Genomic DNA, 57,465 nt, shown 5'->3' with positions numbered 1-57,465 from the left:
CGGGTGATGACCTGTCCTATGACCCGCAGGGCGGCTTCGGTTTCTTCAACTACGGCCTGCTCGATACCCACTTCAGCGAGCGTGGTCGCCAGGGGCGCATCGTGCGGCTGGCCGACTACACCAACGTACCGTTCGCCTTCGGCGTGGACGAAAACACCGGTCTGCTGGTGCAGAACAATGCCAGCCTTGGCCAGGTCGAGATGGAGGTCATCGGTGCGGGCGGCGTGTTTGTCTTCGACCTGCGCAATTCCGAGCTGGGCAGTGGCAGCACCTGGGCCCTGTACGACGTGCTGGCCAGCTACCTGACCAGTGGCGACAAATACCGTCCGCAGACCGGCCAATTCGTTATCGCCAGCGCCAAGACCAGCCTGCGCGGCCGCGAGCAGTACAGCACGGCGATGACCGCCACCGGCGACATCTTCAGCAGCCCGAACAACAGCGGGGCCAATGGCCGCAACAAGCCGCGCGAGTTCGTCAAGGTCAGTGCCGACCTGTTCAACAGCCGCTCCACCAGCACCCTGGGGCGTACCTATGAGACCAACCCGCGCTACCGCGTCGACCTGATCAAGAGCACCCAGTTCGACAGCCATGGCTATAAAGGTACCGTCGGCGGGCAGAGTCTGACCTCCTACCTGCGCCTGCTGGTTGATATGCGCCTCAACTGATTTTCCCTCGCTGATCTTCCCTCCTGCCTGGCCGGGCTCTCTGGCTGGGCATTCTGATGCGGGGCGCCGGCATTTCGGCGCCCCGTTCAGGTCTCGTGAAAATATTTAACCAATTGGTCAGGAAGTGTCGCTCGGCTGCGGAATGGTCACGCGCAGATTGGCGCGCTTGTGGATTTGCGGCACACTTTTTCCGGCAGTCGAGACATTTAGGCGCATGATGGCTGCGTAAAAGCTCAGGTCGCGTATCAGTAACTGGCTGATTGCCATCACCTGCGCCATCACGCAGGATCGCCGCCCTCGCCGCGCCTGGTACAACCAGTGGCGGCACGCGAAACGTACCCAACCAAGGAGAGGTGGTACCCGATAGTGCAGGGGCAGAAGACCCCGTCTGAGGAGTGAGAACATGCCCGCGCGGGTTGTATTGGTCGATGATCACGAATTGGTCAGAGCTGGGATTCGCTCGCTGTTGCTGGAGGCTGGTTATCAGGTGATCGCTGAGGGGAGCGATGGCGACCAGGTTGAGGCGCTAGTGGAGACGCATCGTCCGGATGTGCTCTTGCTTGACCTGACCATGCGCCGCTGCTCCGGTCTGGAAGCCCTGAGCACTGTGCGTTCGCGCTGGCCCGAGCTACCGGTGATCCTGCTGTCGATGCACGACACCCGCGACTATGTGATCAAGGCCATGCAGATGGGCGCCTCGGGCTACCTGCTCAAGGATGCTGCGGTGATCGAGCTGCAACTGGCCCTGCAGGCCGTGCTCGATGGTCATCGCTACCTCAGCCCACGGGTGGCGGGACAGGTGATCGATGCTGCGGCCGGGGTGACCGAGGAAACGCCGCTGGAGCTGCTGACCAACCGCCAGCAGGAGGTGCTGTACTGGCTGGCCAAGGGCAAGAGCAACAAGGAAGTGGCCTTTATCCTCAACCTCAGCGTGAAAACCGTCGACACCCACCGCGCACAGATCATGGACCGCCTGGCGATCCGCGATCTGGCGGGTCTGGTGATGTATGCCCTGCGCCGCGGCATCATCAAGCTGGACGAGTGAATCGGCTAGGTAAAACTACCTAGGCACGCCCGCCAAATCACTGATAAGGATTTTGGCGTCAATTTACTAAGCTCCGGCAGGTATTTGCGGCGATGGCAGTTTGCCATCCGCCGCTGGCCAAAATCTCAGCTACCGTTAATCCAGTGAGTCGGCCTTCCCGCTTCAGTGCGCGGATAAGTCGTGGCCAGAACATAACAATAAAAGGGGCTTCGCTCGAACCCCTTCCGCTGCCTGGAGAACCATCCATGGTCACGAGTTCGCGGCTAGTCGCACATGCCCCGCGTTCCTGGCTGCTTGCCGGCACTCTGTTGATTCCAGTCGTCTGTGTCTTGCTGGCTGCCGTTTGGTGGCACGGTGCGCTCGCGGCTGTGCTGCTGTTGACCTGGCTGTGGTTGTTCGTCAATCGCCCAGCACTGCAACAGGGACCGATGGTTGAAGACTCGGCGCCGGCCCTGGCGCAGACCCAGGCCAGTCTACTGGCGCTGCGCGAGCTGCTGGATGCCGTGCTGCCACTCTGGGTGCGGCATATCGAGCTGGTGCAGGGCCAGACCTACCAGGCCGCCGAAGGCCTGACCTCGAAATTCATCGGCATGAGTCAGCAGATCCATCAGGTACTCGACCTCGGTGGTGGCGAGGATGGCGCCGGGGTGTTCGAAGTGCTGCGCCACGCCCAGGTCGAATTGCCGCGTGCGGTAAAGATGCTCGATGAGACCAGTGACGAGCGCCAGCGCTTCCTGGTCGAGATCCGCGAACTGAGCGGCTTTGTCGGCGAGCTGCATGGCATGGCCGAAGACGTGGCGAAGATCGCCTCGCAAACCAACCTGCTGGCCCTCAATGCGGCGATCGAAGCGGCGCGTGCTGGCGAGTCCGGGCGCGGTTTTTCGGTGGTGGCCGACGAGGTGCGCAAGCTATCGTCGATGTCCGGGGAAACCGGAGCGAAGATCACTGAAAAGGTCCAGGTCATGGGCCGTTCGATGGAGTCCATGGTGGCCCGGGCCGAGCAGATGGATGCGGTCAGCCAGAGCACCATTCAGGCTGCAGAAAATATCGTCGGCCAGGTGCTCAGCGAGCTGGCCGCAGGTGTCAGTCAGCTCGAACAGCGCCTGCAACTGCTGCAGGGCAACAGCCGCGAGGTCGAGCACACGGTCAATGCGGTATTGGTCGACCTGCAGTTCCAGGACCGGGTCAGCCAGATCATTTCCCACATCACCGATGACATCCAGCGTCTGCAGGGCTGCATGGGCGACGAGCAGGTGCCCTCCAGTCGGGAATGGCTCAAGCGCCTGGAGTCCAGCTACACCACGCTGGAGCAGCAACGCGCGCACAGCGGCCAGGCCGCCGCGGGCGTCGAGCAGTCGTCCGTGACTTTCTTCTGACTATCTGAACGGAAACAGGAATCTCGTAATGGGCAAGACCGTATTGGTGGTGGACGACTCGACGAGCTTTCGCCAGGTCGTCGGCATCGCGCTCAAGGGCGCCGGCTATGACGTGCTGGAAGCCTGTGATGGCAAGGACGCGCTGAGCAAGCTGGATGGGCGCAAGATCAACCTGATTGTCTCCGATGTGAACATGCCGAACATGGACGGCATCACCTTCGTCAAATCGGCCAAGTTGCTGCCGGCCTACAAGTTCACCCCGGTGATCATGCTCACCACCGAGGCCGGCGAAGCGAAGAAGGCCGAGGGCAAGGCCGCTGGCGTGCGCGCCTGGGTGGTCAAACCCTTCCAGCCGCCGGTGCTGCTGGATGCCGTATCCAAACTGATCCTGCCCTGAAAGGTTGCGCAATGAGCGAAGTCCAAGGTCGCGAAGAGGCGGGGCGCTACATCGCCGCGGTGCAGGGCGAGTTCAATATCTATAGCGCGGCGCAGCTCAAGGACGAACTGCTCGGCGTGCTGAACAGCCATAAACAGCTGGATATCGACCTCGGTGCGGTCGAAGATTTCGACAGCAGCGGCGTGCAGATCCTTCTGATGCTCAAGCGCGAGGCGCAGCGCCAGGGGCGCAGCCTGACCTTCACCCAGCACGCGCCGAGCGTGCGTGAAGTGCTCGACCTGCTCAACCTGGTGGCCGAACTGGGTGATCCACTGGTCATTCCGCTGGATGCCACCGGAGGTCGCCCATGAACCTGGATCAAGCCCGTGGCGCCCTGGTGCAGGAGGGGCGTGAACTGCTCGTGGCGATGGAAGACGCGCTGCTGGAAATCGAGAACGATGGCTACAACAGCGAGCGGGTCAATGCGATTTTCCGTGCCGCACACACCATCAAGGGCTCGGCCGGGCTGTTCGGCCTGGAGTCGCTGATCAACTTCACCCACGTGGTGGAGAGCCTGCTGGATGAGGTGCGCAACGGCGAGCAGACTCTAGACGGGGCCATGCTCTCGCTGCTGCTGACCTGTGGCGACTACATCGGCAGCCTGCTCACTGCGGTCGAGGAGCGCAGCGAGGCCAATGAACCCAATTCGGCGTTGCGTGCGCACCTGCTCAGCCAGCTGAACGACTACCTGCAGCCTGCCGGCGAGGCAGCTGCGGCGCCAGTGGCAGAAAGCCCGGAACGCAAGGAAAGCACGGCGGTGTCGCCAGTGCAGGCAGCTACCGGGCGGGTCGATGTGTTGGAAGGCGAGGCGGTCAGCAGCGACCTCTGGCATATCTCCCTGCGGCCCAATGGCGATGTGCTGCGCAATGGCATGGATCCGCTGTCGTTCCTGCGCTACCTGGGCAAGCTGGGGCGCATTGTTTACATCCATACGCTGACCGATCAGGTGCCCGAGGCTGCCGGCTTCGATGCCGAGACCAGTTACCTGGGCTATGAGCTGGAGTTCGAGTCCAGCGCCAGCAAGCAGGAAATCGAGGATGCCTTCGAGTTCATCCGCGAAGACAGCCAGCTGTTGATTCTGCCGCCGCACAGTGCCATCGATGCCTATATCAAGCTGATCTCCAGCCTGCCGGAAACACCGGGGCGGCTGGGCGAGATGCTGGTGCGCAGCGGCGCGCTGACCACCCATGAATTGCAGCGGGTGCTCGAGCGGCAGAGTAGCGGCCGGCAACCGGCACCGCCGTTGGGTACCCTGCTGGTCGAGGAGCAGCTGGTGGCGCCGCCGGTGGTCTCGGCGGCGCTGCACAAGCAGAAACAGAGCGAAGAAAAACGTAGCCACGAACAGGTGTTCATCAAGGTCGAGGTAGGCAAGCTCGACCAGTTGATCAATCTGGTCGGCGAACTGGTGATCGCCGGTGCCGCCGCCAGCCTGTCACTGCGTCAGGGTGATCCGGCGGCGATGGCCGAGGCCAACGAAGGCGTGGCGACCCTGGTGGAACATATCCGCGATGCCAGCCTGTCGCTGCGCATGGTCGCCATCGGCGAAGTGTTTCAGCGCTTCCCGCGGGTGGTACGCGATATCAGCAAGGAGCTGGGCAAGGACATCGAGTTGCTGATCACTGGCGCCGACACCGAGCTGGACAAGTCCATGGTGGAGAAACTCGCCGACCCGCTGATGCATATCGTGCGCAACGCCATGGATCACGGCATCGAGCCGGCGGATACGCGCCAGTCTTATGGCAAGACCTCGCGTGGCCTGCTGCGCCTGAACGCTTATCACGAGTCCGGCAGCATCGTTATCGAGGTCAGCGACGATGGCCGCGGCCTGGACCGCGAGCGCATCCTCGCCAAGGCCATCGAGAAGGGCCTGGTGCAGGCTGACCAGCAGCTCAGTGACCAGGAAGTCTACCGGTTGATCTTCGAGCCGGGCTTTTCCACTGCCGCGCAGGTCACCAACCTGTCTGGGCGTGGCGTGGGCATGGACGTGGTGCGGCGCAATATCGAACAGCTGCGCGGTGAGGTCGAGGTGCTCAGCGAGTTCGGCCAGGGCAGCACGGTGCGCATCCGCCTGCCGCTGACCCTGGCGATCATCGATGGCTTCCAGGTCAAGGTGGCCGACGAGATCTTCGTCCTGCCGCTGGATCAGGTGGTCGAGTGCGTCGATCTCGGCGAGCGCGAGAACCTGCATGACCTGGTCAACCTGCGCGGTGAGCCGCTGCCGTTCGTGCACTTGCGCGGCCTGTTCGGCCTGCCGCCAGGCCAGGGGCTGCGCGAGAGTCTGGTGGTGTTGCAGTTCGGCGCCAACCGCGCCGGGGTGGTGGTCGATCAGCTGGTTGGCGAATTCCAGGCGGTGATCAAGCCGCTCGGGCAGATCTTTGCGCAGAACAAGGTGCTCAGTGGTTCCACCATCCTTGGCGATGGCAGTGTGGCGCTGATCCTCGATGTACCGAACCTGATTCAGCGTGCCAGTGCAGCCGCTGAACGCTCGGCCGGCTCTCTGGGTAGAAGCGCTGAAAGCGCTGCTGCACGGGCGCTGGCCCAATAAAAAACCGGGAGAAGAAAATGTTCGACAAAATGAAGGTGGCGACCCGTCTGCTCCTGCTGGCAGGGGTGCTGATCGCGTTTCTGCTGGCGATTGGCGCGCTCGGTGTATTCGGCATGCGCGAGTCCAATGCGGGTATGGAGACGGTCTACAACGACCGCGTCGTACCGCTCAAGGACCTCAAGCTGATCTCCGATCGCTATGCGGTGAATATCGTCGATACCTCGCACAAGGTGCGCATCGCCGCGCTCGGCTGGCAGGAAGGCCTGCGCAGCGTGCAGAAGGCCGAAGAGGATATTCGCCAGAGCTGGGGGCAATACACCTCTACGGCCATGGTCCCGGAAGAACAGGCCTTGGTCGATGAACTGAAACCCCTGCTCAAGGACGCCGATCAGGCGGTCAGCAAGCTGCTACGCATTCTCGAGAGCAGCGACCAGGTGGCGCTGGAGCAGTTCATCAGCGACGAGCTGTACCAGAAGATCGACCCGGTCTCCGATCGTTTCGGTCAGTTGGTGGATGTCCAGTTGCAGGTGGCCAAGCGTGAATACGACGCGGCCCATGACCGCTACAGTCTGGTCCTGGCGGTGGTCATCGGTTGCGTTATCGGCAGTCTGCTGCTGGCGGTCGTGCTCGGTGTGCTGATCACGCGCAGCCTGCTGCGTCAGCTGGGCGGCGAGCCGAGCCTGGCCGCAGAGAGCCTGCAACGGGTTGCCGCCGGCGACCTGACCCTGGATATCCAGCTGCGCAATGGCGACCAGGGCAGCATGCTGTTCAGCCTGCAGCAGATGGTCATGAAACTGCGCTCGATCATGGGCGATGTGCGCATGACCGCTGACTCCCTGGCTTCGGCCTCCGAACAGGTGGCCGCTTCGGCACAGGCCCTGAGCCAGAACGCTTCCGAACAGGCAGCCAACGTCGAGGAAACCAGTGCCTCGGTGGAGGAAATTGCCGCCACCGTGGCGCAGAACAGCGAGAACGCCAAGGTCACCGATGGCATGGCCAGCCAGTCGTCCAAGGATGCCGGGGAAGGTGGGGCGGCCGTGCGCGAGATGGTCAATGCCATGCGCCAGATCGCCGGCAAGATCGGCATCATTGACGATATCGCCTACCAGACCAACCTGTTGGCGCTGAACGCCGCCATCGAGGCCGCCCGTGCCGGCGACCACGGCAAGGGCTTCGCCGTGGTGGCCGCTGAAGTACGCAAGCTGGCCGAGCGCAGCCAGGTGGCCGCCCAGGAAATCGGCGCGGTAGCCGGGGACAGCGTGACCCTGGCCGAGCGTGCCGGGCAGCTGCTGGAGCAGATGGTGCCGTCGATCCGCAAGACCGCCGATCTGGTGCAGGAAATCGCCTCGGCCTCGCGTGAGCAGAATACCGGCCTGGAGCAGATCAACCTGGCGGTGACACAGCTGGCGCAAACCACCCAGGTCAACGCGTCGGCGTCCGAAGAACTGTCCTCGACCTCCGAGGAGATGAGCGGCCAGGCGGTGCAATTGCAGGAGATGATCCAGTTCTTCCAACTGTCCGAAGGGGCTGCGCGTAGCCAGGGGAGTAGTCCTGCCGCTACCGGCAAGTCCGCCGGCAGGAAGATGCAGCCCAAGCCGGTTGCTGCGGTCAGGCGTCACCTGCATGACGATCCGGTCGATGAAACGGCGTTCACCCGCTTCTAGGAGGCTGCGCAATGACTACTTTGCCAGCCCATCAGCAGGGCCGTCCGGCGGCCCTGGTAGAAGCGCCGCTGACCCAGCAATTCCTCACCCTGACGTTGGGCAGTGAGCTGTTTGCCCTGCCGATCGAACATATCCGCGAGATCATCGAGTTCGGCGGGCTGACCGAAATTCCCTTGATGCCGGCGTTCCTGCGCGGGGTGATCAACCTGCGCGGCGCGGTGGTGCCAGTGATCGACCTGGCGGTACGCTTCGGTCGCGAACCGACGGGCATTGCCAAACGCACCTGCATCGTCATCGTCGAGGTCGAGCAGGCGGAGTCGATGCAGCTGCTCGGCATCATCGTCGATGCGGTGAACGAAGTGCTGGCCGTGGAGGGCCATCAGCTGGAAAACCGTCCGGCCTTCGGCGCACGCATCCGTGCCGACTTCATCGCCGGCATCCTCAAGCAGAACGAGCAGTTCGTCATCGTGCTGGATATCCCCCAGGTGCTGTCGCTCGATGAGCTGGCCGACCTGGTCGGTAACCTCGATCATCAGGCGGCGGTGTGAGTACGTGATGGCCGATGGTGGTGTGGCGATGAAATCGGGGCTGGATATCGAGCTGAGCGAGCCCGAGTTTCGCCTGTTGCAGCAGCTGTTCTATGACCGTGTAGGTATCCAGCTGCCGCCGGTGAAAAAGCCGCTGATCTGTGGGCGCCTGTCCAAGCGCCTGGGCGCCTTGCGTATGCGCAGCTATCAGCAGTACTACCAGCATCTGATTTCGCCGGCAGGAGAGGCGGAGCTTGAGGTGGCGATCGATCTGATCACCACCCATGAAACCTATTTCTTTCGCGAACCCAAGCACTTCGACTTCCTGCAGCAGAAAATCCTGCCGGCGGTGGCGGCGCAGCCCGACTTCCGCGTGTGGAGCGCCGCCAGCTCCACCGGCGAGGAGGCCTACACCCTGGCCATGTTGCTCGACACCGGGCGCTCGCACCGGCCCTGGAACGTGGTGGCTACCGACATCAGCCAGCAGGTGCTGGCCAATGCCCGGCGTGGCCTGTATGTGATGGCGCGGGGCGAGAAGATTCCAGCGCACTATCTGAAACGCTACTGCCTGCGCGGGCGCGATCGCTATGAAGGCTATTTTCTGGTGGAGCCGGCCTTGCGGGAACGGGTCGAGTTCCGTCCGGGCAACCTGACCAAGTCGGCACCGGAGCTTGGGCAGTTCGATCTGATCCTGCTGCGCAATGTGCTGATCTACTTCGATCTGCCGACCAAGCAGTTGGTGCTGAATAACGTGGTCGAGCGCCTCAAGCCGGGTGGCTGGCTGATGGTCGGGCACTCCGAGGCGCTGCATGACAATCAGTTGCCCTTGGAGCTGGTCAGCTCGTCGATCTATCGCAAGGTCGCGAGATGAATCGCAAACGCTTTCTCAACCCCGGCGGCCTGTATTTCGGCAGTGGCGAGCTGTGGGTGGAAACCTTGCTGGGCCCCTGCGTTTCTATCGTTATGTGGTTCCCAGAAGTGCGCAAAGGCGGCATGTGTCACTTCCAGTTGCCGGGTAAACGCCAGGTGGTCGAGCACGCCCGCGACCTGGATGGCCGCTACGGCCGCGATGCCTGGATCTGGCTCAAGCAGCAGACGCGGGTGCATGCCCTGAACCTGAGTGCTGCCGAGATCAAGCTGTTCGGTGGCTCGCGCAGCTTGAACAATCCGGGTTCATCCATGCGTCAGGAGATCGGGGCACAGAACATCGAGTTTGTCGAAAGGCTGGTGGCGGAAACCGGGGTGCGGGTGGTCGGCCGCGACCTGGGTGGCGATGGCTATCGCTACCTGCGCTTCGATCTGGCCACCGGTGAAGTCTGGGTGCGCCGCGGCGGGGCGTTGAATATCAAGGCGCTCGAGGAAATGCAGTAATGACCATCAAGGTGATGATTGTCGATGACTCGGCGGTGATGCGCGAGGTGATGCAGCAGCTGCTGGCGCCGCACAAGGACATCGAAGTGGTCGGTGCGGCTATGGATCCGCTGCTGGCCATGCAGAAAATGCAGACCGTCTGGCCAGATGTGATCCTCCTCGATGTGGAAATGCCGCGCATGGATGGCATCACCTTCCTGCGCCAGATCATGTCGACCCGGCCGACGCCGGTGGTGATCTGTTCGACCCTGACCGAAAAGGGCGCCGATATCACCTTGCAGGCACTGTCCGCTGGGGCCGTGGAAGTCATCACCAAACCGACCATGGGCCTGCGCGACTTTCTCAAGGACAGTGCCCAGGAAATGCTCGCCGCCATTCGCACGGCGGCCAAGGCGCGTGTCAAACCCAGCTTGCCGACTACGCTGAAGAAGGAGGAAAAGCACAGCGCCGATGTGCTGGTCGACTTGCCGAGCAGTGCCGGCCTGCTGAATCAGCGCACCACCGAGAAGATCGTGCTGCTGGGGACCTCCACCGGTGGCACCCAGGCGCTGGAAGCGGTGCTGTGCGAGTTGCCGGTGAACAGTCCGGCCATCGCCATCGTCCAGCACATGCCGGAAAAATTTACCCGCAGCTTCGCCGAGCGCCTCGACTCGCTCTGTGCCATCGAGGTGCGCGAAGCCCAGGACGGTGACCGTCTGCTGCCGGGTCGGGCGCTGATCGCGCCGGGCGGCAAGCACATGCTGATCAAGCGCAGCGGCGCGCAATACATGGTCGAGGTCAAGGATGGGCCGTTGGTCAGTCGCCACCGCCCGTCAGTCGATGTGCTGTTCCGCTCTGCTGCGGTGCAGGCTGGCAAGAATGCTTTGGCGGTAATCATGACGGGCATGGGCGACGACGGCGCGCGGGGCCTGAAGGAGCTGCACGAGGTCGGCGCCCGGACCTTTGCCCAGGACGAGGAGAGTTGTGTGGTGTTTGGTATGCCCAAGGAAGCCATCAAGTTAGGAGGGGTGGATCAGATAATCGCGCTGGATGAGATACCCAGGGTAGTGATGAGCTGGCGATGAAGAGGCGATTGCAATGATTCCGAACAGATTGCCCCAGCACCTGCTGGTTATCGATGACAGTGAGCTGCAGCGTCAATTCATGGCCGAGCTGTGCAGCGACATGGGCATTCCCAATGTGTTGCAGGCCGTTGATGGTTTCGATGCGGTAGCTCAGCTGAAGACCAACCCACAGATCGAGGCGATCATCCTCGATCTGGAAATGCCCGGTATGGACGGTGTGGAGGTGCTCCACGAGCTGGCGCGGCTACAGCTCGATCCAGCCGTGATAGTGGCCAGCGCGCGGGAAAGCGTGTTGCTCAATGTGGTCGAAAGCATGGGCAAGAGCCTGGGCTTGCGCTTGCTGGGGGTGCTGCAGAAACCGGTGTTGTTCGAGCAGCTGGCATCCAGCCTGAGTCGTTTTTCGGTCGTGCAGCAGCGCGCGGAGCATAACGAGTCGCAGATGCCTGGGCCGCAGCTGGACGAGCAGGACATTCAGCGTGCCTTGCGCGAGAGCGAGTTTGTCGCCTACTTCCAGCCCAAGGTGAGTCTGCTCGATGGCCAGCTCAAGGGCGTCGAGGCGCTGATCCGCTGGCAGCATCCGCAGCACGGTTTGCTGGCGCCGGGACAGTTCATCGAGCTGATCGAGCGCAGTCCGTACATTTCCGAAGTGACCCTGCAGATGCTCGACATGTCCTTGCAGCATTGTCGGCGCTGGCATGACGCCGGCCTGCCGCTGAGCTTCTCGATCAACGTCTCGGCTCGCTCCCTGGCCGACTCCAAACTGGCCGATGCAATCATCGAGCGGGTCGCGGCCAGCGGCATCCCGACGCAGCACGTGATTCTGGAAATCACTGAGAGCGCCATCATGGTCGACCTCGGCATCACCCTGGGTACCCTGGCGCGCCTGCGCCTGAAAGGCTTCGGCCTGTCGGTGGACGACTACGGTACCGGCTTCTCCTGCATGCTGCAGTTGTCGCGCGTGCCCTGTTCGGAGTTGAAGGTGGATAGGGCTTTCGTCAATGGCGCGAGCCAGAGCCTGCACCTGCGCATCCTCCTGGAGAGCGCCCTGGATATTGCGCGCAAGCTCAACCTGCATGTGGTGGCCGAAGGCGTGGAAACCCGCGAGGACTGGCTGTTGTTGCGTAACCTCGGCTGCAGCGAGGCGCAAGGTTACTTCGTGGCCAAGCCGATGCCCGGTGATGCCCTGTTGCCCTGGTGGCGGGCCAACCGCGAACGCGTCCAGCTGCTGGGCATGGCCGTCGAGTAGAGCCTTCGGACGGCCAGGTGTGGCGGTCGGCGCGGCTTTAGCCGCGATGCGCTCAGGCTAGAGGGCATTGCGGCTAGGCAGGCAAGAGGGCGCCGATCGGTATTGTTCCCCCGCTGGATTTTTGCCGTCTGCTGGCGCTGTCAGTGTGCCCGGGCCTGGCGGATGCGCAGCATGATGGCGCACAGGGTCAGCAGCGCCAGCGGGCCCATGCCGAGCATCGCGGTTTTCGCTGGGATCTCCAGGCCGAGGCCGTGCAGGCCTTCATACAGCAGCTTGAACAGGCTCAGCAGGTAGTAGCTGATGGCGATGATCGAGAGGCCCTCGACCGCCTTCTGGATTCTGATCTGCGTATCGGCACGGGCGTTCAGGCTGCGCAAGATGGCCGAGTTCTGTTCCTCCACTTCCACCTGTACCCGTGCCTGCAGCAGGTCGCCGAGATTGGCCACGCTCTGCCCGAGGCGCACCAGGCGTTGGTCTGTGGCCGCGCAGTAGCGCACCGTCGGGCGGAAGCGCCGCTCGATGAATACGCCCAGGCGCTGGCAATCGTCGACATGGCTTTCGCGCAGTTCGGCAATGCGCTCGAAGACGATCTGCGCATAGGCTTCCGCGGCGCCAAAGCGCAGGCGGGTGAGGGCGGTGCTGCGGACGATGCGTGCCGACAGTTGGGCGATGGCAGCGGAAAGCACTTTGGCGCTGTCGTGGCCTTCGGCATTGCGATCAGACAGGTTGGCCAGCTCGCGGTCGTAGGCTTTCAACTGCTGGCTGACCTGCTGCGCCACCGGCAGGGTCAGCGAAGCCATCATGCGATAGGTCTCGATCTCCAGCAGGCGCCGGATCATGCGCCCCAGGCGGTAGGCATTGAGCCGGCGGTTGACCAGCAGCAGGCGGTTGATGCCGTGCTCGTCGAGGCGAAAGTCCGACCAGGCCGTGGCGTCGCCGCTGCCCAGATGGGAGCCGGCCGGGTCCTTGAAACCGTACTGGGTGGCGTCGCCGGCCCAGTCCCGCTCGGCTTCCACCAACACCTGCACGGCGCTGATCAGCGCGGGGCGATGGGCTTCGATCAGGCTGGCCAGATGCGCGGGAAGCGGTGGCCAGGCTTCGCCTTGGGGTGGACGTGGCACCACCAGGGTGAGGGTGAAGAATTCGCTGTGGCGTTCCCATTTGAGGGTGTCGTTGCCCAGGCGCAGCAGGCCCTGCACGCCGTTGCTCGGCAGCACTTCGCTGGCCAGTTGGCCGAGTTGTTCGATCAGTGCATCACAGGCCTGCTCGGCATCGACGAAGGCCAGGTGATAGACGTGCGACGGTTCGCGGAAATAGATCGAGGGGCGTGCGTGCAGTTCGTTGTGCAGGGTTTTGCGTAAAGGATGCATGGTGAAAGGGCGGGGCCAGAAAGGTAGGTTTCTGGGTGACGCGGCTAGGTGACCGTCTGGTCACATTGGTTTGGCGGGTGCTGTGCGTCGGGACGGAGGGTCGGTATGCCGGCGCAGGAGCCGGATTGATGTTCTTGTAGGAGCCAGCTTGCTGGCGATCTGGCAGCCTCCACGGGCCTGGATCGCCAGCAAGCTGGCTCCTACAGGTGCGGACCTTCACGCTCGCTCGGTCATGGCCGATAGCGCGACCGAGGTGGCGGCGGTGCGGGTTTCCACGCCTAGCTTCACGTACACGTGCTCCAGGTGTTTGTTCACCGTGCGCGGGCTGAGGCCGAGGATGTCCCCGATGTCGCGGTTGGTCTTGCCGCAGGCCACCCAGCGCAGCACTTCCACTTCGCGCTCGGTGAGCTGAAAACGCGCGGAGAGCGTGGCGTAGGCCGGCTCATCGTTGAGTGTTAGCGGCTGCACCTGGCTGGCGGCGCGCGCCGTTTGCAGGATGCGCGCGGTACGCAGGTGCGAGGCCACGCGGGCGAGGACTTCCTCGGTGTTGATCGGCTTGGTCACGTAGTCGATGCCGCCGGCCTCGAAGCCTTTGACCACGTGTTCGCTGTCGGTCAATGCAGTCATGAACAGCACCGGAATATCGGCAGTGGCGGCATCGGCCTTGATTCGTTGGCAGGTCTCGAAGCCGTCCAGCCCCGGCATCATCGCGTCGAGCAGAATCAGGTCCGGCCGCCGACGCTGGATGCGGCTCAGCGCGCTCAGGCCATCCAGCGCCACCAGCACCATATAGCCCACTTCATCGAGGGCATCGGAAAGCAGGGCCAGGTTGTCCGGGGTGTCGTCGACAATCAGGATCACCCCGCGCTCGGCTGCGCTGGAGGTTTTCTCAGATGGACTGGTCAGCACGTTCATGCTCGGCCTCCTTGAGTTGGCGGTTGAATTCGTCCAGGCGGTAGCTTTTCACCAGAGCCCGCAGAGGCGCGGTGAAGCTGCTGCTGGCGGGTGTCAGCCGATCAATGGCGTCGAGTTTCTCCTGAATGCCGCGGATGTACCCCATGGCCCCTAGCTCGCGCAGTGCATCCAGATCACTGGCGCTGGGCAGTACCAGGGCCGCAGGGGTCGGGGCAGCCAGTGGCGCGGTGCGCCGCAGCCAGTGCAAATCCAGTTGCTTCTGGATGCGTTCGAGCAGTTCCGGGGTGTGCACCGGCTTGGCCAGGTAGTCGTTGCAGTCGGCGCTTACGCTGCGCTCGCGGTCATCGGCAAAGGCGTTGGCGGAGATCACGATGATCGGCGCCTGACTCTGGGCGTTGCGGCGAATCAGCCGGCTGGTTTCCCAGCCATCCATCTGCGGCATCGACAGATCCATCAGGATCAGATCGGGGTGCAGCAAGGCAGCCTGACGAATCGCCTCCTGACCGCTGGCGGCCTGGGCGATGTTGAAACCCAGCGGTTCGAGCATGCCGGCCAATACGCGGCGATGTTCGATATGGTCATCCACCACCAGGATCAGCCGGCGCGGGCCCTGATAACCGATGATGTCGTGCTCCACATGCACCACGGCCTGCGGCACGCGCACCTCGGAGAGGAACAGCCGCACCTGGAAGCTGGTGCCCTGGTCCGGCACGCTTTTGACCGACAGTTCACCGCCCATCAAGGAGGTGAGCATGCGGGTGATGGTCAGGCCGAGGCCGACGCCGTTGTCCTGGCGCATCAGGTCGCCGCGCTCGAACGGCTGGAAGATCCGCTCGATCTGCTCCGGCTCGATGCCGATGCCGGTGTCGATGATCTCGAAGCTGGCGGTTTCGCGCAGGTAGCTGACGCGCAGACAGACTTCGCCGCTGTCGGTAAAGCGCACGGCGTTGCCGAGCAGGTTGATCAGAGTCTGCCGCACGCGTTTCTCGTCACCACGTACCACTGCCGGCATACGTCCGCTGGTTTCCAGGCGAAAGCGCAGGCCTTTTTCCTCGGCCTGCGGAGTGAACATGCGTTCGAGCTGGTGGATAAATTCGGGGAAGGGGATTTCCGTCAGCTCCAGGTTGAGCTTGCCGGCCTCGATCTTGGCTACATCGAGCAGCCCGTCAATCAGCGACAGCAGGTGCGAGCTGCTGCGAAAGATGGTGGCCAGGGCGTCCTGATGCTGCCCCGGCATGCCGGCGTCGCGCTGCAGAATCTGCGTGTAGCCGAGGATGCTGTTGAGCGGCGTGCGCAGCTCGTGGGACAGGCCGGTGACATAGCGACTCTTGGCCGCGTTGGCGGCTTCGCTGGCTTCCTTGGCTTTCTGCAGGGCCTCGTCGGTTTTGCGGTGCGCCTCGATTTCCTGCATCAGCAGTTGCGTCTGGCGGTCCGACTCTTCCTGGGCCACGCGGCGACTTTCGCGGGTCAGCACTACCCACCAGGCGAGAATCGCAGCAAACAGCGAGAGCGTCATAAAGGCTTTGAGGAAGGCCAGGTAGAGGGTGTCCTGCGCCTGCGGCGATTGCGCCACCAGCCCCTGGGACACCTGGCTATAAATCAGCGCCAAGGCGACGAACAGCAGCAGTACCAGCACCGTCAGCAGACCCAGATACTGGGCCAGGCGGCTGTGCAGGCGCGGGATCGAGACCTGCGGAAACAGCCAGTGGATAAAGTCGTCGAGCTGCTCGGACAGCCGTGCCCGGGGTTTGCAGGCATCGCCACAGCGCGCATCGAGCGAGCAGCACAGCGAACAAATGGGCGTGCTGTAGGCCGGGCAGAAGGCCATATCTTCACTCTCGAAGGCATTGCTGCACAGGCCGCACTGCGCGGTGGTGGTCACGCCGAGCGGGTAGAGCGACAGCGGGTCGCTGCTGCGCGCCAGGTAGTAGCGGCCGTTGGTCAGCCAGGCAATCAGCGGCGCCAGCAGCAGTGCCGAACCCAGCGCAACGATCGGCGAGGCGGCCTGGGCAAAGGCGCCGAACAAGCCGCCGTGGGCCAGCACCGAGAGCAGTGAGGCGATCAGCATGGCGCCCACCCCCACCGGGTTGATGTCGTAAAGGTGCGCGCGTTTGAATTCGATGTGCTTGGGCGACAGCCCCAGCGGCTTGTTGATCACCAGGTCGGCGACCACCGCGCCAATCCAGGCGATGGCGATATTGGCATACAGGCCGAGCACTTCCTCAATCGCCTGGAACACCCCTAGCTCCATCAGGATCAGGGCTATGGCCACGTTGAACACCAGCCACACCACGCGCCCCGGATGGCTGTGGGTGACGCGGGCAAAGAAGTTCGACCAGGCCAGCGAGCCGGCGTAGGCGTTGGTCAGGTTGATCTTCACCTGGCTGACGATGACGAACAGCACCATGGCCGCCAGCGCCCACTCCGGCGAGCTGAACACATAGTTGAACGCCACCAGATACATCTGCGTCGGCTCGGCGGCGCGCTCCATAGGGATTTCATGCTGCAGGGCGAGAAAGGCCAGGAAGGCCCCGGCGAGCATTTTCAGCGCACCGGGGATGATCCAGCCCGGCCCGGCCATCAGCAGGGAGGCCCACCAGCGGGTGCGATTGCGCCGGGTTTTTTCCGGCAAAAAGCGCAGGTAGTCGACCTGTTCGCCAATCTGCGTGACCAGTGCCAAGGCCACGGTACAGGCCGCGCCAAAGTGCAGCAGGTTGAAGGCGCCACCATCGCCCTCACGCCCGGCGAAGCTGGTCCAGTCGCTGAACGCCTCGGGGTTCTTGGCGATGACGAAGACGTAGGGCAAAAACAGCAGGAACAGCCACAGCGGCTGGCTCCACATCTGCAGTCGGTTGATCAGGGTGATGCCGTAGGCCACCAGGGGGATGACGATCACCGAACAGATGACATAGGCCAGCGCCAGCGGGATGTTGAAGTACAACTCCAGAGCCAGGGCCATGATCGCCGCCTCAAGGGCGAAGAACAGGAAGGTGAAGCTGGCGTAGATCAGCGAGGTGATGGTCGAGCCGATATAGCCGAAACCGGCGCCACGGGTCAGCAGGTCCATGTCCACGCCATAGCGCGCGGCGTAGTAGCTGATCGGCAGGCCGGTGAGGAAGATCACCAGGCTCACCGCGAGGATGGCCCACAGGGTGTTGGTAAAGCCGTAGCTCAGCGCCAGGGCGCCGCCGATGGCCTCCAGGGCGAGAAACGACACCGCGCTCAGGGCGGTGTTGGCGATGCGCAGCTCCGACCACTTGCGAAACGACTTGGGCGTGAAACGCAGGGCGTAGTCTTCCATGGTCTCGTCGGCGACCCAGCTGTTGTAGTCGCGGCGGATCTTGACGATGCGCTGGGTGCCGGTTGGTTGCACGAAGGACGCTCCTGGAACGACGTTAATACGCTTGTTTGAATCTGCAACATCCATGCCCCGACCGTAGGAGCCAGCTGGCTGGCGATCACGCGGCCAGATGCCATGCGGATCGCCAGCACGCTGGCTCCTACGGTAAGCGCGGGTAGGTGGATTGCGGGCGCGAGCTTGCACCAGCTTGGGGCGTTGGGCAGTACGTCAGATAACGTATGCCGTTACGTCAACCTGCGTATACCGCCCGCGTCGATGGCAAACGCATGCTGGTGGCGACCCGAACTGACAGCCGCAGGGCCTGCCAGGGAGGAAAACCACCCAGAGGAGCATGACCATGGATTCACCGACTCGCTTTCTCCCTCGTCGGCTAGCGTTGGGTGCTGCGGCACTCTCGCTGCTGGCGGCCACCGTGTTCGGCCAGATGGCCGTGGCGGCCGAGGTCAACACCACCGGTCTGGCCATCACTGACACCGAAGTCACTGTCGGTCAGCTGCACTCGGCCACCGGCACCATGGCCATTTCCGAAACCGGTTCGATCCAGGCCGAGCGCCTGTCCATCGAGCAGATCAACGCCAGCGGCGGCATCCTCGGCCGGCAGATCAAGATCATCCAGGAAGACGGCGCCTCCGACTGGCCAACCTTCGCGGAAAAAGCCAAGAAGCTGCTGGTTGGCGACAAGGTCGCCGCCGTGTTCGGCTGCTGGACTTCGGCCTCACGCAAAGCGGTGCTGCCGGTGTTCGAGAAGGAAAACGGCCTGCTCTACTACCCGACCTTCTATGAGGGCCTGGAGCAGTCGAAGAACGTCATCTACACCGGCCAGGAAGCCACCCAGCAGATCCTCGCCGGCCTCGACTGGATCGCCAAAGAGAAGGGCGCCAAGACCTTCTACCTGATTGGCTCGGACTACATCTGGCCGCGCACCTCGATGAAGATCGCGCGCAAGCACATCGAAAACGTGCTCGGCGGCAAGGTGGTGGGCGAGGAGTACTACCCGCTGGGCAACACCCAGTTCGGCTCGCTGATCAACAAGGTCAAGCTGAAGAAGCCTGACGTGGTCTTCACCGCCGTGGTCGGTGGCTCCAACGTGGCTTTCTACAAGCAGATGAAAGCCGCCGGCGTGACCAGCGCCAAGCAGAACCTGCTGACCCTGTCGGTGACCGAGGATGAGCTGCTGGGCATTGGCGGCGAGAACATGGAAGGTTTCTACGCCTCCATGAAGTACTTCCAGAGCCTCGACAACCCGAACAACACCGCCTTCGTTGAAGCCTTCAAGGCCAAGTACGGCAAGGATGCAGTGATCGGTGACGTGACCCAGGCCGCCTACCTCGGCCCCTGGCTGTGGAAAGCCGCCGTCGAGAAAGCCGGCAGCTTCGATGTCGACAAGGTCGCTGCTGCCTCCCCTGGCATCGAGCTGACCACCGCGCCGGAAGGCTACGTCAAGGTGCATGACAACCATCACCTGTGGAGCAAGACCCGCATCGGCCAGGTGCAGGCTGACGGCCAGTTCAAGGTGGTTTACGAGTCCGACCTGATCGAACCGAATCCTTTCCCCAAGGGCTACCAGTAAGCGCTGTCGACCACCTGTAGGAGCCAGCGTGCTGGCGATGAATGGATCGCCGGCACGCCGGCTCCTACGGGATTTTCTCTTCTCTTCTGGGGACCATCATCATGGAATGGCTATCGGAATTTGGTGCCATCGCGGCCATGCAGGGCTTCAACGGTTTGTCCGTGTTCTGCGTGCTGCTGCTGATGGCCCTGGGGCTGGCGATCATCTTCGGCCAGATGGGCGTGATCAACATGGCCCACGGTGAGTTTCTCACCATCGGCGCCTACACCACTTTTGTGGTTTCGGTGCTGACCGAGCAATACGCGCCGTTCTTCGGCCCGTACTACTTTTTTCTCGCCATCGTGCTGTCGTTTTTTATCGCCGGCGCGATTGGCTGGTTGGTGGAGTGGGCGATGATCAGCAAGCTCTACCAGCGCCCGCTGGATACCCTGCTGGCCACCTGGGGCCTGTCGCTGGTGATGCAGCAGGCCTTCCGCTCGATCTTCGGCGCCCGCGAAGTCAGCGCCACCCTGCCCGAGTGGCTGATGGGCTCGTGGAACCCCACCGAGGCCATCGACATCCCGCGCAACGGCCTGTTCGTCATGGGTCTGACGGTGCTGATCACCGGCATGATCTTCCTCATGCTCTACCGCTCGCGCTGGGGCTTGCAGGTGCGTGCCACGGTGCAGAACCGGGTGATGAGCCGGGCCGTGGGGATCAATACCAAGAAGGTCGACCGCATGACCTTTGCCCTCGGCTGCGGCGTGGCTGGGGTGGCGGGCGCGGCCTTTACCACCATCGGCTCGACCGGCCCGACCGCCGGATCCCTGTACATCGTCGACACCTTTCTGGTGGTGGTCTTCGGCGGCGCGTCGAGCCTGCTCGGCACCATCGCCTCGGCTTTTAGCATCGCCCAGGCGCAGTCGCTGATGGAGTTCTTCATGAGCGGTTCGATGGCCAAGGTGTTCACCCTGTCTGCGGTGATCCTGATTCTGATGATGCGCCCGCAGGGGCTGTTCTCCATCAAGGTGCGCAAGTAAGGAGCCGTCCTATGAACCCGACACTCGATAAGTTTCTCGGCGGCAAGCAGGGCGCGATTGGCCTGGCGGTGCTGGCCACATTGATCCTGGTGGTGTTCCCGCTGGCGCTGGATGCCTTTCGCCTAAACATGGTCGGCAAGTACCTGACCTACGCCTTCGTCGCCGTTGGCCTGGTGCTCTGCTGGGGCTACGGCGGCATTCTCAGCCTTGGCCAGGGCGTGTTCTTCGGCCTCGGCGGCTACTGCATGGCGATGTTCCTCAAGCTCGAAGCCAGCGACCCGGAAAGCACCAAGATCCAGTCCACCCCCGGCATTCCGGATTTCATGGACTGGAACCAGATCACCGAACTGCCGCTACTTTGGCAGCCGTTCCACAGCTTCGGCTTCACCCTGCTGGCGGTGATCGCGGTGCCGGTGATCCTGGCGCTGGTGATCGGTGTGGCGATGTTCAAACGCCGTGTCGGTGACGTGTACTTCTCCATCGTCACCCAGGCGATTGCGCTGATTCTCACCGTACTGATCATCGGCCAGCAGGGCCTGACCGGCGGGGTCAACGGCATCACCGACCTGAAAACCCTGATGGGCTGGGATATCCGCGACGACAGCTCGAAGATGATCCTCTACTTCATCAATGCCTTTCTGCTGTTCGGCTGCATCCTGATCGGCCGCTTCATCCTCGCCTCCAAGCTCGGCCGCCTGCTGATGGCCATGCGCGACAAAGAAGAGCGGGTGCGCTTCTCCGGCTACGACGTGGCCAGCTTCAAGATCTTCGTGTTCTGCGTAGCCGCCGCGTTTTCCGCCATCGGCGGGGCGATGTTCGCCTTGCAGGTGGGCTTCATGTCGCCGAGCTTCGTCGGCATCGTGCCGTCGATCGAGATGGTGATCTTTGCCGCCGTCGGCGGGCGCATGTCGTTGCTCGGCGCGGTGTATGGCGCCCTGCTGGTCAACTACGGCAAGACCTACTTTTCCGAAACCTTCCCCGAGCTGTGGCTGTACCTGATGGGCGGGCTGTTTATCGCCGTGGTCATGTACTTCCCCAACGGCCTGGCCGGGCTGTGGGAAAGCCACGGACGCAAATGGCTGGGCAAGCTCAGCCGCAAACCCGCGCCAAGCAAGGCTCCCGCCCCGACAGCGGAAACCCCGGCGGCCACTAGCCAACCCCGTGAACTGGAGACCACCCCATGAGCCAGCCAAGCGGATTTCAGATGCCCAAACCGGTGCTGGCCATCGAGGGCCTGAGCGTGTCGTTCGATGGTTTCAAGGCGGTGGACGACCTCAACCTGTATATCGACCGCAACGAAGTACGGGTGGTGATCGGCCCCAATGGCGCCGGCAAGACCACGGTACTGGACCTGATCTGCGGCAAGACCAAAGCCACCGCCGGCAGCATCCAGTTCGAGAACCGCGAGCTGACCAAGATGCGCGAGTTCGACATCGTCCGCGCCGGCGTCGGGCGCAAGTTCCAGAACCCGTCGATCTACGAAAACCTCACGGTGTTCGAGAACCTGGAAATGTCCTACCCCAAGGGCCGCAAGGTGTTCGGCGCACTGTTCTTCAAACGCACGGCCGAGGTGGTTGCGCGGGTCGAGGAGGTGGCCGCGGAAATCCTCCTGGCCGAGCAGCTGTATATGCAGGCCGACCTGCTTTCGCACGGGCAGAAACAGTGGCTGGAGATCGGCATGTTGCTGATGCAGGACCCGGCGCTGCTGATGCTCGACGAACCGGTGGCGGGCATGAGCGTCAATGAACGCCTGCAGACCGCCGAGCTGCTCAAACGCATCAGCCAGGGCCGCTCGGTGCTGGTGATCGAGCACGACATGGAGTTCGTCAAAAGCATCGCGCACAAGGTCACCGTGCTGCACCAAGGCAAGGTGCTGGCCGAAGGCAGCATGGAGGCGGTGCAGAGCAACCCGAAAGTCATCGAGGTGTACCTGGGGCATTGAGGGTACGTGTGCCCGATGCTTTGCGTAGGAGCCAGCTTGCTGGCGATCAGCAGACGGATAGAGCGTTGATCGCCAGCAAGCTGGCTCCTACAGGTTCATTTTTCGCCGTACAAGGAGTAATCCATGTTCCAGATCAGCAACCTCGCTTCCGGTTACGGCCAGAGCCAGATCCTCCATGACCTCAACCTCAACGTGGCCAAGCGCGAAATCGTTGCGGTGATGGGGCGCAACGGCATGGGCAAGACCACCCTGTTCAAGAGTCTGATGGGTGTGCTGCCGCAATGGGGCGGGCAGATCAGTGTGGATGGTCGCGACATCTCCAAACTGGAAACCCACCAGCGGGTCGAGAGCGGCATCGCCTACGTACCCCAGGGGCGGATGATCTTCCCCAGCATGAGCGTGCTGGAGAACATCCAGACCGGCTTGCCGGCCTCCGCCAAGGGTAAGGTGCCGGAAGACCTCTATGCGTTGTTCCCGGTGCTGTTTGACATGCGCTCGCGCAAGGGCGGCAACCTCTCTGGCGGCCAGCAGCAACAGTTGGCGATTGCCCGTGCGCTGGCTACCAACCCCAAGGTGCTGCTGCTTGATGAGCCAACCGAGGGCATTCAGCCCTCGATCATCAAGGACATCGCCCGCACCCTGAAGGAGATCCGCAACTTGCGCGATCTGACCATCGTGGTCTCCGAGCAGGTGCTGTCCTTCACCCTGGAAATCGCCGACCGTTTCCTGGTGATCGAGAAGGGCAAGTTCGTGGTCGAGGAAACCCGCGACAAGGTCGATGAGGCGACCATCAGTCGCTACCTGTCGGTGTGAGTGTTTCTCCCTCTCCCTAACCCTCTCCCGCAAGAGGGAGAGGGGACTGCTCGGTTGTGAGGGGCATGTCTGAGTGCGCTTTGCACCCCCTCTCCCATTTATGGGAGAGAGGCTGGGGGAGAGGGTCGGTTTCGCGTTTTACGGCTGGCGTGTTCTGCATGCGCCGGCCGTTTTTCCGTGTCTGCGATAAATGCCCGCAAGGCTTGCTGTGCCTGACTTTGCCGCATACGTCATCCGACGTATTTGCCGATTTCTCCGCCCGTTCAAGACTAGCTCCGTACCCCGGCGCCAAGGCGCCAAGCCCCCAAGCCCCCATCCATGGTCCTAGGAGCTTTGTCATGACCGAAACGCTGATCAAGGTCGACCTCAACCAGCCCGCCACCGAGAACGAGCAGATCCACAACCGCTGGCACCCGGATATTCCGATGGCCTGCTGGGTCAAGCCGGGTGACGATTTCATCCTCGAAACCTACGACTGGACCGCCGGCGCGATCAAGAACAACGACGACGCCAGCGATGTGCGCGACGTGGATCTTTCCACCGTGCATTACCTCTCCGGCCCGGTCGGCGTGCACGGTGCCGAGCCGGGTGACCTGCTGGTGGTCGACCTGCTCGATATCGGCGCCATGGCCGATTCGCAGTGGGGCTTCAACGGCTTCTTCTCGCGGCAGAACGGTGGTGGTTTTCTCACCGACCACTTTCCCATGGCGCAGAAAGCCATCTGGGACTTCAAGGGCATGTTCACCAGCAGCCGGCACATTCCGGGGGTGAACTTCGCCGGCCTGATTCACCCTGGCCTGATCGGCTGCCTGCCGGATCACAAGATGCTCGCCGACTGGAACAAGCGCGAGCAGGAACTGATCGACAGCGACCCGCACCGCGTACCGGCCCTGGCCAATCCGCCGATGGCGCCGACTGCGCACATGGGCAAGATGAAGGGCGAGGCCCGCGACCTGGCTGCGCTGACCGGTGCGCGCACCGTGCCACCGCGCGAGCATGGCGGCAACTGCGACATCAAGGACCTGTCGCGCGGCTCGAAGATATTCTTCCCGGTCTACGTCGCCGGCGCCGGCCTCTCGGTGGGTGACCTGCACTTCAGCCAGGGCGACGGCGAAATCACCTTCTGCGGCGCCATCGAAATGGCCGGCTGGGTGCACATGAAGGTCGAGCTGATCAAGGGCGGCATGGCCAAGTACGGGATCAAGAACCCGGTGTTCAAGCCGAGTCCGATCACCCCGCACTACAACAACTACCTGATCTTCGAAGGCATTTCGGTGGATGAGGCCGGCAAGCAGCACTATCTCGACGTCAACATCGCCTACAAGCAGGCCTGCCTGAACGCCATCAACTACCTGACCAAGTTCGGTTACTCGCCGGCCCAGGGTTATGCGCTGCTCGGGTCGGCGCCGGTGCAGGGGCATATCAGCGGCATCGTCGACGTGCCCAACGCCTGCGCCACGCTGTGGCTGCCGACCGATATCTTCGACTTCGACATTAACCCCAATGCCTCCGGCCCGATCAAGCACCTCGACGGCAGCATCGACCTGCCGATTGCGCCGGATAAGTGAGTTCCCTACCCGGGCGGGGATGGGGCTTTGGACGGCGTTCATTCCGGCCCGGGTGGCGAACACTCGGAACCAGTCACACCGCACTACCAGCTTGGCGGCCACGTGCCGCCGAGCCGCTGCCCAGGAGTCCGTTATGCCAATCTACGAATACGACTGTGCCGACTGTGGCGATTTCACCCGCTTGCGGCCGATGGCCGAGCGCGACCAGCCCTGCGATTGCCCATCCTGCGGCACGCTGAGTGGCCGGGTGATTCTTTCAGCACCGGGTCTGGCGACCATGCCCGGCAGCCAGCGCCGCGCCATCGCGGCCAACGAGCGCAGCGCCAACGCGCCACAGACGCTCGACGAATACAAACAGACGCGCAAGCACCCCAAGGGCTGCGGCTGCTGCACCCCGAACAAGCCGCTGGCGCCGACCAAGGCCAACCCGCATGCCATGAAAGGCAAACCGGCCGGCCGGCCGTGGATGATCAGTCACTGACGCGACGTGCCAACGTATCCCTGTAGATCAGGGCTTAGTGGTGCTCGCGGGTGGCGCGGAATTTCACGTCTGGCCAGCGCTCTTCCATCAGCGCCAGGTTGACCCGGGTCGGTGCCAGGTAGGTGAGGTGGCCGCCGCCATCCAGGGCGAGGTTTTCCACCGCCTTGTTGGAGAATTCCTCGAGCTTCTTCTTGTCGCTGCAGTCGATCCAGCGCGCTGACCAGACGGTGATAGGCTCGTAGGAGCACTCGACCTTGTATTCCTCCTTCAGGCGGCTGGCGACCACGTCGAACTGCAGTACGCCGACGGCGCCGAGGATGATGTCGTTGCTGCGCTCGGGGAAGAACACCTGGGTCGCGCCTTCCTCGGCCAGCTGCTGCAGGCCCTGGCGCAGCTGCTTGGATTTCAGCGGGTCTTTCAGGCGCACGCGGCGGAACAGTTCCGGGGCGAAGTGCGGGATGCCGGTGAAGCCCAGGGCCTCGCCTTCCGTGAAGGTGTCGCCGATCTGGATGGTGCCGTGGTTGTGCAGGCCGATGATGTCGCCGGCATAGGCCTCGACCAGCATCTCACGCTCGCTGGAGAAGAAGGTCAGGGCGTCGCCGACGCGCACATCCTTGCCCAGGCGCACGTGGCGCATCTTCATGCCCTGGCTGTATTTGCCGGAGCAGATGCGCATGAAGGCGATGCGGTCGCGGTGCTTGGGGTCCATGTTCGCCTGGATCTTGAACACAAAACCGCTGAACTTTTCCTCGGTCGGCTGCACGGTGCGCTCGTTGGCTACACGCGCCAGCGGCTTCGGTGCCCAGTCGACCACCGCGTCGAGCACATGGTCGACGCCGAAGTTGCCCAGGGCGGTGCCGAAGAATACCGGGGTCAGCTGGCCGTTCATGAACTCGTCCTGGTCGAACTCGTGGCAGGCGCCCTGCACCAGTTCCAACTGCTCGAGGAAACGCTCGTACTCGTCACCCAGGTGGGCGCGGGCTTCGTCCGAGTCGAGGTGCTGGATGATCTTGGTTTCGGTGCGCTCGTGGCCGTGGCCCGGGGTGTAGACGATGATGTAGTCGCCAGCCAGGTGGTACACGCCCTTGAAGTCGCGGTAGCAACCGATCGGCCAGGTGATGGGGGCGGCCTTGATCTTCAGTACCGCCTCAATCTCGTCGAGCAGTTCGATCGGGTCGCGGATGTCGCGGTCGAGCTTGTTGATGAAGCTGACGATGGGGGTGTCACGCAGGCGACACACGTCCATCAGGGCAATGGTACGTGGCTCAACGCCCTTGCCGCCGTCGAGCACCATCAGCGCGCTGTCCACCGCAGTCAGAGTACGGTAGGTGTCTTCCGAGAAGTCTTCGTGGCCGGGGGTGTCGAGCAGGTTGATCATGTGCTCGCGGTAGGGGAACTGCATCACCGAGGTGGTGATGGAGATACCGCGCTGCTTCTCCATTTCCATCCAGTCGGACGTCGCATGGCGGTCGGACTTGCGCGACTTCACCGTACCGGCCACGGCAATCGCCTTGCCCATCAGCAGCAGCTTCTCGGTAATGGTGGTCTTACCGGCGTCGGGGTGGGAAATGATCGCGAATGTGCGGCGTTTGCCGACTTCGATGGCCTGGGTGGTCATGGATGCGTGCCTGGCTGGAAACGGTTGCGGGTGCGTGGCCTTGGCCGGGCGCCCGGAAAAGCGCGCGATTATAGCGGGAAACGTCAGCGCAATCAGGCCCGGTAGTCCGACGCTGTGGCCGGCGGTCCCAAGGTGCGCCACTGACACTGCTCCTCCCTGCGTTGCTGCGCTGCTGGCGGGAACCGCAGGGCCTGTCTTCTGTCTGTCAGATTAGAGGTCGATGCTGATGCCTCCACTCCCGGTGGCATGCGGTCTGGCAGCCTGTTTTGTGCAGCATTCCGGACGTTTTGTTGCGGATTAAAAACAGTCAATCAGGCAGGCGACAACTGGGTGCAAAACAGCGGCAATTTTTGATTGATCTCAGGCCCCCATGGTCCTAAAGTTCGCGCCCGAACGCTCATGCTGGAAACGATCCATCCGGCTCAAGTACTGACGACGAGAGGTTGCCCGTAGGGGTAATCATCGGCGACATGCCTTGGGAAGTAGGCGAACCAAAGTGGGGAAACGGATTAGGCGTTCGCAGCTCTGTCACAGGAGCAATCCCTCGTTAGCACTATTACCTGTGCTTTACCCATTTGGAGTCCCTGCATGTCGATCAAGGTCGAAGACTACTACCCGCGCGAAACCTTCCAGAAGATGAAGGCGTTCGCCGACAAGCAAGAAACCCCGTTCGTGGTGATCGATACCGCGATCATTGCCCAAGCCTATGACGACCTGCGCGCCGGCTTTGAATTCGCCAAGGTGTACTACGCGGTCAAGGCCAACCCTGCTACCGAGATCATCGAGCTGCTGCGCGACAAGGGTTCGAGCTTCGACATCGCCTCGATCTACGAGCTGGACAAGGTGCTGGCCACCGGTGTCGGTCCGGATCGCATCAGCTACGGCAACACCATCAAGAAATCCAAGGACATTCGCTACTTCTACGAGAAGGGCGTACGTCTGTTTGCCACCGACTCGGAAGCCGACCTGCGCAACATCGCCAAGGCCGCACCGGGCGCGAAAGTCTATGTGCGCATCCTCACCGAAGGCTCGACCACGGCTGACTGGCCGCTGTCGCGCAAGTTCGGCTGCCAGACCGACATGGCCATGGACCTGCTGATCCTTGCCCGTGACCTGGGTCTGGTGCCTTACGGTCTGTCCTTCCACGTTGGCTCGCAGCAGCGCGACATCTCGGTATGGGACGCCGCGATTGCCAAGGTCAAGGTGATCTTCGAGCGCCTGAAAGAAGAAGACGGCATCGAGCTCAAGCTGATCAACATGGGCGGTGGCTTCCCGGCCAACTACATCACCCGTACCAACAGCCTGGAAACCTACGCCGAGGAAATCATCCGCTTCCTCAAGGAAGACTTCGGCGACGACCTGCCGGAAATCATCCTGGAGCCTGGCCGTTCGTTGATCGCCAACGCCGGCATCCTGGTCAGCGAAGTGGTGCTGGTCGCGCGTAAATCGCGTACCGCCGTGGAGCGCTGGGTATATGTCGATGTGGGCAAGTTCAGCGGCCTGATCGAAACCATGGACGAGTCGATCAAGTTCCCCATCTACACCGAAAAGAAAGGTGAGATGGAGGAAGTGGTGATCGCCGGCCCGACCTGCGACAGCGCCGACATCATGTATGAGAACTACAAGTATGGTCTGCCGCTGAACCTTGCCATTGGTGACCGCTTGTACTGGCTGTCCACCGGTGCCTACACCACCAGCTACAGTGCGGTTGAGTTCAATGGCTTCCCGCCGCTGAAGTCCTTCTACCTGTAAAGCCAGGTGCGAAGAACAAAGCCCGCCCCGCGCGGGCTTTTGTTTGCCTGCAGTTGTAGGAGTCAGCCGGACGTACTCTGCGGTTGCACGCCTGCGTTTTTTTGGCCATAACCCCTGCATGAACAGAAAAATCCTCCTCAACTGCGACATGGGCGAAAGCTTCGGCGTCTGGCGTATGGGCGACGACGAGCACGCTATGCCGCTGATCGACCAGGCCAGCCTGGCCTGCGGCTTCCATGCCGGCGACCCGCTGATCATGCAGCGCAGCGTGGCCCTGGCCGTGCGCCACGGCGTGAGCATCGGCGCCCACCCGTCCTATCCCGATCTGCAAGGCTTCGGCCGTCGTCATCTCAGCTGCTCGGCAGAGGAGGTCACGGCGCTGGTGCTGTATCAGCTTGGTGCGCTGGATGCCTTCTGCCGCGCGGCAGGCGCTCAGGTCGCCTACGTCAAGCCGCATGGTGCGCTGTACAACGACCTGGTGCGCGACGACGCCCTGTTCGCCGCCGTGCTGGAAGCCTGTGCCCGCTATCGCAAGGGCCTGCCGTTGATGGTGCTGGCCCTGGCCGACAACCGTCGTGAACTGGAGCTGGCTGCTGCCGCCGATGTACCACTGCATTTCGAGGCCTTCGCCGACCGCGCCTATCTGGCCGATGGTCAATTGGCGCCACGGCGCCTGGCCGGTGCGGTGCATCAGGATGCCGAGCGCATTCTCCAGCAGGCCCTGGCCATTGCCCGTGGCGAGCCATTCGCCGATATCGATGGCCGGCCGTTGCAGTTGCGCGCCGACAGCCTCTGTGTACATGGCGACAACGCCGAGTCGCTAGCCGTATTGCGGCGTTTGCGAGCGCAGCTGGACGCCGCATGATCCGCCTCGAACCGGCCGGTGCCGAAGCGCTGTTGCTGGTGCTGGCCGATCGGCCGGACGCACAGTTGCCGCAGCGTCTGGCAATGCTTGCCGAGGCGATTCGTGCCGAGCTGGGCGAGCTGCTGACCGACCTGGTGCCGGGCTGGACCAGCCTACTGCTGCACTACGATCTGTGCCGCACCGATCACCTGGACCTCGCCGCCCGGCTCACTCCTCTGCTGGAGCGCTGGCTGGCCGAACCGCTGAGCGTGCAGCCGGGCCGCCTGCATGAAATCCCTGTCTGGTATGCCGGGGCCGACCTGCCAGAGGTCGCTGCGGCCTGCAGTCTGAGCGTGGCGCAGGTGATCGAGCTGCACAGCAGCACCGAGTACCGGGTCGGTGCCATCGGTTTTGCCCCCGGGTTTGCCTACCTTGGCGAGCTGCACGAGCGCCTGGCGCTGCCGCGCCGGGCTACACCGCGCCTCCATGTACCGGCGGGCAGCCTGGCTATCGCCGAACGGCAGACGGCCGTCTATCCGCAGGCTTCGCCAGGCGGCTGGCACCTGCTCGGCCTGTGTCCGTGGGCGTTTTTCGATGTCCGGCGCACCCCGCCGTGCCCGCTGTTGCTCGGTGACAGGGTGCGTTTCCTGCCCATCGACGAGGCGGCCTTTCGCGCGGCGGGCGGCCGCTCATGAATGGCCTGCGCGTGCTCAAACCCGGGCCGCTCAGCCTGTTGCAGGACGCCGGAAGGCGCGGCTGGCAGCACCTCGGGGTGTCGCCGAGCGGCGCGCTGGATGGGCATGCTGCGGCTTGGGCCAATCACCTGCTGGGCAATCCCTGGGGCACACCGCTGCTGGAGATCGCCCTCGGCGATGTGCAGTTGCGCAGCGAGGTGGACACCTGGCTGGCGCTGACCGGCGCGGACCTGCCGGCCAGCGTCGAGGGTCAGCCACTGCCAGGCTGGTCGCGGTTCCCGCTGCGTGCCGGGCAATGCCTGCGTCTGGGTTTTGCCCGCAGTGGTCAGCGCGCCTACCTGGCGGTGGCCGGTGGTTTTCAGGCGCCGGCGGTGCTGGGCAGTGTCAGCGCGCAGAGCCGCGAAGGCCTCGGCGGCCTGGATGGGCAGGGCGGCAAGCTGCGGGTCGGCGATCTGCTGCCCTGTGCGACCGCGCACTTGCCCGGTGCGGCAAGTGTGCCCTGGCCCTATCAGCCAAATTACCGGGGTACGCCATTGCTGCGGGTTATTACCGGCGGCGATGCCGTGGAGTTTGCCGAGGAGCAGTTGCAGGCGTTCTTCGAGCAGGGTTGGCAGCTCAGCGCGCAATCCGACCGCATGGGCATGCGTCTGCAGGGCGAGCCGCTGCAGGCACCGTCCCGGCAATGGTCGCTGGGGGTGAACCGTGGGGCGATCCAGGTACCGCCGGATGGTCAGCCGATCATCCTGCAGGCCGATCATCAGACCATGGGTGGCTACCCCATTCTTGGCTGGCTGCATCCGCTGGATCTGTGGCGCCTGGCCCAGAGTCCGGCCCTGCAGACCGTGCGCTTCACGCCGGTGAGTGTCAGTGATGCCCAGGCGGAGCTACGCGAGTTCTACCGATTTTTTGGCCGTTGAGTGCTTGCGGTCACCGGCATCTCGATGAGGGCGGGCCGCGGGAATTCTGCGCAAAAAAGCGAAGGCGCCATAAAAGGCGCCTTCAGCCGGTCGAGGTATGCAGACATCTTAGATTGCCGCCTCTGGTTGCGGGGGAGGTACGGTTCTCAGCTGATACGAGCGACTGCGCTGTGCTCGGCACCGTCGGCGGCGATGCGGTTGCCAGCATTACGATCGGCGCCGTCAGCGGCGATGCGGTTGCTGCCAGTGCGGTCGGCACCGTCGGCGGCGATGCGGTTGCCACCAGTGCGGTCGGCGCCATCGGCAGCGATGCGGTTGCTGCCAGTACGCTCGGCGCCATCGGCGGCGATGCGGTTGTTGCCAGTACGATCAGTGCCGTCGGCGGCGATGTGGTTGCCAGCAGTACGGTCGGCACCATCGGCGGCGATGCGGTTGCTGCCAGCACGGTCCGCGCCGTCAGCGGCGATGTGCTTGCTGCCAGTACGCTCGGCGCCGTCAGCGGCGATGCGGTTGCCAGCAATGCGGTCGGCACCATCGGCAGCGAAGCTGAAAGCGCTGATGCTGAGGGTGGAGAGGAACAGGGCGGCGAGGATTTGCTTTTTCATGTTGGGGCTCCGTTTTCGGGCTGGAAGGTGAGTACGGGGCCCATGTTACGGATAAGAATTCGATATAGAACTTGATGCTGCCGATGGTCGATATCGATCAGCGTGATAGTGCTCGGAGGCCGCTCTGCATAAGGCTTTCAGGTCGTTAATCTGGCTTTTCAGGGCGGATTTGGAGAGTTTGCAAGGGGGATATTTTATCGATTAATTCGATTGCTCTGTGGGTTGGCGTCTTGTCGCAGGAGGCACGGATATTATCCGCACAGTTACTATGGTATTGCTTGTGCCAAGTAGGCTCCTTAGAAATCGGGATATTGGCCGGCAGAGCGACTGGCTATGCTGGGCAGCCGGCGGGCGGTTTGGCTTGCGTCAGGCTTTGCCAACAGACGACCTCAACGTCCGCATAGCTGCTTCAATAAAGAAATGGATCGCGGTGCTGTGCACCTGCAGTGAGAGTCCATACGCAATCGATCATGGAGTTTCGATGACGTTCCGCACGTTGTTCTGCTTATTGACCACAATGATCTGGGGGTTCTCGCCTGTGGCTGCCGTCCAGGCCGAGCCCGGCATCAGTGCGCAAGCGGTGCGGGTGGGCATGGTCAATGCCCTGAGCGGTCCCGCTGCAGGCTTGGGTTCTGGCATGAAGGCCGGCGCTGAAGTCTATTTCACTCGGGTCAATGCGGCCGGTGGGGTCAATGGCCGGCGCATAGTCCTGGTTAGCCGGGACGATGGCTACGAGCCGGCGCGCACGGCGGCCATGACCCGTGAGCTGACCGAATCGGGCGAGGTCTTTGCACTGCTCGGTTATGTCGGTACCCCCACTTCAAGAGCGGCCATGCCCATCGCCTTGCGGGCCGAGATTCCTTACCTGTTCCCCTTTACCGGTGCGGAGGTGTTGCGCGCGCCGGTACACAAATGGGTGTTCAATGTGCGCGCCTCCTATTTCGACGAAACCGAGGAGATGGTCGAGCGCATGACCGATGATCTAGGCATCAATAGCGTCGCGCTGCTGATGCAGGACGACTCCTTCGGTGAGACGGTCAAGAGCGGGCTGGTCGGGGCCTTGTTCAAGCGCGGCCTGCATGTCCAGGCTGAGGCGCGCATCCAGCGCAACTCCCTAGAGGTTGCTGCGGCTGTCGAGTCCCTGCGCAAGGCGGAGCCCGAAGCCATTTTCTTTGTCGGTACCTATAAACAGTTGGCTGCGTCCATCAAGCAGGCCAAGGCTTTGGGTATTAAGGCGCGTTTTTTCACGGTGTCATTTATCGGCACCGAGGACTTCATCGCCGCAGCGGGCACCGATGCAGATGGGGTCTATATCAGTCAGGTCATGCCCTCGCCACACGATGCCTCGCAGGCGCTAGTGCGGGATTATCGGGCCGACATCGCCCCCGCCGATGTCGGCTATGCCTCGCTCGAGGGCTATGTCGGTGCGGCGGTGTTCGTCGAGGCTCTGCGCCTGGCCGGTAGCCAGCCGACGCGGGCAAACCTGATCAATGCCCTGGAGTTCCTCCGCGCGGACGTCGGCGGCTTCAAGGTCGAGTTCTCGCCGACCAACCATCAGGGTTCCGATGCGATCTTTCTCACCCGTGTCCAAGACGGCAAGGCCCTGCCGGTCGAGCGCATGCAATAGCCTGGCGCCGGGCCGGGTAGTTGACTGCCCGGCAGGCCCGACGACTCAGCTGTTGATAACTTCTGCGTGGTGGCAGGCCACCTGCCTCGCTTCGAGCAGGCGCAGTTGTGGTACCTCCTGCTGGCAGCGCGCGCTGGCATGCGGGCAGCGCTGGTGGAAGGCGCAGCCGGGCGGCGGATCGAGCGGGTTGGGCAACTCGCCGACTATCTTGATCTTCGGCTTGCTCGGGGCCGGATGAATGGTCGGCGTGGCCGATAGCAGCGCCTGGGTATAAGGGTGCAGCGGCCGCGCATAGATCTCCGTGCTGGGGCCCATCTCCACCGGACGGCCGAGGTACATCACCAGCACATCGTCGGCGACATGCCGCACCACCGAGAGGTTGTGCGAGATGAACACATAGCCGGTCTCGTACTGTTCTTGTAAGTCCATAAACAGGTTGAGCACCTGGGCCTGGATCGACACGTCCAGCGCCGAAGTCGGCTCGTCCGCCACCAGCACCTTGGGGTTAAGCATCATCGCCCGGGCCAGGGCGATACGCTGGCGTTGGCCGCCGGAGAACATGTGCGGGTAGCGCTGGTAATGCTCGGGGCGCAGGCCGACCTGCTGCATCATCGCTTGCACCCGCTCGCGGCGCTCGGCCCGATTCAGTTTGGTATTGATCTGCAGCGGTTCGGCCAACTGGTCGCCGATCTTCTGCCGCGGGTTGAGCGAGGCGTAGGGGTTCTGAAACACCATCTGCACGTCGCGGCGCAGCTGCTGGCGCTGGGCCTTGTCGGCGCCGGTTACCTCCTGCCCGGCGATCTGCAGGGAGCCGGAACTGGGCTGCTCGATCAGGGTCAGGGCGCGGGCCAGGGTCGACTTGCCGCAACCAGACTCGCCGACCACCGCCAGGGTCTTGCCGGCGGCCAGATCGAAGGACACGCCATTCAGGGCGCGCACCAGGGCGGCGGGCTTGAACAGGCCGTGGGAAATTTCGTAGTGGCGGGTGAGGTCGCGGGCCGTCAGTACAATGCTCATCAGGCCACCTCCGCAGTCAGGTTGAGGGGGTAGAAGCAGCGCACCGCGCCACGCTCATGCGGCTCCAGGGCCGGGAGTTGCGCGCTGCAGTTCGGCTGGGCGTAGGGGCAGCGTGGTGACAGCAGGCAGCCGGCGGGGCGGTCATAGCGGCCGGGCACGATGCCCGGCAGGGTGGCCAGGCGACTGGCGCCCAGGCTGTGCTCTGGGATCGCCTTGAGCAGCGCCTCGGTATAGGGGTGGGTCGGCGCATCGAACAGGGTCGGCACGCTGCCGATCTCCATGGCCTGGCCGGCGTACATCACGCAGACCCGGTCGGCGGTTTCGGCGACCACGGCCAGGTCATGGGTGATCAGCACCAGGCCCATGCCTTCATCGCGCTGCAGGTCGAGCAGCAGGTCCATGATCTGCGCCTGGATGGTCACGTCGAGCGCGGTGGTCGGTTCGTCGGCGATCAGCAACTTGGGTTCGGCGGCGATCGCCATGGCAATTGCCACGCGCTGGCTCATGCCGCCGGAGAGCTGGTGCGGGTAGGCGTCCAGGCGACTGGCCGCAGCGGGAATCTCCACCCGCTCCAGCAGCTGCAGGGCGCGGGCGCGAGCGGCCTTGCCCTTGAGACCGAGGTGCTGGCGCAACACTTCCTCGATCTGGAAGCCCACCGTGTAGCTGGGGTTGAGAGCGGTCATCGGGTCCTGGAAGACCATCGCCAGGTCCTTGCCGACGACAGTCCGGCGCTGCTTGCCCTTGAGCCTGAGCATGTCGTGGCCATCGAAGGTCAGGCTGCTGGCGCTGACGATTCCGGGGGCGTCGATCAGGCCCATCAGCGCCATCATGGTCACCGACTTGCCGGAGCCGGACTCGCCGACGATGGCCAGCACTTCGCCCTTGTCCACGCTGAGGTCGAGACCGTCGACCACCGGGATGGCGTTGGCATCGCCGAAGCGCACGCTGAGGTTGTTGATCTCGAGCAGACTCATGCCGGGCTCCTTACTGCGCATTTTTCAGTTTCGGGTCGAGCGCATCGCGCAGCCCGTCGCCCATCAGGTTGATTGCCAGCACGCTGAGCAGGATGGTCAGGCCCGGCAGCGAGACCACCCACCAGGCGCGCTCGATGTAGTCGCGGGCGGAGGCCAGCATGGTGCCCCACTCGGGTGTCGGCGGTTGCACGCCGAGGCCGAGAAAGCCCAGCGCAGCGGCATCGAGAATGGCCGAGGAGAAGCTCAGGGTGGCCTGCACGATCAGCGGCGCCATGCAGTTGGGCAGCACCGTGACGAACATCAGGCGCAGGGTGCCGGCGCCGGCCAATTGCGCGGCGGTGACGTAGTCGCGGCCCAGCTCGCCCATCACCGCGGCGCGGGTCAGGCGTACGTAGGACGGCAGCGAGACCACGGCGATGGCGATCACCGTGTTGATCAGGCCAGGGCCGAGGATGGCGACGATGGCTACCGCCAGCAGCAGCGAGGGCAGGGCCAGCATCACGTCCATCAAGCGCATGATCGAGGGCCCGAGCAGGCGCGGGAAGAAGCCTGCTGTCAGGCCCATGAGTATGCCCGGGATCAGTGATAGCAGCACCGAGGCCAGGCCGATCAGCAGTGATAGGCGTGCGCCGTGGATCAGCCGCGAGAGCAGGTCGCGGCCCAGTTCGTCGGTGCCGAGGAGGAATTGCGCCTGGCCGCCTTCCAGCCACGCCGGTGGGGTCAGCAGGAAATCGCGGAACTGTTCGCTGGGATCATGCGGCGCGACCCAGGGCGCGAACAGCGCGCAGAACACGATCAGCAGCATGAACAGCAGGCCGCCGACGGCGCCCTTGTTGTGGGCGAAGGCTTGCCAGAATTCCTTCAGCGGCGAGGGGTAAAGCAAGGCCTGGTCGACGCCGGGCAGTGCGGTGGGTTGGCTCATGTCCGGGCCTCCTTAACGTTGGTGGCGAATGCGCGGGTTAACCAGGCCGTAGAGGATGTCCACGACGAAGTTGACCAAAATCACCAGGCAGGCGATCAGCAGGATGCCGTTCTGCACCACCGGGTAGTCGCGGGCGCCGATGGCCTCGATCAGCCACTTGCCGATGCCCGGCCAGGAGAAGATGGTCTCGGTCAGCACCGCGCCGGCGAGCAGGGCGCCGACCTGCAGGCCGAACACCGTGAGTACCGGGATCAGCGCATTACGCAGGCCATGCACGAACACTACGCGCGCCGGTGACAGGCCCTTGGCGCGGGCGGTGCGCACGTAGTCCTCGCGCAGCACTTCGAGCATCGCCGAGCGGGTCATTCGCGCGATCACCGCCAGGGGAATGGTGCCGAGTACGATGGCGGGAAGGATCAGGTGCTGGAGGGCATCGACGAAGGCGCCTTCTTCGTCGCTGAGCAGGGTGTCGATGAGCATGAAGCCGGTGACCGGGGTGATGTCGTAGAGCAGGTCGATGCGCCCGGACACCGGGGTCCAGCCCAGGTATACGGAGAAGAACATGATCAGCAGCAGGCCCCACCAGAAGATCGGCATGGAGTAGCCGGCCAGGGAAATGCCCATCACCCCATGGTCGAACAGCGAGCCACGCTTGAGCGCGGCGATCACCCCGGCGATCAGGCCCAGCGTGCCGGCGAACAGCAGGGCGGCCAGGGACAGCTCCAGGGTCGCCGGGAACAGGGTGAGGAACTCGTCCCACACGCCTTCGCGGGTGCGCAGTGACTGGCCCAGATCGCCCTGGGCCAGCTGGCTGATGTAATCCAGGTACTGCGCCGGCAGGGGCTTGTCCAGGCCGAGGCGGTGCATGGCTTCGGCGTGCATCTCGGGGTCGACCCGGCGTTCGCCCATCATCACTTCCACCGGGTCGCCGGGGATCAGGCGGATCAGGGCGAAGGTCAGCAGGGTGACGCCGAAGAAGGTGGGGATAAGCAGCCCCAGGCGTCTGGCTATGAACGACAACATTGCGTTGGGGTACTCCGCATCATCGGGTTTGCCCTTGTGGGGCGTTGGTTAAAGCCATGGTCATGCTTTGTAGGAGCGAGCAGGTTTTGCGCCGAGGTGTAGGCAGAGGATGAGTGACAGCAGCCCTCGACGCATCAGTTTTCCTTGGCGCAGCGAATATCGGTTGAGCCGGTAGCCCGGATGGAATCCGGGGTTATGTGGGTGCTGTGCCCCCGGATTGCATCCGGGCTACAGGCTGCAGAATGAGTCCGGGCGGCGCGTGGCCGCCCGGTGACCGGCTTACTTGCCGACGCCCACGCCGTAGAAGGAGTTGAGCGCGAACGGGCTGATCTTGAAGTCCTGCACGTTCTTGCGCATCGGTTGATACACGGTGGAGTGAGCGATCGGGGTGATCGGCACTTGGGCCTTGAGGATATGCTGGGCCTGCTTGTACAGGGCGGTGCGTTCGGCCACATCGGTGGTGCGCTTGGCCGCCTGAACCAGCTTGTCGTAGGAGGCGTCGCACCATTTGGAGAAGTTGTTGCCGTCCACCGCGTCGCAGCCGTAGAGGGTGCCCAGCCAGTTGTCCGGATCACCGTTGTCGCCACTCCAGCCGATCAGCATGGCGTCATGCTCGCCGCCCTTGGCGCGCTTGAGGTACTCGCCCCACTCGTAGCTGACGATCTTGGCCTTGATGCCGACCTTGGCCCAGTCGGCCTGGAGCATCTCGGCCATCAGCTTGGCGTTGGGGTTGTACGGGCGCTGCACCGGCATGGCCCACAGGGTGATCTCGGTGCCCTCGGCGACGCCGGCCGCCTTGAGCAGGGCCTTGGCCTTCTCCGGGTCGAAGGCCGGGTCCTTGACAGTCTCGTCGTAGGACCACTGGGTCGGCGGCATGCCGTTCACCGCCAACTGGCCGGCGCCCTGGTAGACGGCGTCGATGATTGCCTGCTTGTTCACCGCCATGTCCAGCGCCTGGCGCACTTCGAGCTGGTCGAACGGCTTGTGGGTGACGTTGTAGGCGATGTAGCCGAGGTTGAAGCCCGCCTGCTCGGGCATGGCCAGGTTCGGGTCTTTCTTCAGCGACTCGAGGTCAGCCGGGCGCGGGAAGAGGGTGATCTGGCATTCGCCGGCCTTGAGCTTCTGCATGCGCACCGAGGCATCGGTGTTGATGGCGAAGATCAGGTTATCGATCTTCACGTCTTCCGGCAGCCAGTAGTCCTTGTTGCCGGTGAAGCGGATCTGCGCGTCCTTCTGGTAGCGCTTGAACACGAACGGCCCGGTGCCGATCGGCTTCTGGTTTATGTCGGCGGCCTGGCCGGCCTTGAGCAGCTGGTCGGCGTACTCGGCGGACTGGATCGAGGCGAAGCTCATCGCCAGGTTCTGGATAAAGGCCGCGTCGACGTTGTTCAGGCTGAACTTGACCGTCATGTCGTCGAGCTTTTCCAGCTTGGCGATGTTGGCGTCCATGCCCATGTCGGTGAAGTAGGGGAATTCGGCGGGGTAGGCCTTACGGAACGGATGTTCCTTGTCGAGCATGCGCTGGAAGGTGAACAGCACGTCGTCGGCGTTGAATTCGCGAGTCGGCTTGAAGTACTCGGTGCTGTGGAACTTCACGCCCGGACGCAGGTGGAAGGTGTAGCTGAGGCCGTCGGCGGCGATATCCCACTTCTCGGCCAGGCCGGGGACTACCGCGGTACCGCCTCGCTCGAACTGGGTCAGGCGGTTGAACATGGTTTCCGCGGCGGCATCGAAGTCGGTGCCGGTGGTGTACTGACCGGGGTCGAAGCCGGCGGGGCTGCCTTCGGAGCAGAACACCAGGTTGCTGGCGGCGCTGGCGAAGGGCGCGCTGGCGATCAGCCCAGCGGCAAGAAGGGTCTGGATGACGGCGTTTTTACGCATGTTGACCTCAGGTTTGTTGTGGTTGTCATCGTGAGGGGCACCTTGTGGGTACCTTGCGCGAAACTATGCACGGCATATGCCGGGCAACAACGTTAAGCCGAGATCAGTGTAGAAGACGGGGGGAAGCTGTAAGTCGGTGTCGCATTTGTACAAGTCGGGCGGTGGTTGCCCTGGCTGGCCGCTACCCACGGAGTAACCGCAGGTAACGGCGGATGCACGGACTCAGGGCATCTGTACCTCGATTACCCCATCGGCCGCCATGCTCACCTTGCTGCTGCCGGCCTCGATCTGCGGCGCCGGCGCACTCTTGCTGAAGCTGCCGCTGTCCATGGCCATGGCGCGCATCGGCATCACTGGCTGGAAGCCGCCACTGTTGAGGTTGAGGCTGACCAGCTTGTAGCCCGAACCGCCGAGCGCTTCGGTGGCCAGCTGGGCGCGGGCCTTGAAGGCGGCGACGGCTTCCTTGATCAGCGCATCTTCGCTCTGCTGGCGCGTGGCATCGGCCACGGCGAAATTCATCTCGGCCATCTTCAGCTCGCCGAGCAGGTCGGCACTGAGTTGCGCCAGGCTGGCGAAGTCGGCGCTTTCCAGGCGTACTTCGGCGCGTTCGCGCCAGGCGCTGATCTTGGTACCTTCTTCCTCGTACACCGGGTAGCTGTTGCGGTTGCCCAGGCTGACGCTGACGTCCTTGACCTTGCGTGCCTGCTCGACAGCCTTGTTCAGGGTGGTGGTGATGGCGGCGGCCAGTTTGCCCGGGTCCTTGTCCTGCGCCTCGCTGTAGAGGGTCACGTACATGCGGTCGTGGGCCACTTCCTGGCCGACTTCGGCGCGCAGGGCGATCTGGTTGTAGCGGGCCTCGTCAGCCAGGGTCGACAGGCTGGTCAGGGCGATGACACCGAATACCACGGTGGCGGCGAGGCGGTTGAGCGTATGCATAGAGACTCCTTGCGAGTAATTGTCCTAGGGGTAGACGGAACTATCTGACTGTTCGGGTTAGTTCTGGTTCGCTGTTTTTTCTGTTTGCCTGGCTGCGGCGAGTTGCCGCAGGCAGGCGGCCGGCATGGGCCTCTGGTTATACTCGCCGCAGTCCGCCGGAGCCACCATGTACGCACCCGTTCAACTGCTCTCCGCCAGCCGCCAGAATCTCTGGCGCCTGACCCTGATCCGCATGCTGGTGCTGTCTGCCCAGGCCGGCTCGGTGGGCATCGCCTACCTGTCCGATCTGCTGCCGCTGCCCTGGTTGCCGCTGAGCATCGTGCTCGGTATTTCCTTGTGCCTTTGTCTATTCACTGCCCTGCGTCTGCGCGGACCGTGGCCGGTGACCGAACTTGAGTACGCCACCCAGCTGGCCTGTGACCTGGTCGTACACAGCCTGCTGCTGTATTTCTCCGGTGGCTCGACCAACCCCTTCGTTTCCTATTACCTGGTGCCGCTGACCATCGCTGCGGCGACCCTGCCGTGGTTCTACTCCATGGTCCTTAGCGGCCTGGCCTTGAGCGGCTACACCGCGTTGCTGATCTGGTACCACCCGCTGCACCTGAACAATGTGCAGCACGAGGCCATGCTGATCAGCCTGCACCTGTTCGGCATGTGGATGAACTTCGCCCTGTCGGCGGCCTTCATCACCTTCTTCGTGGTCAAGATGGCCGGCGCCCTGCGCAGCCAGGACGAGCTGCAGGCGCTGCGCCGCGAGGAGGGCATGCGCGATCAGCAGTTGCTCGCCGTGGCCACCCAGGCCGCCGGCGCCGCCCATGAGCTGGGCACGCCGCTGGCGACCATGAGCGTGCTGATCAAGGAACTGCGCCAGGAATACCGCGACAAGCCGGCCCTGCAGGACGACCTGGCGCTGCTCCAGGAGCAGGTCAAGCTGTGCAAGGAAACCCTGCAGCAGCTGGTGCGTGCCGCCGAGGCCGACCGTCGCCAGGCGGTGTTCGAACAGACCGCCGTGCAGTGGCTGGAGACCACCCTCAACCGCTGGCACCTGATGCGCCCGGAAGCCACCTACCGCTTCCAGCCTCTGGGGCGTGGCGCCGTGCCACGCCTGGCGCCGCCGGCCGACTTGACCCAGGCGCTGCTCAACCTGCTGAACAATGCCGCCGATGCCTGCCCGGACAAGCTGGATATCCGCCTCGACTGGGATCATCTGTGGATCGTCCTGAGCATCCGCGATCACGGCGCCGGCGTACCGTTGGCGATCGCCGAGCAGATCGGCAAACCTTTCTTTACCACCAAGGGCAAGGGCTTCGGCCTCGGCCTGTTCCTCAGCCAGGCCAGCGTGACGCGGGCCGGCGGGTCGGTAAAACTCTACAACCATGAAGATGGCGGTACGCTGACGGAACTGCGTCTGCCCAGACTGGCCCCCGGAGATGAACATGAGTGACGAGCAACTGATCGACGGCGAAGAGCAGCCGCACCTGCTGCTGGTAGACGACGACGCCACCTTCACCCGCGTCATGGCGCGGGCCATGGATCGTCGCGGCCTACGCGTCAGCGTGGCCAACTCGGCCGAGGAAGGCCTGGCCCTGGCCAAGGAAGACCTGCCCGACTACGCGGTGGTTGACCTGAAGATGGAAGGTGACTCCGGCCTGGTGCTGCTGCCCAAGCTGCTGGAACTGGACCCGGAAATGCGCGTGGTGATCCTCACCGGTTACTCGAGCATCGCCACCGCCGTGGAGGCGATCAAGCGCGGCGCCACCAACTACCTGTGCAAGCCGGCCGACGCCGACGACGTGCTGACCGCGCTGCTGTCCAAGCATGCCGACCTGGACACCCTGGTGCCGGAAAACCCGATGTCGGTGGACCGCCTGCAGTGGGAGCACATCCAGCGCGTGCTGGCCGAGCACGAGGGCAATATCTCTGCCACCGCCCGCGCCCTGGGCATGCACCGGCGTACCCTGCAACGCAAGTTGCAGAAGCGTCCGGTACGCCGCTGAGCGAGTCGCGCCAACGTCTGTAGGAGCCAGCTTGCTGGCGATCAGCGCTGCGCCTTGTGTGTACGGATCGCCAGCAAGCTGGCTCCTACGGGTTTCTGCCTGGTTGAAAGCCTGGTGAAAGCCTTTTTCCTGTCCGCTTGGTTATCATTAGCGCCCTAAGCAGTCAGTCGGGGCCCGCCATGCTCGCCGTTGTCCAGCAGACCCTCGCCGTCACCGCCCCGGTGTTTGCCATGTTGTTTCTCGGCGTTGGCCTCAAGCGCTTGGGCTGGATCGACGCGCGTTTCATCGATACCGCCTCGGCCCTGGTATTCAAGGGCACCATGCCGGTCATGCTGTTCCTCGCCATCCTGCATGCCGACCTCAGCACTGCCCTGCAGCCGGCGCTGCTCGGCTACTTCCTGCTGGCCACGCTGCTGGGCTTTCTGCTGGTCTGGGGCTGGGCGATCCTGCGCATCCCGCGCGAGGAACGCGGCGTGTACACCCAGGGCGCCTTTCGCGGCAACAACGGCATCGTCGGCCTGGCCCTGGCCACCAGCCTGTATGGCGACTATGGCCTGTCGCTGGGCGGCATCCTCGGCGGCGTGGTGATCCTTTCCTACAACAGCCTGTCGGCCATCGTCCTGGCCATCTACAGCCCGCAGGCCAAGGCCGATGTGTGGAGCATCAGCAAGAGCATCCTGCGCAACCCGCTGATCCTCGGCGTGCTGGCGGCGATCCCGTTCGCCTACTGGCAGGTCAAACTGCCCGCCTGGCTGCTCACCTCCGGCGACTACTTCGCCAGCATGACCCTGCCACTGGCGCTGATCTGCATCGGCGGCACCCTGTCGCTGGCCTCGCTGCGCCAGGGCAGTGGCCTGGCCCTCAGCGCCAGCCTGTGGAAGATGCTCTGGCTGCCGCTGCTGGCCACCCTCGGCGCCTTCCTCTGCGGCTTTCGCAATGCCGAATTGGGCATCCTCTTCCTGTACTTCGCCAGCCCCACGGCAGCGGCCAGTTTCGTCATGGCCAAGGCCAGCGGCGGCAACCACGAGCTGGCGGCGTCGATCATCGTCATCACCACCCTGGCGGCGGTGCTCAGCACCAATATCGGCTTGTTCCTGCTGCAGTGGGGCGGCTGGATATAGGCGTCCGTCGCGGAGTGCGGTAACGCCCCTATCCCACCAGTGGGAGAGGGGCAAACGGCCGTAGCCCGGATGCAATCCGGGGACGATCCTTCGGCATATCGCCCTCCCGGATTGCATCCGGGCTACGTGAATCGCAACCTACGGCAGGAACTCCACCCGCAAGGCGCGGCTGGCGCTACGGCCCTGGTCGTCGCTGACGCGGATCTGGTACTGCCCGGAGCGCTCGGGGCGCCACTGCAGGGCGCTTTGCGGCGTGCCCTGGCCGATCAATGTGTGGTCGGCGAACCAGTACAGCCGGCGCGCGTCGCTGGCGGCGTTGGCGCTCAGGGCGATGCTCTCCTGCGGTTGTGACAGGCGCAGGCTGTAAGTGACCTGGGTCAGCGGTGAGGTGATGCGCGGCACTTCCTGCAGATTGACCGCCGCCTGCACCTGGCAGTCGCGCTGGGCGTCCGGCGGTGTCCGCCGCGGCAGGCCGGCGGCGGTGAACAGGCGCTGCAGCTCGGACGGCCAGAATTCGAAGACCTGCAGTTCGCTGGTCGCCGGGTCGAACGGCGGGCAGGCGGTCTTGCCGGTCAGGCGGTCGATCATCACCGGGCGGTGCAGGTCGGACACGCGAATCGGTGATACGCCGGGGATGTACCAGGTCTTGCGGGTCTGCGGGCACCAGCGGTTGGGCAGCTCGCCGGAGGCGGCGCAGACTTCGACCCGCGTCAGCCCCGGCGGTGGCCGGTCGACGGTCGCCTTTACCTCGGGCAGGGCCAGCGGCAGGGCATCGGCGATGCGGAAGAACAGCGGCGCGGCGGTCTTGATGCCGACGAAGGCCGGGTTGGCCGTGGCGTCGAAGTTGCCGACCCACACTATCAGCACGTAGGGGCCGACCAGCCCGGCGCTCCAGGCATCGTGGAAACCCCAGGAGGTGCCGGTCTTCCACGCCACCGGCCAGTTGCGCCCGCGTGCATCGGCGGGCAGGCCGTCCGGGCGTGGGTTATGCCGGAGCATGTCGCGCACCATGAAGGCTGCCTGCGGCGACAGCAGTTGCGCGCCCGGCTCGCTGCGGTCTTCGCGGGTCCAGCGCAGTGGCCGTAGGCGGCCGTCGCCGGCCAGCAGCAGGTAAAGCTTGGCCAGCTCTGCCGGGGTCATCTCGCCGCCGCCGAGGGCCAGGGCCAGGCCGTAGAACTCTTCCGCGCGCAGGCGCTGGATGCCGGCGCGCTGCAGCAGGCCGTGCAGCGATGGCTTATCGAGCTGGCTGGCCAGCCACACCGCGGGTACGTTGCGGCTACGGATCAGCGCATCCTGGGCAGTCAACGGGCCGGCGAACTTGCCGTCGAAGTTCTCCGGCTGGAAGGCACCGAAAGCACTGGGCGCGTCCTTGATGATGCTCATCGGTTGGATCAGTCCCTGGTCCATAGCCAGGGCATAGAGCAGCGGTTTCAGCGTCGAGCCCGGCGAGCGCCGCGACTGCACGCCGTTGACCTGGCCATGGATGCCCGCATCGAAGTAGTCGGCCGAGCCGACCAGCGCCTTCACCGCCTGGTCGCGGCTGTCCACCAGGATCGCCGTGGCGTTGCGCACGCCCTGGCGGCGGTGGTCGCTGACGAACTGCTCGATGAGTTTTTCCAGGCGAGTCTGCAGGCGCAGGTCGAGGGTGCTGTGCAACTCGGCAGCGTTGTGGCTGGCCAGCAGCTGTTCGCTCAGGTGCGGCGCGCGAAAAGGCAGCTGCTGGCGGGTGCGTGCCTGCAGCGGCAGGTCGAGCAGGCCGTCATTGCGCGGGTCGTCGGCGTGCTCGCTGCGCCACTGCGCCATCAGTTGCAGGCGCGCCTTCTGCAGCGACGGGCCGAACTGGCCGCGCCCCGGCTGCTGGGGGATCACCGCCAGGGCCAGGGCCTCGCTGAGCGACAGCTGCTCGGCGGACTTGGCGAAGTAGATGCGGCTGGCCGCCTCGACCCCCTCGATATTGCCGCCCATGGGCGCCAGGTTGAGGTAGGCCTCGAGGATGTCATGCTTGCTGTGCCGCGCCTCCAGCCACAGGGCCAGGGCGATCTGCTGCAGCTTGCCGGGGATCTGCCGCGAGTTGAGGCCATACAGCCGCCGCGCCAGCTGCATGCTCAGGGTCGAGCCGCCCTGGCGCATGCCACCGCCGTAGGTGGCCAGGGTGGCGCGCAGCAGCGCCGTCGGGTCGACGCCGGGGTGACGGTAGAAGTTGCGGTCTTCCTTGAGCAGCAGGGCATCGATCATCGCCGGGGCGATGCGCTCCAGCGGCAGCCACAGACGGTACTGGCCATCGCTGGCCAGGGTCAGGCGCAGCAGTTCGCCATTTTCCGCCAGCACCAGACGCGACAAAGGCGCCGCCTCGCGCAGCGGTGCGTGCGGCCACAGGCGCATGGCCAGGAGCAGCAGGCCGGCAGCCAGCAGCCAGCAGGCGATGCGTTGCCAGCGACGTGGCGCTAGGGTGGCGGGAATCATGGGGTTCAGAGCGGAGGGTGGTCGTGCAGGTGCTGTAACAGCTCAGCTTGCCCAGCATAGCGCTGGCTCAGTGCGCGGCGCTGCGTTTCAAGGTCTGTGCAGGATTGCTCGATCTGCTCGTTTAGAAAAGCGCGGCGTTCTTCATCGTAGGGTTCCTCGCCGCTGAAATGCTCGCAGTTCTCATAGTCCTGGATAAAGGCGGCGAGATCCTCCGGCAGCGGTTGGGGCGAGCCGGCCGCGACGGGCAGGGTCAGAGCGAGCAGCAGGTAAGGCATGAATCTACGCATGGGCGCTCCTGGCAGAGGTGAAGGAAGCCCCGCCGCACCGGGCGGCGGGGCATGCCATCAGGGTTTGACGATGGTCAGCTTGCCCGCTTTGCCACGCGCCTGCTGGCTGGTGTCGTACATGCCTTCGGCGTAGGCCGGCGGCGTGCCGAAGGTGCCGGCGTTGGTGGCGCGTACGCGGTAGACGAAGGTGGCAGCGTCGCGGTAAACGGTGCCGTAGAGCACCACGCGGTCGTCGCGCACGTCGGCGAAGTCCGGGTTCCAGTCGCTCAGCGCGCTTTCACCGACCGGCGGCTGCCAGCTCGGTTCTGCGTACTCGCCTTCCTCGCTGTACTCCTCCTCGGACGACTCCTCGTCGCTGCTTGCGGTCACCACGGCCGGCTGGTTGTACACCGGCTCGGTGCCGCCCGGCAGCAGGTCGACCACGGCCACCTGCTGCACCTGGTCGAAGTCCTTGGCGCGCAGGCGCAGTCGCACGAAGAACTCGTCGCCGACTTTGACCTGGTCCACGGGTTCGCCATCCAGATCGGTGTACTCATGGGTCACTTCCAGGCCGTCGGCAATCACCTTGTTCGGCGCGCCGCGGTCGTAGCCGGCTTCGCTGAGCATGTAGAACACCGGCGCGTCGCCGTCCTTGCGCAGAAGGAGCATCTTCGCCGCGATCGGCACCTCGCTGATCGGCGGCTTGCCGCTCAGTTCCAGCGGCTGCTCGCCCTGCTTGCCCAGCCAGGCACTGACCTTGAGGTTGAGGCCGACTTCGGCGCGCTCGCCATAGCTGTCCAGGGCGCGCAGCAGCAGGGCGGCGGACAGCGAGTTGTAGCGCTGTTCGCTGAGGCGTTCACCGAGGCTGTCGAGCAGTTTCACCGGCACTTCGTCCAGCTCGCCTGGGAAGTGCTTGCTGAGCAGGCGCAGGTGCTCGGCGTCGTGTACCAGCGGGTCGTAGTACAGGCCGTAGCTGCTCCAGTTCTTCTCCAGGGTGCGCCACTGCTGCTCGGCGAACAGCTTGTCGGCCTGCTTGTCCTGCTTGAGCAGTTTGTAGCTGGCGGCCAGGTATGCGGCGCCGATGTCCTGTTGCCAGTTCTTACTGTGGTAGGTCTCGTAGCGTTCGCGGATATCGGCCAGGGCGCCACTGGTGACCACGCCCTGGCGCGTCAGCAGGTAGGCGGCGTAGGCGCGGTCGCGCAGCTCGCTGAGGCCTTCGCTGGGGCCGTTGGCCACTTGCGACAGGTAGGCGTTGGCGCGGTTGAGTAGGTCGCCCGGTACCGGGTAGTTGCGTTCCTTGGCTTCGATCAGGAAGTCGCTGGCGTACAGGCTGGCGAACGGCACCACCTGCGGGTTGGCCGCCCACAGGCCGAAGCCGCCTTCCAGGTTCTGCCGCGAACGCAGGATGCGCACCGCGTTGTCGAAGGCTGGCAGGGCGGCCTGGTCGACACCGGCCGCCGAGCTACCCCAGACCAGCGCCGGCATTGCCTTGGACACCAGTTGCTCGGTGCAGCTGTAGCCGTAGTCGGCCAGGTAGCTCTGCAGGCCGTCGGCCCACACCAGCGGCGAGCCGGCGGCGCCGAAGCGCACGTTGCGCAGCTGCGGGTAGAGGTCGCGGCTGATCTGCACTTCGCCGCTGGAGTCCTCAGTGCGGCCCAGGGTCAGCGCCACGCGGCGCTCCACCAGCGGGCGCACCGAGGTGGTTTCACCGATCTGCACGCGCTTGCCGTCGGGCAGGGTGGCGACAAAGTTGAGATCGGCCGAGCCGAGGGCTTCCAGAGCCAGCAGGTCGATCTCCACCACGCCTTCCTTGCGCGGCGCCAGTTGCAGCTCGGCCTGGCTGATGGCCTGCACCTTGAGGTCGGCGCTGGTTTCCACGCTGACCTTGACCGTGGCCGGTTGCTCCAGGTTGCTGAACACCCCGGCGCTGACCTTGAACACATCGCCCGGGGCGACGAAGGCCGGCACGTTGGGGGTGATCACCAGCGGCCCGCGTACCTCGGTGGCGCCCTCGACTACGCCGATGCGCGCGTCGTCCACCGCCACGGCGAATAGGTGCAGCTTGCCGTTGAAGTAGTCCGGCACCGGGTAGCTGAAGCGGTTGTCGCCGGCCTGCAGGTCGACCAGGCCGGACCAGTAGGCCACTGGCGGCTTGCGCTTGCGCTTGAACGGGTTGAGGTGGGCGCCGAGCAGGTCTTCGCCGTCACCGCCGACCGCTGCGGCCTGCAGCAGGCGACTGAATTCGGGCAGCAGCAGGTCGAGGATTTGGCTGGTTTCCACTTCCAGGGCACGTTTCTGGAAGAACTGCGCCAGCGGGTCCGGCGCTTTGTAGCGCGCCACTTGCAGGATGCCTTCGTCCACCGCGTAGATCACCGCGCGGCCTGGGCGGTCGCTGCGCACATTGATATCCAGGGTCTGCCCCGGCTCGATATGCTCGGCGGCCTCCAGTTGCAGCGGGATGCGCCGTGCATCGAGGTCGATACGGAAGGCCGCGGCGCCATAGGACAGCGGGCTCATGTAGACCTCGGGCGAGGCGCTGTCGCGGACGAACTGCACGTTGACGTAGGCGTTGCCTTCCAGCTCGGCGGGCAGGCGGATGCGCTGCACGCTGCTGGTGCTGTCGGCCTTGAACCACTGGTGGGCGTAGACCTTGTCACGCTCGATGGTGATCAGCCCGGCGCCGGTGTAGGGGGCGCGGATGCTGATCTCGATCTCGCCGCCCTGGGCGTAGCTGTCCTTATCCAGGCGCAGCTGCAGTTCGGCGTTGCGTTCCAGCGAGCGGCTGGCGTTGCCCTGGCCGGCGACGCTGTAGTCGACCTGGTTCAGCGGCGTGCCATCGGCGGCCTTGAGGGTCAGGGTGTAGTCGCCGGGTTCGCTGGTGTTGAGCGTCTGCTTGCTGCCGGCGGCGGCAATCGCCAGCGTTTGGCTACCGAGCGGGATGTTCTTGATTCGCGACTGGTACTTGTAGGTGCCGTTGGACTGTTTGACCAGTACCGACACGTAGCGGTGCTCGACCAGCTCGGTAGACAGACCGTCCACCGCCAGCGGCTTGAGGTCCGGGCCGATAGCCAGCCACTCGATCTCGCGCTTGGCGCCCTTGCTCACGTAACTCAGCGAGTCGACGCTCTTGACCCCGACCAGCCAGGGCGCGGCAGACACCATCAGGCTGCTCTGCGCGGCGACGTTGCGTCCGCCCTCGGCCTCGAACACCCGCGCCAGCAGGCTGAAGCGGTAGGTGCTAGCGGCATAGCGCTCCAGCTTGAGGTCGAGCAGGGTCTCGCCGTTGTCGTCGGTCTGCGCTTCCGGCAGTTCCTCTGTGCTGCTTTCGCTGAGCGAATTGTTCAGGCGGAAGCGGTAGTCGGCATAGCCGTCGAAGGCGGCATAGGCCGGCGACAGGGTCATCTCGGCGGTGACCCGCCGCGCCGAGGCCGGCGCGCCGAACAGGTGCATGGCCTTGACCTTGGCCTCGACCTGCTCGGGGGCGATCCAGCCCTTGACCGGCGTCTTGGCCAGGGTAGCCGTGACCTTCATGCGGTCCGGCTCGAAGTCGCGCACCTTGAAGTCGACGCTGCCCAGTTCGGTGCGCCGATTTTCCTCGTCAATCAGGCTGAGGCTGGCGGTGTAGGTGCCGGCCGGCGCTGCTTCGCTGCTGTGGAAGTCGAGGCTCTCGAAACCGCTGCTGGACAGCTTCAGCTGCTGGCGCAGCACGCTCTGGCCGCGCGGGTCACGCACGTCCAGCTCGACCGGCAGGCCTTGCAGCTGGCCACTCCAGTTGGCAGTGCGGACGATCATGCCCAGGTGCGCGATCTCGCCCGGACGGTACAGGCCGCGGTCGCTGAACAGGTAGGCGCCGAGACGATCCGGCTCGCCGGCCTCGTACTGGCCGCCGACGTCGAAGCGCGACAGGTCGAGGCGATGCTGGCTGCGCGCCACTGGAAGGAACGACTGGTCGTTGCCGTGGTTGACCACGTACATCAGCGGGGTCTTTTCGCGGCGCAGTTCGTCGAGCTTGGCGAAATGTGCCTGACCGTTGAGGTCGGTGTAGGCCGTGGCCACCGGCAGGCCGTTGCGGCCGATGATCTCGACTTCCGCGCCGGCCACCGCGCCGCCCTGGCTGAGCGACTGGACGAAGATGTCGTGGCTGCCATTGCTGCTGCGCTTGGCGATGATGCCGAGGTCAGTGACCACCACGAAGCGCAGGTCGCGGGTCGGGTTGTCGTCGTAGTAATAGTCGAAGGTGTCCTGGCTCGGATCATCCTCGGAGCTGAGCTTGATCACGAAAATGCCGCGCCGGCCACCGTCGGCATTCAGGTAGGGCGCCAGGTCGACATGGCTGTACTGGGTCTTGGCCGGGTCGCTGGCATCCAGCGGCAGCTTGACTGCCATGCGCTCGACCAGGCGGTCGAAGTAGCTGTTGCTGATCTCCGGGCGAGCGAAGCTGCCGTAGTTCTGGTCAACCAGGTGATGCAGTTGGTTGGGCAGCAGGCGCGATATCTCCACCTGGGCGCCAGGCACGCCGCGCCCGAGGATGCCCAGCTGCTTCTCGCCATTCAGGCTGAGCAGGGCGCCTTCAGAAAGGAAGGCCAGGGCGCGCGGGTACTTGGGCATCTGCAGCAGGCTGTAGGTCGGGTCCTTGGCCAGGTAGCCACCGACCGCCTCGACCTTGGCCGCCACCTTCACATAAAGGAAGCGCCCCGGTGCGGCCTTGAACTTGAAGGCGTGCAGGCTGTTCAGCGGCTCAATGCTGGGGATGTGGGTCAGCAGCAGGCGCTCGGCCTTGGCCAGGGTCTTCTCGTCGACCTGGTAATCGTCCCAGTACTCGCTGCCTTGTGGCGTGCGCTCGGGCAGCAGCCAGGCCTGCACCTGCTTGGCGATGGCCTCGTCGGCCACAGCGCTGGAGCTGCTGAACATCAGCACCGGCTCCGGCTCGCCGCGGTCGTTGTCGACGAACTGGACGTTGCTGGCGCTGAAGGTCAGGCGATAGCGGCCGGGTATGGTGGCCGAGGTGTGCAGTTGCTGCAGGGTGGCGTTGCCACCGTCGCGCGCCTGGATGCCCTTGTCTACGACCAGGCTCACGCTGCTGCTTTCCAGCGGGGTGGCCAGCGGCGCGGAATGCACATAGGCCTGCAGGCTGTTCTTGCTGAAGCTGATTTCCGGGTTCGGCGGCACATCCTTGTCACGGTATTCCAGACCACGGTCGAGGTTGATGGCGACCCGCTCGCGGAAGGATTGCTGATCCACCGGGTGGGTGAAGCGGATGGTGCTCACCAGTTTCTTCAGGCTCGGCACGACCGGGTCCTGGTACAGCTCGCGGCTGCTGACTTCTGCGTCGAAGGCCTGGGTGCGCAGGCGTTGCTCGTACTGCTCAAGCAGCACGCCGTCGGCCAGCAGACCTTCCTCGGCCATGATCACCTTGTAGTCCTGGGCAATCGGCCAATCGCCGGCCGGGGTGAACACCAGGGCGCGATCACTGGCCCAGTGCCAAACGCCCTTGATCGCCGGCTGCAGTTCGATGCCCTGGTGCACCGGTTTGCCGATGGCTTCCAGAGGCGCCGCCGAGTCGCGGAAGTCGATGCGCAGAGGGGCGATGACGGGCGTTTCCTGGGTGTAGTCGGTCAGCGCCGGAGCTTCCACCGAGTAGGCCACGCTGTAGGGCACCGGCAGGTTCTTGTACCAGTGCCAGGCATAGGCGCCAGCGCCACCGAGCAGGGCCAGCAGCGCTAGGGCTGCGGCCGTCTGCTTGGGCCGCGCGCGCAGCCAGCGACCGCAGGTGCACAGGCCCTGCCACAGCTTGCGCAGCCACAACGGTGGCTGCCAGCTGCCCACCAGGGCGCCCAGCAGCCAGCGCGCCAGGCGCAGGATGCCGAGGATGATGAAAGCGAAAATAGCGAAAATGCGGCGGCAAGCCGACTTGATCGAAGCGAGCATATGCATCCCTGCAACATGGAGGTGCGGACCTTGCGTCCACGGGAGCGACGCCGGTGGCAATCGCGGTGCGGATTATGCGCTCGCCGGCCTTCCTGGCGATGGGGTGGCGCAAAAGAATTTCGAGGGGTTTGTGCGCTGCATCACGCTTGACCGAGTCGTCAGGTTGCGTGGGTGCGCGGGTGGCGCGCCGTTACTCGGCCGGCAGTTGGGCAAGCTGGGCACGGTAGGGCTCCAGCAGGTAATCGGGTAGCCAGCGCTCGTAAGCGGCCTTGAACACTGCCTGATGCCCCGTACCGCTCAGGATCTGGTTGAGTTCGGCAAATACCCGGTCAGTCTGCGGGCTGCGTGTGCAGCTGAGTCGGCCTGGTAACAGTTGTTCATTGCCGGCGATGGGGTAGAAGCGCAGGTGCTGGTGGCTGGCGGTGAAATAGACCATTTCGCTGGGATAGCTGAAGGTGTAGTCGATGCGCCGGCGGTCGAGCATGTTGAACAGGGCACTGGTGGATTCGCCCTGGTAAACCCTGGCAAAACTGCTTTGCTCGGTGCCCTGGACAGACTGCAGCAGGGTGTCGATCAGGCTGCCATAACTGCGGCCACTGGCAATGCCGGGGCGTATCTGCGGGTTCTTGAGCAGGCGTTCGAGATCGATGCGTCCGGCGGTATCGAGGTAGGGCGCGACCAGGGCCGTCTGTTCCTGGCTGACGACCAGGCCCAGTGGTAGCAAATGGCCATAGGGCTTGCTGAAGCGCAGAAAGGCTTCGCGCTCTGGGGTCTTGAAGGCGGCCAGCAGGCAGTAGGGGCCACCTTGCTCGGCCATGTGCATCACCCGTGGCCAGGGGGCGACCGACTCGCTGAAATTGTGCTGCGGCAGCGCCTGTTGCAGATAGCTGAACAGGGCATTCATGTAGCCCTGATTGGCGTGGGGGCCTTGGGATATGTACATGGGCGGGAATTCCGCTCCCAGCCAGATGATGCTTTCGGCCTGCGCGGTAGCAGTCATGCAGGTCAGGCTAAACAGCAGCACTTTCAGTCGTTTCATCTCGCGCTCATGTCGGCATGCAGGCCGCATCCATGGCCGGGTTCAACCCCGGTCAGTCTAGGGGGTGGCAACGGCTTGCGCGAGCGCGATTCAGGCCTTGCCCTGTTCCTCAATCACTTCCTGGGCCGCACGAAAGGCGTCGATCGCCGCCGGCACGCCGGCATATACCGCGCAGTGCAGCAGCGCTTCGCGGATTTCCTCGACTGTGCAGCCGTTGTTCAGGGCGCCGCGCACATGGCCTTTGAGCTCCTGCGGGCATTTCAGCGCGGTCAGCGCGGCCAGGGTGATCAGGCTGCGGGTCTTGCGGTCCAGCCCTTCGCGGTTCCACACACCACCCCAGGCATGTTCATTGACGAAGTCCTGCAGCGGCTGGGTGAACGCGGTGGCGTTACCCAGGGCGCGGTCGACGAAGGCATCGCCCATCACTTCGCGGCGCACCTGCAGGCCGCTGGGTTTTTCCTGGCTCATCGGCTATCTCCTTGATTCAGCGCTGGCGATGCCAGGCGCGGGCACCGATCACCGCCAGGGTCACGGCGGTCAGCGGCAGAACGAAAGTCTGCATGGCTTGCTGGAAGGCATCCAGCCAGGGTGCACCGCTGCTGTGGACGATCAGGTAGGTGGTGTAGATGGCGTAGTAGATGATGAACAGCGCACCCTCCCAACGGTTGATCGAGTAACCGTTAAAGAAGATCGGCAGGCAGGCCACGGCCACGGCGATCATCACCGGGAAGTCGAAGGCCAGGGCGTTGGCCGCTACCGGGATGGCGGCTGGCGACACCAGCGAGGCCAGGCCGAGTACACAGAGCAGGTTGAAGATGTTGCTGCCGACGATGTTGCCTACGGCAATATCGCGCTCGCCTTTGATGGCGGCCATTACCGAGGTGGCCAGCTCCGGCAGCGAGGTGCCGACGGCAACCACCGTCAGGCCGATCACCAGTTCTGACATGCCCAGGGCGCGAGCCAGTTGCACGGCGCCTTCAACCAGGAAGTTGGATCCGCTGACCAGCAGCACCAGGCCGGCGATGATCAGCCCCAGGTTGATGGCCCAGGCATAGGGTTTGGCGGGCTCGTTGAGGCCGTATTCATCTTCGAACTCGTCGCCGCCTTCGGCTTTTTTCTCGCGACGGCTGCTGATGATCAGGAAACCGGTGTAGGCCAGGATGCCGGCGAGCAACAGGGCGCCGTCCAGGCGGCTGAGGCTGCCGTCATAGGCCAGGGCATAGGTCACCAGGCTGGCACCGATCATGATCGGCACGTCCAGGCGGATTAGCTGGCGCGATACCAGCAGCGGCGCGATCAGTGCGGTAAGGCCGAGGATGAACAGCACGTTGGCGATGTTGCTGCCGACCACGTTACCGATAGCCAGATCACCCTTGCCATCCAGAGCAGCTTGCACGCTGACGGCGGTTTCCGGTGCGCTGGTACCGAAAGCCACCACGGTGAGGCCGATGATCAGCGGTGGGATACCGAACTGGGCGGCCAGTTTGGCAGCGCCGCGTACCAGCACCTCGGCACCGGCGACCAGCAGTACCAGACCGGCGATCAAATAGACGAGGGTCATCAGGGTCATGGTCAGGCTCCAGAAAAGATCGGCATAGCTTATTCATCCGGCTGGGCAATGCCAGAGGCTGTAGCGCCTTGTTTCAATCGCGCAGGGTTTCGATGCGTACCGGTGCTATGCCACTGTTGAGCATGTCGAGCTGTTCGGCGGCGGCTTTCGACACGTCGATCAGGCGTCCACGCGAGTAAGGTCCGCGATCATTGATGCGAACCACCACGCGCTTGCCGTTGCGCAGGTTGGTGACCTGTACCCGTGTGCCGAAAGGCAGTTGGCGATGGGCGGCGGTCAGCGCGTGCTGGTCGAAGCGCTCGCCGCTGGCGGTCTTGCGGCCGTGGTGCTGGGCGCCATACCAGGAAGCCTGGCCTTCGGCGCGGTAACCCTGCGGGTCGACTGTGCCCTGGCTGGCGCAGGCGCTGAGCAGCAAGGTGGCGAGCAGGGCGAAAGCGATACGCATGGCGACTCCGTTAGCGGGTGGATGATCGATGGTTCCCACGCTCCTGCGTGGAAACCGATCCCGGGACGCTCTGCGTCTCAGCATCCTGCGAATGCAATGACGCCGGGCAAGCCCGGCGTCGTGTTTACTGCGGTGAGGCCTCAGCCTTCGAGCTTCTTCTTCAACAGCTCGTTGACCTGGCCCGGGTTTGCCTTGCCTTTCGAGGCCTTCATCGCCTGGCCGACGAAGAAGCCGAACATCTTGCCGCGCTTGGCTTCGTCGCTGGCGCGGTACTGTTCGACCTGCTCGGCATTGGCCGCCAGCACTTCGTCCAGCATGCTTTCGATGGCGCCGGAGTCGGTGACCTGCTTGAGGCCTTTCTTCTCGATCACTTCATCGGCGCTCGCGCCTTCACCAGCGGCCAGCGCCTCAAACACCATCTTGGCGATCTTGCCGCTGATGGTGTTGTCCTTGATGCGCAGGATCATGCCGCCCAGTTGCGCGGCGGAGACCGGCGATTGCTCGATCTCCAGGTTGTCCTTGTTGAGCAGGCTGGATAACTCGCCCATCACCCAGTTGGCGGCCAGCTTGGCATCGCCACACACGGCGTTGACCGCCTCGAAGTAGTCGGCCAGTTCGCGGCTGGCGGCCAGCACCGTGGCGTCGTATGCGGACAGGCCGAACTGCGCCTCGAAGCGCTCGCGCTTCTGCACCGGCAGCTCCGGCAGGCTGGCGCGCACTTCGTCGAGGAAGCTCTGCTCGATCACCACCGGCAGCAGGTCGGGGCAGGGGAAGTAACGGTAGTCGTTGGCTTCCTCCTTGCTGCGCATGGAACGCGTCTGGTCCTTGTTCGGGTCGTACAGGCGGGTTTCCTGCACCACCTTGCCACCGTCTTCGATCAGTTCGATCTGCCGTTGCACTTCGTGGTTGATGGCTTTTTCGATGAAGCGGAACGAGTTTACGTTCTTGATCTCGGCGCGGGTGCCGAACTCGGCCTGGCCTTTCGGCCGCACCGAGACGTTGCAGTCGCAGCGCAGCGAACCTTCGGCCATGTTGCCGTCGCAGATGCCCAGGTAGCGCACCAGGGCGTGGATCGCCTTGACGTAGGCCACCGCTTCCTTGGCCGAGCGGATGTCCGGCTCGGAAACGATTTCCAGCAGCGGCGTGCCGGCGCGGTTCAGGTCGATGCCGCTCATGCCGTGGAAGTCTTCGTGCAGGCTCTTGCCGGCGTCTTCTTCCAGGTGCGCGCGGGTGATGCCGATGCGCTTGGTGGTGCCGTCTTCCAGGGTGATGTCGAGGAAGCCCTTGCCGACGATGGGGTGATCCATCTGGCTGGTCTGGTAGCCCTTGGGCAGGTCCGGGTAGAAGTAGTTCTTACGGGCAAAGATGTTCTGCGGCGCGATATGCGCGTCGATCGCCAGGCCGAACTTGCAGGCCATACGTACCGCTTCGGCGTTGAGCACCGGCAGGGTGCCGGGCATGCCGAGGTCAACCAGGCTGGCCTGGGTGTTGGGCTCGGCGCCGAAGGTGGTGGCGCTGGCCGAGAAGATCTTCGATTGGGTGCTGAGCTGGGCGTGGATTTCCAGCCCGATCACGGTTTCCCATTGCATATGTACTGTCCTCAGAAGCCGGTCGGTGCTTGTTTGTGCCAGTCAGTGACCTGTTGGTACTGATGGGCGACATTCAGCAGGCGACCTTCCTGGAAGTAGGGCGCAAGCAGTTGCACGCCAACCGGCAGACCGTCGACGAAGCCGGCGGGCATGGACAGGCCGGGGATACCGGCCAGGTTGGCGGTGATGGTGTAGATGTCTTCCAGGTATTCGGCGACCGGGTCGTTGTTCTTCGCGCCGATCTTCCAGGCCAGGTTCGGCGTGGTTGGGCCGAGGATCACGTCGACGTCGTTGAAAGCGGCGACGAAGTCGTTCTTGATCAGGCGGCGGATTTTCTGTGCCTTCAGGTAGTAGGCGTCGTAGTAACCGGCGGACAGCGCGTAGGTGCCGACCATGATGCGGCGCTTCACTTCCGCGCCGAAGCCTTCACCGCGCGAGCGCTTATACAGGTCTTCGAGATTGACCGGGTTCTCGCAGCGGTAGCCGAAGCGTACGCCGTCGAAACGCGACAGGTTGGAGCTGGCTTCTGCCGGGGCGATCACGTAGTAGGCCGGGATGGCGTGCTGCATGTTCGGCAGGCTGATGTCCTTGACGGTGGCGCCGAGCTTTTTCAGCTCTTCAACCACGGCCAGCACTTTGTCGGCGATGCGGCTGTCGAGGCCGGTACCGAAGTATTCCTTCGGCAGACCGATACGCAGACCGGCGAGCGGCTGGTTCAGCGCGGCCAGGTAGTCATCTGCCGGCTGATCGACGCAGGTTGAGTCCTTGGCGTCGAAACCGGCCATGCCGCCGAGCAGCAGTGCACAGTCCTCGGCGGTGCGCGCCAGCGGGCCACCCTGGTCGAGGCTGGAGGCGTAGGCGATCATGCCCCAGCGCGAGACGCGACCGTAGGTCGGCTTGATCCCGGTGAGGTTGGTCAGCGCGGCGGGCTGACGGATCGAGCCGCCGGTGTCGGTGCCGGTGGCGGCCGGCAGCAGGCGGGCGGCGACGGCTGCAGCGGAGCCGCCAGAGGAACCGCCCGGTACGCGGGTCAGGTCCCAGGGGTTCTTCACCGCGCCGTAATGGCTGGATTCGTTGGCCGAGCCCATGGCGAACTCGTCCATGTTCAGCTTGCCCAGGGTCACAGTGCCGGCTGCGGCGAGCTTCTCGACCACGGTGGCGTTGTAAGGGGCCTTGAAGCCGCTGAGGATTTTCGAGCCGCAGCTGGTGAGGATGTTCTGGGTGCAGAACAGGTCCTTGTGGCCGATCGGTGCGCCGA

General features: G+C 64.1%; 48 protein-coding genes (2 of these 48 cut by a window edge). 27 read left to right on the top strand and 21 right to left on the bottom strand.

All coding sequences use genetic code 11. From position 1 onward, the window contains the following. Window positions 1–665, top strand: the 3' portion of a protein-coding gene (locus H3H45_RS13965; protein WP_182834343.1) for a cyanophycinase. The gene continues 604 nt to the left of window position 1, outside the view; 665 of the gene's 1,269 nt are visible here — the last part of the coding sequence; its start codon lies beyond the left edge, outside the window; the stop codon is at window positions 663–665. A 117-nt stretch (window positions 666–782) separates the two neighbouring features. Here the strand turns inward: H3H45_RS13965 and H3H45_RS13960 are convergent, their stop codons facing one another. Beyond that, the gene (locus H3H45_RS13960; protein WP_182834342.1) at window positions 783–944 is read right to left on the bottom strand and encodes a hypothetical protein; all 162 of its coding nucleotides are present in this window, start codon (window positions 942–944) and stop codon (window positions 783–785) included. Window positions 945–1,068: 124 nt separating this feature from the next. On the opposite strand from H3H45_RS13960, the gene H3H45_RS13955 reads away from it, so the two are divergent. From H3H45_RS13955 to H3H45_RS13905, 11 genes are all read left to right on the top strand, one after another. Then, a complete protein-coding gene (locus tag H3H45_RS13955) occupies window positions 1,069–1,710 on the top strand; it encodes a response regulator (RefSeq protein WP_182834341.1) in 642 nt (213 codons plus the stop codon). 368 nt (window positions 1,711–2,078) lie between these two features. Then, window positions 2,079–3,086 carry a methyl-accepting chemotaxis protein gene (locus H3H45_RS20015; RefSeq protein WP_328822353.1) on the top strand — a complete coding sequence of 336 codons (1,008 nt, stop codon included), beginning with the start codon at window positions 2,079–2,081 and terminating at the stop codon, window positions 3,084–3,086. A 28-nt stretch (window positions 3,087–3,114) separates the two neighbouring features. After that, the gene (locus tag H3H45_RS13945) at window positions 3,115–3,483 is read left to right on the top strand and encodes a response regulator (RefSeq protein ID WP_182834340.1); all 369 of its coding nucleotides are present in this window, start codon (window positions 3,115–3,117) and stop codon (window positions 3,481–3,483) included. 11 nt (window positions 3,484–3,494) lie between these two features. Further along, window positions 3,495–3,833, top strand: coding sequence for an STAS domain-containing protein (locus H3H45_RS13940; protein ID WP_182834339.1), 339 nt, complete (start codon window positions 3,495–3,497; stop codon window positions 3,831–3,833). Continuing rightward, window positions 3,830–6,067 carry a chemotaxis protein CheA gene (locus H3H45_RS13935; protein ID WP_182834338.1) on the top strand — a complete coding sequence of 746 codons (2,238 nt, stop codon included), beginning with the start codon at window positions 3,830–3,832 and terminating at the stop codon, window positions 6,065–6,067. The genes H3H45_RS13940 and H3H45_RS13935 overlap by 4 nt, the downstream gene beginning before the upstream one ends. 17 nt (window positions 6,068–6,084) lie before the next feature. Continuing rightward, a complete protein-coding gene (locus H3H45_RS13930; RefSeq protein WP_182834337.1) occupies window positions 6,085–7,731 on the top strand; it encodes a methyl-accepting chemotaxis protein in 1,647 nt (548 codons plus the stop codon). Between the two features lie 11 nt (window positions 7,732–7,742). Beyond that, entirely contained in the window at window positions 7,743–8,279 is a 537-nt protein-coding gene (locus H3H45_RS13925) for a chemotaxis protein CheW (RefSeq protein ID WP_182834336.1), read from the top strand. After that, window positions 8,230–9,129, top strand: a complete 900-nt coding sequence (locus tag H3H45_RS13920) for a CheR family methyltransferase (protein WP_235983697.1) — start codon at window positions 8,230–8,232, stop codon at window positions 9,127–9,129. The genes H3H45_RS13925 and H3H45_RS13920 overlap by 50 nt, the downstream gene beginning before the upstream one ends. Further along, a complete protein-coding gene (locus H3H45_RS13915; RefSeq protein ID WP_182834335.1) occupies window positions 9,126–9,629 on the top strand; it encodes a chemotaxis protein CheD in 504 nt (167 codons plus the stop codon). The genes H3H45_RS13920 and H3H45_RS13915 overlap by 4 nt, the downstream gene beginning before the upstream one ends. Beyond that, window positions 9,629–10,693, top strand: coding sequence for a protein-glutamate methylesterase/protein-glutamine glutaminase (locus H3H45_RS13910; protein ID WP_182834334.1), 1,065 nt, complete (start codon window positions 9,629–9,631; stop codon window positions 10,691–10,693). Before H3H45_RS13915 ends, H3H45_RS13910 begins: the two co-directional genes overlap by 1 nt. 13 nt (window positions 10,694–10,706) lie before the next feature. Continuing rightward, on the top strand, window positions 10,707–11,939 hold the full coding sequence (locus H3H45_RS13905; RefSeq protein WP_182834333.1) for an EAL domain-containing response regulator: 1,233 nt from the start codon (window positions 10,707–10,709) through the stop codon (window positions 11,937–11,939). 140 nt (window positions 11,940–12,079) lie between these two features. On the opposite strand, the gene H3H45_RS13900 is transcribed toward H3H45_RS13905, so the two are convergent. The 3 genes from H3H45_RS13900 to H3H45_RS13890 form a co-directional block, all read right to left on the bottom strand. Next, window positions 12,080–13,309 carry a DUF3422 domain-containing protein gene (locus H3H45_RS13900; RefSeq protein ID WP_182834332.1) on the bottom strand — a complete coding sequence of 410 codons (1,230 nt, stop codon included), beginning with the start codon at window positions 13,307–13,309 and terminating at the stop codon, window positions 12,080–12,082. 216 nt (window positions 13,310–13,525) lie between these two features. Further along, on the bottom strand, window positions 13,526–14,224 hold the full coding sequence (locus tag H3H45_RS13895; protein WP_182834331.1) for a response regulator: 699 nt from the start codon (window positions 14,222–14,224) through the stop codon (window positions 13,526–13,528). After that, window positions 14,199–17,597, bottom strand: a complete 3,399-nt coding sequence (locus tag H3H45_RS13890; protein ID WP_182834330.1) for a response regulator — start codon at window positions 17,595–17,597, stop codon at window positions 14,199–14,201. Before H3H45_RS13890 ends, H3H45_RS13895 begins: the two co-directional genes overlap by 26 nt. A gap of 325 nt (window positions 17,598–17,922) precedes the next feature. Here H3H45_RS13890 and urtA point away from each other — a divergent pair, with 325 nt between their 5' ends. The 7 genes from urtA (at window position 17,923) to H3H45_RS13855 (ending at window position 24,978) form a co-directional block, all read left to right on the top strand. Next, complete coding sequence (gene urtA / locus H3H45_RS13885; RefSeq protein WP_182834329.1) at window positions 17,923–19,155, top strand: urea ABC transporter substrate-binding protein; 1,233 nt, start codon at window positions 17,923–17,925, stop codon at window positions 19,153–19,155. A gap of 101 nt (window positions 19,156–19,256) precedes the next feature. Next, window positions 19,257–20,174 (top strand): urea ABC transporter permease subunit UrtB, encoded by a 918-nt coding sequence (urtB, locus tag H3H45_RS13880; protein ID WP_182834328.1) that lies wholly within the window; start codon window positions 19,257–19,259, stop codon window positions 20,172–20,174. Between the two features lie 11 nt (window positions 20,175–20,185). Further along, the gene (gene urtC / locus H3H45_RS13875; RefSeq protein ID WP_182834327.1) at window positions 20,186–21,358 is read left to right on the top strand and encodes an urea ABC transporter permease subunit UrtC; all 1,173 of its coding nucleotides are present in this window, start codon (window positions 20,186–20,188) and stop codon (window positions 21,356–21,358) included. Beyond that, complete coding sequence (gene urtD / locus H3H45_RS13870) at window positions 21,355–22,116, top strand: urea ABC transporter ATP-binding protein UrtD (RefSeq protein WP_182834326.1); 762 nt, start codon at window positions 21,355–21,357, stop codon at window positions 22,114–22,116. Before urtC ends, urtD begins: the two co-directional genes overlap by 4 nt. 123 nt (window positions 22,117–22,239) lie before the next feature. Then, window positions 22,240–22,929, top strand: coding sequence for an urea ABC transporter ATP-binding subunit UrtE (urtE, locus tag H3H45_RS13865; RefSeq protein WP_182834325.1), 690 nt, complete (start codon window positions 22,240–22,242; stop codon window positions 22,927–22,929). Window positions 22,930–23,267: 338 nt separating this feature from the next. Further along, on the top strand, window positions 23,268–24,497 hold the full coding sequence (gene fmdA, locus H3H45_RS13860) for a formamidase (RefSeq protein WP_182834324.1): 1,230 nt from the start codon (window positions 23,268–23,270) through the stop codon (window positions 24,495–24,497). Window positions 24,498–24,630: 133 nt separating this feature from the next. Beyond that, the gene (locus tag H3H45_RS13855) at window positions 24,631–24,978 is read left to right on the top strand and encodes an FmdB family zinc ribbon protein (protein WP_182834323.1); all 348 of its coding nucleotides are present in this window, start codon (window positions 24,631–24,633) and stop codon (window positions 24,976–24,978) included. Between the two features lie 34 nt (window positions 24,979–25,012). Here H3H45_RS13855 and H3H45_RS13850 read toward each other — a convergent pair whose 3' ends face one another. Then, window positions 25,013–26,596 carry a peptide chain release factor 3 gene (locus H3H45_RS13850; protein ID WP_182834322.1) on the bottom strand — a complete coding sequence of 528 codons (1,584 nt, stop codon included), beginning with the start codon at window positions 26,594–26,596 and terminating at the stop codon, window positions 25,013–25,015. A 588-nt stretch (window positions 26,597–27,184) separates the two neighbouring features. On the opposite strand from H3H45_RS13850, the gene H3H45_RS13845 reads away from it, so the two are divergent. The 4 genes from H3H45_RS13845 to H3H45_RS13830 all read left to right on the top strand — a co-directional run bounded on the left by H3H45_RS13845 (window position 27,185) and on the right by H3H45_RS13830 (window position 30,804). Further along, window positions 27,185–28,348, top strand: coding sequence for a type III PLP-dependent enzyme (locus H3H45_RS13845; protein ID WP_182834321.1), 1,164 nt, complete (start codon window positions 27,185–27,187; stop codon window positions 28,346–28,348). 118 nt (window positions 28,349–28,466) lie between these two features. Then, window positions 28,467–29,213: a 5-oxoprolinase subunit PxpA gene (locus H3H45_RS13840; RefSeq protein ID WP_182834320.1), complete on the top strand. Its 747-nt coding sequence runs from the start codon at window positions 28,467–28,469 to the stop codon at window positions 29,211–29,213. After that, on the top strand, window positions 29,210–29,887 hold the full coding sequence (gene pxpB, locus H3H45_RS13835; protein ID WP_182834319.1) for a 5-oxoprolinase subunit PxpB: 678 nt from the start codon (window positions 29,210–29,212) through the stop codon (window positions 29,885–29,887). The genes H3H45_RS13840 and pxpB overlap by 4 nt, the downstream gene beginning before the upstream one ends. Then, a complete protein-coding gene (locus tag H3H45_RS13830; RefSeq protein ID WP_182834318.1) occupies window positions 29,884–30,804 on the top strand; it encodes a 5-oxoprolinase subunit C family protein in 921 nt (306 codons plus the stop codon). The genes pxpB and H3H45_RS13830 overlap by 4 nt, the downstream gene beginning before the upstream one ends. 146 nt (window positions 30,805–30,950) lie before the next feature. Here the strand turns inward: H3H45_RS13830 and H3H45_RS13825 are convergent, their stop codons facing one another. Beyond that, entirely contained in the window at window positions 30,951–31,409 is a 459-nt protein-coding gene (locus tag H3H45_RS13825) for a phage infection protein (RefSeq protein WP_182834317.1), read from the bottom strand. 538 nt (window positions 31,410–31,947) lie between these two features. Here H3H45_RS13825 and H3H45_RS13820 point away from each other — a divergent pair. Beyond that, window positions 31,948–33,036 carry an ABC transporter substrate-binding protein gene (locus H3H45_RS13820; protein ID WP_182834316.1) on the top strand — a complete coding sequence of 363 codons (1,089 nt, stop codon included), beginning with the start codon at window positions 31,948–31,950 and terminating at the stop codon, window positions 33,034–33,036. A 45-nt stretch (window positions 33,037–33,081) separates the two neighbouring features. On the opposite strand, the gene H3H45_RS13815 is transcribed toward H3H45_RS13820, so the two are convergent. The 6 genes from H3H45_RS13815 to H3H45_RS13790 form a co-directional block, all read right to left on the bottom strand. Continuing rightward, window positions 33,082–34,053 (bottom strand): peptide ABC transporter ATP-binding protein, encoded by a 972-nt coding sequence (locus tag H3H45_RS13815; protein ID WP_182834315.1) that lies wholly within the window; start codon window positions 34,051–34,053, stop codon window positions 33,082–33,084. Continuing rightward, complete coding sequence (locus H3H45_RS13810) at window positions 34,053–35,027, bottom strand: ABC transporter ATP-binding protein (protein WP_182834314.1); 975 nt, start codon at window positions 35,025–35,027, stop codon at window positions 34,053–34,055. Before H3H45_RS13810 ends, H3H45_RS13815 begins: the two co-directional genes overlap by 1 nt. A gap of 10 nt (window positions 35,028–35,037) precedes the next feature. Further along, a complete protein-coding gene (locus H3H45_RS13805) occupies window positions 35,038–35,949 on the bottom strand; it encodes an ABC transporter permease subunit (RefSeq protein ID WP_182834313.1) in 912 nt (303 codons plus the stop codon). Between the two features lie 12 nt (window positions 35,950–35,961). Further along, window positions 35,962–36,972 (bottom strand): ABC transporter permease subunit, encoded by a 1,011-nt coding sequence (locus H3H45_RS13800; protein ID WP_182834312.1) that lies wholly within the window; start codon window positions 36,970–36,972, stop codon window positions 35,962–35,964. Between the two features lie 279 nt (window positions 36,973–37,251). Further along, a complete protein-coding gene (locus H3H45_RS13795) occupies window positions 37,252–38,853 on the bottom strand; it encodes an ABC transporter substrate-binding protein (RefSeq protein WP_182834311.1) in 1,602 nt (533 codons plus the stop codon). A 222-nt stretch (window positions 38,854–39,075) separates the two neighbouring features. Beyond that, window positions 39,076–39,789: an SIMPL domain-containing protein gene (locus H3H45_RS13790; RefSeq protein WP_182834310.1), complete on the bottom strand. Its 714-nt coding sequence runs from the start codon at window positions 39,787–39,789 to the stop codon at window positions 39,076–39,078. Between the two features lie 166 nt (window positions 39,790–39,955). Between H3H45_RS13790 and H3H45_RS13785 the strand changes: the two genes are divergently transcribed. The 3 genes from H3H45_RS13785 (at window position 39,956) to H3H45_RS13775 (ending at window position 42,907) form a co-directional block, all read left to right on the top strand. Continuing rightward, a complete protein-coding gene (locus H3H45_RS13785) occupies window positions 39,956–41,233 on the top strand; it encodes an ATP-binding protein (RefSeq protein ID WP_182834309.1) in 1,278 nt (425 codons plus the stop codon). After that, complete coding sequence (locus H3H45_RS13780) at window positions 41,226–41,786, top strand: response regulator transcription factor (protein WP_173203582.1); 561 nt, start codon at window positions 41,226–41,228, stop codon at window positions 41,784–41,786. Before H3H45_RS13785 ends, H3H45_RS13780 begins: the two co-directional genes overlap by 8 nt. A gap of 179 nt (window positions 41,787–41,965) precedes the next feature. Next, window positions 41,966–42,907: an AEC family transporter gene (locus H3H45_RS13775; RefSeq protein ID WP_182834308.1), complete on the top strand. Its 942-nt coding sequence runs from the start codon at window positions 41,966–41,968 to the stop codon at window positions 42,905–42,907. A gap of 138 nt (window positions 42,908–43,045) precedes the next feature. On the opposite strand, the gene pbpC is transcribed toward H3H45_RS13775, so the two are convergent. The 9 genes from pbpC to gatA all read right to left on the bottom strand — a co-directional run. Further along, window positions 43,046–45,289 (bottom strand): penicillin-binding protein 1C, encoded by a 2,244-nt coding sequence (pbpC, locus tag H3H45_RS13770; RefSeq protein WP_235983730.1) that lies wholly within the window; start codon window positions 45,287–45,289, stop codon window positions 43,046–43,048. Window positions 45,290–45,375: 86 nt separating this feature from the next. Next, complete coding sequence (locus H3H45_RS13765; protein ID WP_182834306.1) at window positions 45,376–45,645, bottom strand: hypothetical protein; 270 nt, start codon at window positions 45,643–45,645, stop codon at window positions 45,376–45,378. A 69-nt stretch (window positions 45,646–45,714) separates the two neighbouring features. Next, entirely contained in the window at window positions 45,715–51,564 is a 5,850-nt protein-coding gene (locus H3H45_RS13760) for an alpha-2-macroglobulin family protein (RefSeq protein ID WP_182834305.1), read from the bottom strand. Window positions 51,565–51,754: 190 nt separating this feature from the next. After that, window positions 51,755–52,603: a TIGR02285 family protein gene (locus tag H3H45_RS13755; RefSeq protein WP_182834304.1), complete on the bottom strand. Its 849-nt coding sequence runs from the start codon at window positions 52,601–52,603 to the stop codon at window positions 51,755–51,757. A 90-nt stretch (window positions 52,604–52,693) separates the two neighbouring features. Then, complete coding sequence (locus tag H3H45_RS13750) at window positions 52,694–53,071, bottom strand: carboxymuconolactone decarboxylase family protein (protein ID WP_182834303.1); 378 nt, start codon at window positions 53,069–53,071, stop codon at window positions 52,694–52,696. Between the two features lie 16 nt (window positions 53,072–53,087). After that, window positions 53,088–54,173, bottom strand: coding sequence for a calcium/sodium antiporter (locus H3H45_RS13745; RefSeq protein ID WP_182834302.1), 1,086 nt, complete (start codon window positions 54,171–54,173; stop codon window positions 53,088–53,090). A gap of 73 nt (window positions 54,174–54,246) precedes the next feature. Further along, window positions 54,247–54,618, bottom strand: a complete 372-nt coding sequence (locus H3H45_RS13740; RefSeq protein ID WP_182834301.1) for a septal ring lytic transglycosylase RlpA family protein — start codon at window positions 54,616–54,618, stop codon at window positions 54,247–54,249. A 140-nt stretch (window positions 54,619–54,758) separates the two neighbouring features. Continuing rightward, on the bottom strand, window positions 54,759–56,207 hold the full coding sequence (gene gatB, locus H3H45_RS13735; RefSeq protein WP_182834300.1) for an Asp-tRNA(Asn)/Glu-tRNA(Gln) amidotransferase subunit GatB: 1,449 nt from the start codon (window positions 56,205–56,207) through the stop codon (window positions 54,759–54,761). Window positions 56,208–56,218: 11 nt separating this feature from the next. Continuing rightward, on the bottom strand, window positions 56,219–57,465 hold the 3' portion of the coding sequence (gene gatA / locus H3H45_RS13730) for an Asp-tRNA(Asn)/Glu-tRNA(Gln) amidotransferase subunit GatA (protein ID WP_182834299.1). It continues 205 nt past the right edge of the window; the window shows 1,247 of its 1,452 coding nt (coding positions 206–1,452); its start codon lies off the right edge, out of view — the gene reads right to left on this strand; it ends in the stop codon at window positions 56,219–56,221.

Source organism: Aquipseudomonas guryensis (assembly GCF_014164785.1).
Classification (GTDB): domain Bacteria; phylum Pseudomonadota; class Gammaproteobacteria; order Pseudomonadales; family Pseudomonadaceae; genus Aquipseudomonas; species Aquipseudomonas guryensis.
This window is presented reverse-complemented; position numbering and strand designations above follow the sequence as displayed.

Coding starts and splice junctions, on each gene's coding strand:
- H3H45_RS13960 (WP_182834342.1), bottom strand. CDS start 944: ATGGCGCAGGTGATGGCAATCAGCCAGTTACTGATACGCGACCTGAGC.
- H3H45_RS13955 (WP_182834341.1), top strand. CDS start 1,069: ATGCCCGCGCGGGTTGTATTGGTCGATGATCACGAATTGGTCAGAGCT.
- H3H45_RS13945 (WP_182834340.1), top strand. CDS start 3,115: ATGGGCAAGACCGTATTGGTGGTGGACGACTCGACGAGCTTTCGCCAG.
- H3H45_RS13940 (WP_182834339.1), top strand. CDS start 3,495: ATGAGCGAAGTCCAAGGTCGCGAAGAGGCGGGGCGCTACATCGCCGCG.
- H3H45_RS13935 (WP_182834338.1), top strand. CDS start 3,830: ATGAACCTGGATCAAGCCCGTGGCGCCCTGGTGCAGGAGGGGCGTGAA.
- H3H45_RS13930 (WP_182834337.1), top strand. CDS start 6,085: ATGTTCGACAAAATGAAGGTGGCGACCCGTCTGCTCCTGCTGGCAGGG.
- H3H45_RS13925 (WP_182834336.1), top strand. CDS start 7,743: ATGACTACTTTGCCAGCCCATCAGCAGGGCCGTCCGGCGGCCCTGGTA.
- H3H45_RS13920 (WP_235983697.1), top strand. CDS start 8,230: ATGAGCTGGCCGACCTGGTCGGTAACCTCGATCATCAGGCGGCGGTGT.
- H3H45_RS13915 (WP_182834335.1), top strand. CDS start 9,126: ATGAATCGCAAACGCTTTCTCAACCCCGGCGGCCTGTATTTCGGCAGT.
- H3H45_RS13910 (WP_182834334.1), top strand. CDS start 9,629: ATGACCATCAAGGTGATGATTGTCGATGACTCGGCGGTGATGCGCGAG.
- H3H45_RS13905 (WP_182834333.1), top strand. CDS start 10,707: ATGATTCCGAACAGATTGCCCCAGCACCTGCTGGTTATCGATGACAGT.
- H3H45_RS13900 (WP_182834332.1), bottom strand. CDS start 13,309: ATGCATCCTTTACGCAAAACCCTGCACAACGAACTGCACGCACGCCCC.
- H3H45_RS13895 (WP_182834331.1), bottom strand. CDS start 14,224: ATGAACGTGCTGACCAGTCCATCTGAGAAAACCTCCAGCGCAGCCGAG.
- urtA (WP_182834329.1), top strand. CDS start 17,923: ATGGATTCACCGACTCGCTTTCTCCCTCGTCGGCTAGCGTTGGGTGCT.
- urtB (WP_182834328.1), top strand. CDS start 19,257: ATGGAATGGCTATCGGAATTTGGTGCCATCGCGGCCATGCAGGGCTTC.
- urtC (WP_182834327.1), top strand. CDS start 20,186: ATGAACCCGACACTCGATAAGTTTCTCGGCGGCAAGCAGGGCGCGATT.
- urtD (WP_182834326.1), top strand. CDS start 21,355: ATGAGCCAGCCAAGCGGATTTCAGATGCCCAAACCGGTGCTGGCCATC.
- urtE (WP_182834325.1), top strand. CDS start 22,240: ATGTTCCAGATCAGCAACCTCGCTTCCGGTTACGGCCAGAGCCAGATC.
- fmdA (WP_182834324.1), top strand. CDS start 23,268: ATGACCGAAACGCTGATCAAGGTCGACCTCAACCAGCCCGCCACCGAG.
- H3H45_RS13855 (WP_182834323.1), top strand. CDS start 24,631: ATGCCAATCTACGAATACGACTGTGCCGACTGTGGCGATTTCACCCGC.
- H3H45_RS13850 (WP_182834322.1), bottom strand. CDS start 26,596: ATGACCACCCAGGCCATCGAAGTCGGCAAACGCCGCACATTCGCGATC.
- H3H45_RS13845 (WP_182834321.1), top strand. CDS start 27,185: ATGTCGATCAAGGTCGAAGACTACTACCCGCGCGAAACCTTCCAGAAG.
- H3H45_RS13840 (WP_182834320.1), top strand. CDS start 28,467: ATGAACAGAAAAATCCTCCTCAACTGCGACATGGGCGAAAGCTTCGGC.
- pxpB (WP_182834319.1), top strand. CDS start 29,210: ATGATCCGCCTCGAACCGGCCGGTGCCGAAGCGCTGTTGCTGGTGCTG.
- H3H45_RS13830 (WP_182834318.1), top strand. CDS start 29,884: ATGAATGGCCTGCGCGTGCTCAAACCCGGGCCGCTCAGCCTGTTGCAG.
- H3H45_RS13825 (WP_182834317.1), bottom strand. CDS start 31,409: ATGAAAAAGCAAATCCTCGCCGCCCTGTTCCTCTCCACCCTCAGCATC.
- H3H45_RS13815 (WP_182834315.1), bottom strand. CDS start 34,053: ATGAGCATTGTACTGACGGCCCGCGACCTCACCCGCCACTACGAAATT.
- H3H45_RS13810 (WP_182834314.1), bottom strand. CDS start 35,027: ATGAGTCTGCTCGAGATCAACAACCTCAGCGTGCGCTTCGGCGATGCC.
- H3H45_RS13805 (WP_182834313.1), bottom strand. CDS start 35,949: ATGAGCCAACCCACCGCACTGCCCGGCGTCGACCAGGCCTTGCTTTAC.
- H3H45_RS13800 (WP_182834312.1), bottom strand. CDS start 36,972: ATGTTGTCGTTCATAGCCAGACGCCTGGGGCTGCTTATCCCCACCTTC.
- H3H45_RS13795 (WP_182834311.1), bottom strand. CDS start 38,853: ATGCGTAAAAACGCCGTCATCCAGACCCTTCTTGCCGCTGGGCTGATC.
- H3H45_RS13790 (WP_182834310.1), bottom strand. CDS start 39,789: ATGCATACGCTCAACCGCCTCGCCGCCACCGTGGTATTCGGTGTCATC.
- H3H45_RS13785 (WP_182834309.1), top strand. CDS start 39,956: ATGTACGCACCCGTTCAACTGCTCTCCGCCAGCCGCCAGAATCTCTGG.
- H3H45_RS13780 (WP_173203582.1), top strand. CDS start 41,226: ATGAGTGACGAGCAACTGATCGACGGCGAAGAGCAGCCGCACCTGCTG.
- H3H45_RS13775 (WP_182834308.1), top strand. CDS start 41,966: ATGCTCGCCGTTGTCCAGCAGACCCTCGCCGTCACCGCCCCGGTGTTT.
- pbpC (WP_235983730.1), bottom strand. CDS start 45,289: ATGCGCCTGTGGCCGCACGCACCGCTGCGCGAGGCGGCGCCTTTGTCG.
- H3H45_RS13765 (WP_182834306.1), bottom strand. CDS start 45,645: ATGCCTTACCTGCTGCTCGCTCTGACCCTGCCCGTCGCGGCCGGCTCG.
- H3H45_RS13760 (WP_182834305.1), bottom strand. CDS start 51,564: ATGCTCGCTTCGATCAAGTCGGCTTGCCGCCGCATTTTCGCTATTTTC.
- H3H45_RS13755 (WP_182834304.1), bottom strand. CDS start 52,603: ATGAAACGACTGAAAGTGCTGCTGTTTAGCCTGACCTGCATGACTGCT.
- H3H45_RS13750 (WP_182834303.1), bottom strand. CDS start 53,071: ATGAGCCAGGAAAAACCCAGCGGCCTGCAGGTGCGCCGCGAAGTGATG.
- H3H45_RS13745 (WP_182834302.1), bottom strand. CDS start 54,173: ATGACCCTGATGACCCTCGTCTATTTGATCGCCGGTCTGGTACTGCTG.
- H3H45_RS13740 (WP_182834301.1), bottom strand. CDS start 54,618: ATGCGTATCGCTTTCGCCCTGCTCGCCACCTTGCTGCTCAGCGCCTGC.
- gatB (WP_182834300.1), bottom strand. CDS start 56,207: ATGCAATGGGAAACCGTGATCGGGCTGGAAATCCACGCCCAGCTCAGC.